This window comes from Lysobacter sp. K5869 (assembly GCF_018847975.1).
Classification (GTDB): Bacteria; Pseudomonadota; Gammaproteobacteria; order Xanthomonadales; family Xanthomonadaceae; genus Lysobacter.
The window spans coordinates 5,685,060-5,741,776 of the sequence record NZ_CP072597.1; the positions used below are offsets into that span (position 1 = coordinate 5,685,060).

The window sequence follows — 56,717 nt, forward strand, 5'->3', positions numbered from 1 at the left end:
ACGCCGAAGGCCGCGGCTTGCTTCGCGATCCACGCCAGATCCTTCTCGCGGGTGGCGGCGTTGACCACCAAGCGGAAGTATTCCTCGTCGTGGAAATAGACGATCAGGTCGTCAATGACGCCGCCGTCTTCGTTGAGCATGCAGGTGTACAGCGCCTTGCCCGACTTCTGCAGCTTGTCGACCGAGTTGGCGACCAGGCGGCGCAGGAACTCGCGCACGCGCGCGCCGCGCAGGTCGACCACGGTCATGTGGCTGACGTCGAACATGCCGGCGTCGCGGCGCACCTGATGGTGTTCCTCGATCTGCGAGCCGTAGCTGATCGGCATGTCCCAGCCGCCGAAATCGACCATCTTGGCGCCGAGTGCGCGGTGGGCGTCGTTGAGGATCGTCTTCTGGCTCATGGGCGCTGCCTGCTCTGCTGGTGGGGGTGGGAGTCGGCGATTATCCCTCATGCGCGCGGCGCGCGGGTTTGCCGGATTTCGGTACCCCGGCGAATGGTGGGAGCGGTTTCAAACGCTTGGGGGTGGTCGTTTCGCGGCCGCGGCGGTTTTCGGCGTGACTGGATGACCCAAAAAACGTCGCGCCTGAAGGCCTCCCGCGCGGTGGCGCGAAGGCCTCAAGTCCGGTGTTTGTGCTCGGATGCGCGGAGACGGCGGCGAAGTCCGCCGACTTCACTCCCCGTCGGGACCTTCGTTGTAGCAAGTCACTTCGGTGGGTTTGATCCCGACGAACTTGCCTTTGCCCCGATCCAGCCGCACCGCCCAACGCACCGCGTCGAAGGTCTCGCGCGCCTCGGCGTTGTCGACCAGGGTGTCGATGATGGCGATCACGCCGGGGTCGCCGGCGCCGTCGAACAAGCAGGTCGAGATCGATACGCGCTCGCCGCGCTGCAGCTTGGGATAGGCGACCACGTCGGTGATCTTCCAGCGCGCCTCGTTGCCGGCGCGGCCGACCAGCTCGGCCGCGTACAGCAGTTGCGAGCGGTCTTCGCTGTCGTCGATGGTGCCGACGCTGCGCGCGCAGATCTGCTCGGCGCTGCGGCCGCTGCCGACGCAGCCGCCGGTGTTGGAGCGATAGCCGTCGGGATACGGCGGCACCACCCGGCCGATCCAGTCGCGCATCGCGGTCTTGCCGTCGTCGCGCACCGAGGGCGGGCGGCTGAGGATCGGCCCGTTCGGCGTCGCCGCGCCGGTCGGGGCCGGCGCGTTCTGCGCCGGCTTACCCGGCGCGCCGCTCTGCGCGAGCTTGCCCGCCGCTGCGGGATTCGGCGCCGGCGTGGTCGGCCCGGCCTGCGCGGCCAGACACAGCCCCAGCGCGCACGCGCCCAGCGCCGCCGACGCGCGCCGCCGCGCCGTCGCGCGCGACCACCGCTGGGCGCAGCGCGCGGCCACTCAGCCCGCCGCTTCCACGTGCAACAGCATCGCGTCCGCGCCGACTACGCGCACCAGCGCGCCGGCCGGCAGCTCGGGGCCGCTGACTTCCCAGAACGCATCGGCGATCTGCACCCGCCCGCGGCCTTGCGCGATGCCGCGTTCCAGCGGCACCACGCGTCCGATCAGTTGTTCGGCGCGGCGGTTCAGCAGCGGCCGGTCGCTGGCCGGTTCGCGCTTGCGGAACCAGGTGCGGTAGATCTGGATCGAGACGAAGCTCAGCACCACGAACGCCGCGACCTGCGCCAGCACGGTGGTGCCGGGCAACGCGAGCACCAGTACGAACACCGCGGCCGCGGCCAGACCGAGCCACAGCATGAACGCGCCCGGCGCCAGCGCTTCGGCCGCGAACAGCAGCAGCGCGATCGCGGCCCAGACGACGGTCGGCCCGTTCCAGTTCATGTCACGCCCCGCTGCGCGGCGGCCGCGCGGCATTGGACGGCTGCTGCGCCATCGCGTCCTTGGCCAGTTCGGCGATGCCGGCGAGCGAGCCGATCACGCCGGCCGACTCCATCGGCATCATCACGAACTTCTGGTTCGGCGCTTCGGCCAGCGATTTGAACGCCTCGATGTACTTCTGCGCGACGAAGTAATTGATCGCTTGCACGTTGCCGGCGGCGATCGCGTCGGACACCAGTTGGGTCGCCTTGGCCTCGGCTTCGGCCAGACGCTCGCGCGCCTCGGCTTCGCGGTAGGCGGCCTCGCGCTTGCCTTCGGCTTCCAGGATCGCGGCCTGCTTGTCGCCCTCGGCGCGCAGGATTTCCGACTGGCGATGGCCTTCGGCTTCCAGGATGTTGGCGCGCTTCTCGCGCTCGGCCTTCATCTGCCGGGCCATCGAATCGACCAGATCGCGCGGCGGCTGGATGTCCTTGAGTTCGATGCGGTTGACCTTCAGCCCCCACGGGTGGGTGGCCGCGTCGACCGCGTTGAGCACCTTGGTGTTGATCTCGTCGCGCTTGGACAGCGATTCGTCCAGGTCCATCGAACCGATCGCGGTGCGGATGTTGGTCATGACCAAGTTGAGGATCGCCACTTCCAGCTGAGCGACCTCGTACGCGGCCTTGGCCGCGTCCTGCACCTGGAAGAACACGATCCCGTCGACCTTGACCACCGCGTTGTCCTTGGTGATCACGTCCTGGCTGGGCACTTCCAGCACCTGTTCCATCATGTTGATCTTGCGGCCGACGCCGTAGATCACCGGGATCAGGAAATGCAGGCCGGGTTCCAGGGTGTGGGTGTAGCGGCCGAAGCGCTCGACCGTCCACTGGTAGCCCTGCGGGACCATGCGCACGGTCTTGAACAGCAGCACCACGCCGGCGAACACCACCACCATCGCGAGAAAACTGGCACCCATGACTACCCTCCTTAGTCCTTGTCTTATGGGCGCAGTATAGGCCCAGCCGCCGGCTGCGACCCTTCACGCCCCTGGCGCATCCTTGCCTGGGAATGCCGCCCGAACCCATGCCCCTGCCGCCGCCCTCGCCCGCCTCCGACCGGCCCGTGTCGAGCTTCGCCATCGACGTGCCCGAGTCGTTGCTGGCGCGCGCGCGCGCCGGCGAGGACGCGGCGTTCGAGCAGATCTACCGCTGGTTCGAGCGGCCGGTGTTCACCCTGGCGGTGCGCATCGCCGGCGACCGCGACGAGGCCACCGAAGTCCTGCAAGAGACCATGCTCAAGGTGCTCACGCGGATCGGCGACTTCCGCGGCCACCGCGACGGCAGCGGCACGCCGTTTTGGGGCTGGCTTCGCCAAATCGCGGTGAACGAGGCCCTGATGCGCCTGCGCAACCGGCGCCGCCACGAGCACGCCGACAGCGACGAGGAACATCTGGCCGACGACCGCATTCCGCCGCCGCCCGCCGCGGCCGACGCCGCCGCGCTCGGCCGCGCGCTGGCGCAACTGCCCGAGGCCACCCGCAGCGTGCTGTGGCTGTACCACGCCGAGGGCTACACCCACGAGGAGATCGCCGCGCTGATGCAGCGTTCGATCAGTTTTTCCAAATCGCAGCTTTCGCGCGGCAGCCGCCGCCTGCGTCAGTTGCTGGAACCGGAGCAGGCCCATGCCTGATCGTCCCCCGCTCTCTCCGGGCCTGCCGCCTTCCGGCAACGCCCCTGCCGCCTGGGCCGACGCGTTCGCCGCGTTGCCCGCCGAAACGCCGCCGGCCGACGGCTGGGCGCGCGTGGCCGCGCGCCTGCCCGAGCGGCGCGCGGCGGCCGAGTTCGTCGCGCCCAAGGCCGCCGCGCCGCGCGCGCCCGCGCGCTGGCGCTGGGCGATGGCGGCGATGCTGGCCGCGGCCCTGCCGCTGGGCGTGTGGCTGAGCCTGCGCGCGCCGCGGCCGGCGGCGGACGCGTTGCCGCCGGCGCCGTTGGCGCAAGAATCCGCTGCGCAGCGCGGGCCGCGGGTCGCCACCGTTCCGTCCTCCCAGGCCAACGAAGCCCCAGCCGCCGATGCCGGCGGCAAGCCGCGCACCGAGCGCGCCGCGCCGGACGCGGCCGCGCCGAACGCCGCCGACAACGAACGCCGCATCGCCCGCGCTGTGACCTCGCCCGCGCCCGAAGCCGCGCCCAAGGACCCGCCGCGCCGCCTCGACACCCGCGTCCTGCCCGCTGCGGCATCGAACGCCGCCGACGACACCCGCCTGACCGCGCAACTGCGCGATCTGCAAGCCGAGTCCGCGCAGTTGGAAGCCCTGGTCGCCGCCGCGCGCGACGATCGCGTCGCCAGCGCCAGCGCCGCGGTGATGAGCGCCGGCCTCGACCAGCGTCTGCGCCTGATCGACGCCGCGCTGATCGACGCCGCCCTGCCCGCCGACGCGCGCGTGGCGCTGTGGCGCGAACGCGTGGACTCGCTGCGCTCGCTGGCCGGGGTGGAAAGCACCCAGCGCTGGTACGCCGCGCGCGGCGAGCGCTACGACGGCGCGCTGGTGCGCGTCGACTGACCGGCCGAACCCGAATCCGACCGCTGACCGAACCGACTTACCGAACCGATGCAACGACGTTTCTTGGAGACCGCCATGTCCTCCCGTTACCTGCTTCCCGCCCTGCTCGCCGCCGCGATCGGCGGCGCGCTCGCGGTCCCCGCCGCGGCCGGTGCCGCGCCCATCGACGCCGCCCAGGCGCCGGCCGACGCGCCGCGCAAAAACCAGGTCTATTTCTTCAGCTACGACAGCGCCGGCGACCGCGCCCCGCGCCTGATCGCGCAAGTCCGACCAACCGTGCTGGAGATGCGCCGCGGCGCCTACCCGGCCGGCGCCGTGCCCGAGCCGCCGCCGTTCGGCCCGGTGCTGATCAGCGACGACCTGCGCGGCCCGCAACTCGGCGTGATCCTCGCCCCGGACGAGCGCAGCGGCGTGGCCATCCTCGCGGTCACGCCCGGCAGCGCCGCCGCGCGCGCGGGGCTGCGCAGCGGCGACCGTTTGCTCGCGGTCGGCGAGCGCACGCTCGGCGGCAAGAACGGCGAGGCGCGCTTGAACGAAGCGCGCGCCCTCATCGGCAAGCTCGAAGTCGGCAAGCCCGCGCGCATCCGTTACCAGCGCGAGCAGCGCGAGGCCACGGTCGAACTCGCGCCGCAGGTCGGCGAGCGGGTCATGGTCTATCGCAACCCCGACGGCACCGAGTACGTCACCAACGCCCAAGTGCGCACCATGCGCATCGCGCGGCCGGCGCCGGCCGGCGAAGTCGCGGTGGCGCCGGGCGTGCGCACCGAGATCTACCGCATCGGCCCGGACGTGGATTGCGGCGACAAGAGCAAGAAGCACCCGGCCTGCACCATGCCGCTGATCAGCGAGGCGCTGCGTTGGAACGGCCTCAATCTGGCCTCGGTCGACGCCAAGCTCGGCCGCTATTTCGGCGCCCGGCGCGGCGTGCTGGTGATCAGCGCGCCGGAAGGGCTCAAGGGATTGGAGGCGGGCGATGTGATCCAGAGCATCGACGGCCGCAACGTCGACACCCCGCGCGAAACCATGGAGGCCCTGCGCGACAAGCCCGCGGGCGGGCAAGTCGAGATTGGCTACCTGCGCGACCGCGGCGCCGCCAAGCTCAAGCTCACCGTGCCCAAGCAGATCGCCTGGGTCCCGCCGGCGCCTCCTGCGCCGCCCGCGCCGCCCGCGCCGCCTGCACCGCCGCCTCCGCCGCCGTCGCCTCCCGCACCGCCGATGCACGCGCCCGCTCCGCCGGCGCCGCCCACACCGCCTGCGCCGCCTCCGCCTGCGCCACCGAAAGGCAAGGTCGCGCTCGCACCGCCCGCGGCGCCCGCGCCCGTGCCGTTCGCCTATTCCGCGTCGAGTTATCGCATCGACTGAGCGGCGCGCGTTTCCCTAGTCGAGCCGGCGGCAGTACGCGCCGGCCCGTCTTTTATCCGACGCACGAAGTGCTCGTGTAGGAGCGGCGTGAGCCGCGACCGCGGAGTAGCCGGTCGCGTCGTAAGCGCGGTGTCGCGGTCGCGACTTGCGTCGCTCCTACAGGCAGATCGCGTGGCGGCGCTGACGCGGCTGGTTCGACCCGCGATGCACGAAGTTCCCCTGTAGGAGCGACGCGAGTCGCGACCGCGGAGTAGCCGGTCGCGTCGCCAGCCCGGTGGCGCGGTCGCGGCTCACGCCGCTCCTACAGGTAGATCGCGTGGCAGCGCGGGGCGCTGGAAAGAAGAAGGCCGGGCATGCGCCCGGCCTTCGTCGTTTCGGCATCGGTGCGGAGTCGCTTACTCCGCCGGCGCCGCGGTCACCCACTTGGCGAACACCGCATCGATGTCCTTGTCGGCCACCTTCTTGCCCGCTTCCAGCTTGCCGGCCTGCTCGAACAGCGGAACGATCATCGCCATCCCGTCGATCTTGGTCTTCAGCCGCACGCCCGGCGCCTGGCCCAGGTAGCGATCCCAACGCTCGCGCACCTTGCCCCAGAAGCCCTGCGTCGCCTTCCAATAGGCATAGGCCGGCTTGAAGTCCACGTCCTGGGTCTTGACGTAATCGTTGAAGCCGAACTCGCGCGCCAGTTGCTCCTGGCTGCCGTCGGGCTTGCGCAGCACCTTGGTGTTGAACTGCTCGTGGGTCCAGCCGTTCGGCGTCAGCGTGTGGCGGTTGATCGCGACGATGGCGTTGTAGTCGCTGCGCTTGGTGTACTCGCGCCGCGGCAGCGGGCGCCAGCTCGCATCGCTGGTCCAGGTGGCGGCGCCGGCCGCGTAATCCCAGCGCCCTGTGCCGCAGTAGCGCGGCGCGTCGCTGACCTCATACACGCACTGGGTCCAGGCGCCGCGGTTGAGTTCGGCCGGAATCTTGCGCACCTGCCAGGTCTGGTCGGCGCTGAACTCGAAGCGTTGCGGCGCCTCGAACGTCCAGTCCTGACGCCAGTGCTTGGTCACGTGGCCGCTCTTGCCGTCCACGAGGATGTGCTGCAGAACGATCTTAGTCGGCGTGTCCTCGACCACGATCACCGTCTCGTTGCCGCCGCTGCGCATCGCCGGCGCGCGCTCGTAGCCGGGCTTGAGCAGCACGGTTTCGTCGAAGGCGAAATCGACGATGTATTCGCCCTGCATCGCCAGGATCGAGGCGCGGTCGCGGGCCGGATCGACGGCGGACGGCGCGGCGGTTTGGGCCAGGGCGAACGGGCTGGAAAGCAAGCAGGTCGCCAGCACGCTGGCGCGGAAGTAGCGAAGGTTCATAAGGTCTCGATTGGCGGTTTAGCTGTAAACGAAAGAAAGAAGAGATAAGGAATCGGCGTTCAGCGCCGCGGCGGCGCCAGACAGCAGCAAGCGTCGGCGTCCTCGTCCAGGCGCACGCCCGCCGCGTCGGCGATGCGCCGCGCCTGCGCGCGTCCCAGCGACGACAACGCGGCCGCTTCGGCCAGCAGCACGCAATGGCCGGCCTCGTCGCGCAGCACGCTCAGGCGCAAGGCCTGCGCGCGCGAGCCGCCTCGCAGGCGGCGCCACCAGCGCGCGGCCGCGGCCCAGGCGCTCGCGCGCGAAGGCACGCAGGCGAGCGACGCCGCGGCATCGTCCCAGGCGAGAAAGTCGCTGTCGGCAAGCAGGTACAGACGCCAGCATTCGCGGCCGGCGGCGTCGCGGAACGACAGCGCCTCGTCGGCGCCGTCGCCCAAACGCCGCGCCTCGCGCGCCGCCCGCCAGCCTTCCAAGGCATCGCGCTGGCGGCGCGGCCGCAGGCACAGCACCGTCGCCACCGCCGCCAAACGCTCCGGCGCCGGCAACGCGCCGCGCGCGCCGCCGTGGCCGGGCAGCAAGGCGAACATCGACGACGGCGCCGCGCGCACGGCTTACCAGCTCACCGCCACGCTGGCGCCGACGTTGCGGCCCGGCGCGGTGTAGCGGTCGAGGATGCGGCTGCTCGCGGTCAGCGTCCCGGGCACGTCGCCGTTGTCCCAGTAGGTCTTGTCGCCGAGGTTGAACACGCCGGCGTTGAACTTGGCGCCCGGCGCGAAATCCCAGTGCGCGAGCAGATCCAGCACGCCGTAGCCCGGCGCGGCGAAGCGGCCGGCTTCGGGCAGATCGCTCTTGCGGCGGGCGAAACGGCCGGCCAGTTCGACGCCCCAGGTGTCGCGGTCGTAGGCCACGCCGACGGTCGCGGTCAACGGCGCGATCAACTCCAGCGGACGGTCCTCGGTCTTGTCCTCGCCCTTGCTGTAGGCCGCGGCGAACCGCGTCGACCAACCGGCCAGCGACGGATTCAGTTCGCCCAGATCCACGCCGCCGCGCAGCTCGACGCCGCGGATGCGCGCCTTGGCCACGTTCTGCGACTGGAACACGATCAGCGGCGTCTGCGGCGGCGCGCTGACCTGACGGCTGGATTCGATGAAGTCCTTATAGTCGTTGTAGTAACCCGACAGCTGCGCATACACCGCCTTGCCGCTGTAGCGCAGACCCAGCTCGTAACCGTCGCTGGTTTCCGGCTTGAGGTTCGGATTGGGAATCGCGGTGTAGCCGAACTGCAGATTGGTGAACCCCAGGTTCACGTCGTTGTAGGGCGGCGCGCGGAAGCCGCGCTGGTAACCGCCGTACAGCGACCAATCCTGAGCGAAGTGCCAGACCGCGCCGAGCTTGGGCGACACGCTGGTCTTGCTCAGATCGCTGATTTTCACCCCGGGGTTGTCGCCGTTCCAGATCGCATCGCCTTGCGGCTTGAGCTCGTAACGGTCCACGCGCACCGCCGGCACCAGCCGGAACGCGCCGTCGGCGAAGCGGATCTCGTCCTGCACGAACACGCCGGCGTTGCGGGTCTTGCTGATCGGGAAATCGCGCACCGGGAAGGCGTCGGGCGAGATCGTGGTGCTGACGGCGCCGGTGGTCAGGTTGACCGAGCGGCCGTCGCGCTTCTGGCGGAATTCGGTTTGTTCGTACTCGAAACCGTAAGTCAGCGTGTGCTCGACCGAACCGGTGGCGAAGCTCTTGTGCGCGGTGGCTTCGGCGCCGTATACGCGCTGATCGAAGTTGAACTCGCGCAGGCGCAAGGTCGGGCTGGTGTCGCGTCCGCCGATCACGGTCGCGCGCTGCTCGCGCGTGCGCTGGGTGGTTTCGCTGTCCTGGCGGTAGACCTGCCAGCTCAGCGAATCGGCCCAGGCGCTGTCGAGCGCATCGATTTCATGGGCGAAGGCCACCCGGACGCGGGTTTGATGATCGTTGCCGAACATCGACAGCACCCGCGTGCGCGGCGCGGTCGGCGGCAAGCCCGGGGTCAGCGCGCCGATGCCGAGCGCGCTGAACACGTCGGTCTTGGTGCGGTCTTCGCTGCCTTCCACGGTCAGGCGGAAGCGCTGGTTGTCGCTGGGCGCGAACACCAGCTTGGTCAGCAGGCTGCGGCCCTCGAAATTCTGCGGATTGGCGCGGGTGCGGGTGCCGTCGTGGGCGTCGTTGTCGCCCTGGTTCTCGGTTTCCTTGCCCTGATGGTGGTTGACCACGACCAGGCCGGACCAACGGTCGCCGCCGAAGGCGGCGGTGGCGCTGCCGTAAATCCCTTCGTTCTGGCTCTCGGCGCCGAGCTTGAGGCCGAAGTAGGACTTGGCGCCGTCCTTCAGATAGTCCGCGGGGTCTTTCGTCACGAACGAGACCACGCCGCCGAGCGCGTCGGAGCCGTGCAGCGCGCTCGACGGGCCGCGCACGATTTCGACTTCCTTGACCGTGTCCAGATCGACGAAGTTGCGCCCGGCGTTGGAGAAGCTGCCGATGGCGAAGCTGTCGGACACCGAGATGCCGTCGACCAGCACCCGCACGCGGTTGCCGCCGAGGCCGCGGATGCGGATGTCGCCGAGGCCGAAGCGTTCGCGGTTGCCGCCGACGTCGATGCCCGGCTCGTAGCGGAACAGGTCGCGGATATTGCGGCTGAGTTCGTTGTCCATGCGCTCGCGGTCGATCGCGCTGACCGTGGCCGGCACGTCCTGCACCGCGCGCTCGGTGCGGGTGGCGCTGACCACCACGCGGTTGAGTTCGTTGACCTCGCCGCTGGCGGCGGCGTCGGGCGCGTCGGCGGCGTGCGCGGCCGGCAGCACCAGCAGCAAAGCCAGGGCCAGCGCGGAGCGCGCGGGAAGAGCGGAACGGAAAGCGAGGCGCGCGGACGCAGCCTGGGTGTGGACGCGGGACATTCTTCGACTCGGTTGGTTGGAAAGTTGGAACCGAGGCGAGCTGGCATCCGCAAAGGATTGGGGCTGGCAGCCTGGGAGCGAGGTGCTGGCGGGTCGGCGGACCGACGCACCGCACCGCGCCCGGAGGTGGGCGCGGTGCGGGTGGCGCTTGCGATGGCGGCCGGGGCCGGCCTGCTTCGGCAACGGCGATTCGCAGCGTGGGCTTCGCGGTTTTCGGCCGCGGGCCGTGGATGGGATCGACGTGGGAGAGAGGGGTGTTGCCGAGCGGGTGGGCTGGTGGCGCGCCGGGGCGCGGGGTTGGAACGGTGGACTTCGGTGTCGCGGTGCGGCTTAGCGGGCTTGGGTGGGCTCGCTGGTGTTCGGATCGTTGTTGCGTGGATCTGAAGCGATTCGGCTCAGCGGAAGGCGCTTGGTGCGAGGCGCGCCGTGGTTGGATCGTTGCTTCCTCGACGCAGCCCGATTGATGGAGCGGGCTGCGCTTGGCGGAACGTTGCGTACGGGGGCGATGGATCGTCGGCCCCTGCTCTGCCCGATGGTGGAGCGGGATGTCGCTTAGCGGGCTTGGCTGGGGCGCGCCGTGCGCGGGGTTACTTGGTCAGGATCAACTTGTCGTTGCGGGTATGGCGCAGGCGATAGACCTCGCCGCCGTGGCGGATCAGGACTTCGCGCGCGCCGCGCAGCAGGGCGGCGCTTTCGACCAGTCCGCCTTGGGCGGCGGCGACGATGGCCGAAGCCGCCGCGGCGGCCGGCGCGACCGAGGCGACCGGCGGGGCGACCGCGGCCAGGGAACGATCAGTACGGGGCTTCAGCTGCAGCACGGGGTTGCGCAGAGACATGGCGGTGACTCGTTCGGGGGGGTGGGCTCCCGAATGATGATAATGATTCTCATTTGCCAGTCAACACGCGATTGCAGTGTTTTGCGAGGCCGGTCAAGCCGCTCGTCGGCGGTTGCGACAGCCCCAAGCCGCCGCGCAAGCAGTCCGGAGTCCCTGTAGGAGCGGCGCGAGCCGCGACCGCACCAATCCAACCACGCCGAACGTTGCCTGCTCCCGGCCTGTGACCAGCGCTTCGTCTCGGAGCCGACGCCGAAACGAAGCCTTCGCCGCAACCGCATTGGCGCGGTCGCGGCTTGCGCCGCTCCTACAGGGAGCGACCGCGACTACGCTCAGGCGGTGACGGCTTCCACCCGCTGCCACGCCGCGTCGTCCAGCTTGATCTCCAGCGCGCCCAAGTTCTGCAGCAACTGCTCCACCCGGCTCGCGCCGAGAATCGCCGTGGACACATGCGGATTGCGCAGACACCACGCGATCGCCAACGACGCCGGCGCCACGCCCAGTTCCGCCGCCAGTTCGACGAACGCCGTCACCCGCTCGATCCGCCGCTGTTCCGAACTACCGACCGCGATCTTGCGCAGCCATTCCTTGTCCGCTTGGCCGAGCCGGCTCTCGCCCTCGAAGCCGCCGCGGTATTTGCCGGTCAACAAACCCGACGCCAGCGGCGACCAGATCGTCGTGCCCAGGCCGAGTTCGGCGTACAGCGGCGCGTATTCCAACTCGACCCGCTCGCGGTGCAGCAGGTTGTACTGAGGCTGCTCCATCGTCGGTGCATGCAAGTGATGAGCGCGCGCGATCTTATGCGCTTCGCGGATCAACGCCGCCGGCCATTCCGAGGTGCCCCAGTACAGCACCTTGCCCTGGCGCACCAACGTGTCCATCGCCCAGACCGTCTCTTCCACCGGCACGTCCGGATCCGGGCGATGGCAGAAATACAAATCCAGATGCTCGACCCGCAAACGGCGCAGCGCGGCATGACAGGCTTCGATTACATGCTTGCGCGACAAGCCGCGCTGGGTCGGCTTGGGCTCGGCTTCGGCGCCGAAGAACACCTTGCTCGACACGCAATACCCGTCGCGCGGCAGGCCGAGTTCGGCGATCGCCTCGCCCATCACCCGCTCGGCCTCGCCGTTGGCGTAGCCCTCGGCGTTGTCGAAGAAATTGACGCCGTGGTCCCAGGCCGCGGCGATCAGCTCGCGCGCGGTGGCGCGGCCGATCTGCGCGCCGAAGGTGACCCAGGCGCCGAAGGACAGCGCGGAAATCTGCAGGCCGGACGAACCCAGTCGACGGTATTGCATAGCAAGGCTCCGAATCGGATGGACGATTGCGGGCATGCTACGCCGATGAAGGCGATGACGAAGGACGGCAGCGCACGATGAACGCCGGCATCCGGGTTTGGCTCGCGGGCTTGATCGCGGTCGCGGTCGCGCTGCTCGGTTGGCAACTGTGGCGCGGACGCGGCGCGGAGCCCGCCGTCGCGGCGACATCGCCCGTCGGCGCGCCGCCCGCGGCATCGAGCGCGCCCGCACCTATCGCGCCGGCGCCGCTTCCGCCCGCCGCCGCGCCGACCGACTATCGTCAACGCCGCCAGGCCGAACTGCGCCTGCGCGCCGACGCCGGCGACGGCCATGCCGCCTGTCAGCTCGGCGTCGACCTGCTGCGTTGCGCCGATACGTCCGCCGCGCAGCAATTGCTCGCATCGGCCGAACAAAATTCCGCCGCTGGGCTGGCGCCGGAGCAACGCGCGTACATGACGCGGATGGAAGACCGCGCGCGTCGGATCCTGGCCGAATGCCGCGACGCGCACAGCGACGCGTGGCGGCAAGGCAACCGCTATCTGCGCCAAGCCGCGCTGGCCGGCGAGCCCGAGGCGATGTACCGCTATGCGCGCGGCGATTCGGTGTTGCTGGACTATTCGCATCTCAACACGCCCGAGTTCGACCGCTGGCGCGCCGAGGCGGGGCCGTTGCTGCAGTTGTCGTTCGAGGCGGGTTATGTGCCGGCGATGTTCGAGCTGATGGCGGCGTACAGCGACGATTCTTCGCCGCTCGCCGGCTTGATCGCCAACGATGCGACCAAGGCGCGCGCGATGCGCCTGCTGATTTCGCGGCTGACCGCGAAGTCGGCCGATGCGCCGGCTTCGCGCGATGCGGCGCTGGAGCCGGCGGCGGCGGCGTTGGCGGCGCAGTGGCAGCGCGAGTACTTCGCAGCGGTGAAGCCGCCGTTGCAGCGGGCGCCGCGGGTGTTGCCGGCGAGTTTCGCGGCGTTGTATTCCGAGGATGGGGGAGAGACGCCGGCGTGTTCGCAGTGAGCGCGTTTTTCGCGGTCCCGTTGTAGGAGCCGAACGAGCAGCTGCCGAGCGCAACGATCTGGTGGCGTCGAGCACATCCGAAGCTTCGCGACTTCCAGTCCATCATTTCGGTGAACGCCGGCATCCGCTGGACCTTGCTGTTGCTGTTGCTGTTGCTGTTGCTGTTGCTGTTGCTGTTGCTGTTGCTGTTGCTGTTGCTGTTTCCGCTCTGGTTCTTGATCGGACGCATCCTCACCCGAGGCCCACGTTCCGCAGCCCCGGAGGGCGCGCGCATGGATGCGCGCGTGCGCCGTAGGGGCATGGATGCCCCTTACGGCGCAGCCCCGCGCCGGGTGCTGGACCTAGTGGCTCTTGATTCGAAAACAGGGAAAGCGCCTTTCTTTGGTTACTTTCTTTGGCAAGACAAAGAAAGTAACTCGGCCGCTTGCGGACGAAAGCTTTTAGCGTTTGATCTTCGCTTGTCGTCGTGCGTCTCTTGCGAGCGGAAGCGGAAGCAACATCAAAATGGATTCCGGCTTTCGCCGGAATGACGGGGTGTGGGCGGCGCTTCTCGCAGGTGGCGAACATCCTACCCACCGTCATTCCGGCGAAAGCCGGAACCCATTTTGACTTTGCTGTGGGTTCGCTCTCAACGCAACAACGAGTGACGACAAGCTCCAATCCAAAGCGTTCCGTCCGCAAGCGGCCGAGTCACTTTCTTTGTCTTGCCAAAGAAAGTAACCAAAGAAAGGCGCTTTCCTTGTTTTCGAATCAAGAGCCACTAAGGCTCGACGTTGCGCGGGGCCGCGCCATAAGGGTCATCCTGACCCATGGCGCGCGTGCGCATCCATGCGCACGCCCTCCGGGGCTGCGGGGCGTGGGCTTTGGTTGGAGATCCGTCAAGGCGAAGGCAACTGCAACAGCAACGGCAAAATGGATTCCGGCTTTCGCCGGAATGACGGGCGGATGAGTTTTCGACGTAGTTGTGTTGCCGCGGTCGCAGCTTGCGCAGCTCCCACAGGGGGCCAAACGGGATGGGTGCGCGAATGGGAAGGGGCGCGGGGTTCGTCTCTGGCGACCGCGATTAGGCCGTCGCGGCGTCCCAAGCGAGAAAGCCTCTCATTTGCTGCAGATCCCCACCGATGTGGCTACAATGCGCGCACTTTCCTCCTCCGGGGAGTAGCCCACCCGCCGGCTTCGGCTCGCGGGGGCATGCGTCAACACACTTGGCCCACAGGCCATGGCGCATGAGCGGCAGCCAGCGCGAGCGTTCACGCCTCGAGCCAGCGACCACGGGCAAGACCGAAGGCAGGCGTTGTGCGTACCCGGGTCGGGCCGCGCGGCGTTTGCCTTCGCGTCCACGCGAATGCCCGACCCTGGAGCTCTCATGGATCTGTCCCACTTCCCGGCCTGGGTCGTCGCCTCCGCCGTGTCCACCGGCACCGTCGCGCTCGCCGAAATCGGCGATAAAACGCAGTTGCTGGCTTTGCTGCTGGCCGCGCGCTTCCGCAAACCGATCCCGATCATCGCCGGCATCCTGCTGGCCACCTTGCTCAACCACGCGCTGGCCGCCTGGTTCGGCACCCTGGTCGCCGCGTTCCTGAAGCCCGAAATCCTGCGCTGGGTGGTCGCCGCGAGCTTCCTGGCGGTGGCGATCTGGACGCTCAAGCCGGACCAGCTCGACGAAGGCGAGACGAAGTTCTCCGCCCGCGGCGCCTTCATCGCCACCACCATCGCGTTCTTTTTCGCCGAAATCGGCGACAAGACCCAGGTCGCCACCGTGCTGCTGGCGACCCGCTACGAGCCGCTGTGGGCGGTGATCTTCGGCACCACGGTCGGCATGCTGCTGGCGAACGTGCCGGTGGCCCTGCTCGGCGCCCGTTTCGCCGACCGCCTGCCGCTGAAGACCGCCCGTCTGGTCGCCGCCGCGGTGTTCGCCGCGCTGGCCTTGTGGGTGGCGATCCGCGGCATCGGCTGATCGCTGCCCCGCCGCCGCGTCCGGCTCCGCGCCGGCGCGGCCGCGTGGGCGAAACCGCGCCCTCGCCCACGCGGCGCAGACCCGCGCTCGCGCTATGCTCGCGCGGGGCCGCCGCGACGGAAGGACGGGATGTACCAGGGCGTAGGCGGGCGGATGCGCAGCGTGTTGATCGCGCTGCTGTCGCGCCCGGACGAAATCATGCTCGAGATCGGCGCCGGCGGCGAACTGCTGGTGGCGCGGCTGCGCGCGGTGCTGGCGGCGATGCTGTTGTTGCTGCCGCTGTTCAACGCGCTCGGCGGCGGCAGCGTCAAGGAGACCCTGATCGGCCTGATCGGCGCGGTCGTGGTCAACGTGTTCTCGCAGCTGTGGCTGGCGCTGGCGCGGCGCCAGCGCCGCTACCGCTGGCTGCCCTTCTCCACCGCCGCCTTCGACGTCACCGCGACCACCGCGGTGCTGGCGATGCTGGCGGTGCAGCACCTGCCGGCCGGGCTCAACAGCCTGATCGTGTGGTGCGGCTATTTGTTGGCGATCCTGATGACCGCGCTGCGCAGCGACGGCCGGGTGACCTTGTTCGCCGGCGTGCTGACGCTGCTGCAATACGGCTTGCTGGTGCTGTGGGTGTTCGCCAGCGCCGGCTCGCCCGAGGACCTGATGTCCAGCGATTACGGCGCAGTCACCGTCGGCAGCCAGACCCAGCGGTTGGTGCTGCTGGCGATGATGACCCTGGCCACCTCGATGGTCGTCTACCGCATGCAGCGGCTGATCGAGATGTCCGGCACCGACGGCCTGACCCGGCTGCCGAACCGGACCTGGCTCACCCACCGCATCCCGCGCCTGTTCGACGCGGTACGCCGCGACGGCGGCAGCCTGACCCTGGCGCTGATCGATCTGGACCACTTCAAGCGCATCAACGACGACTACGGCCACCGCCTCGGCGACCGCAGCCTGCGCCATCTGGTCGCGGTGCTGCGCGAGCAGGCCGAGCCCAGCGAATGGCTGGTGCGGCTGTCGGGCGGCGAATTCCTGCTGGTGATGCGCAAGCCGCTGGGCACCGCGTTCGAGGAAGTCGACGCGATCCGCCGCACCGTCGCCGAGCGTCCGTTCGAGCCCGGTCGCGGCGCCGAGCCGCTGTGGCTGAGCTTCAGCGCGGGGCTGGTGACCTTTCCGCAGGAAGGCGGCGACCTTTCGCGCCTGCTGCGCCGCGCCGACTTGCGCCTGCAGCGGGCCAAGCAGTCCGGCCGCAACCGGGTGGTGGCGCGCGATGTTTGACCGCCGCGCACGGCGGCTGAACGAAACGGCCTGATTCGGCCTGATTCGGCTTGGTTCGGCCGGATCTCACGGCGACCGGTCGCGATCGCGCCCGATATCCGCTCGCCCGCGGCGAAAAACGCCTTCCCGACGCGCCGCCGGGCGCCCCGCAGCGTTTCAAACGCCGCAAGCGAACCGGTCGCGACCGCTCCCGCCCGCCCCAGCCGCCCGCCGGCCCGCTAAAATCGCCGGTTTTCGCGCCCTGCGCTGCGCCGCGGCTTGCCGCTGACGCCCGCTGCCACTAGGCTGCGCCGACTAATTAGACGTCCAAAAAAGCCGCCGGGGCTCCGGCGCCGGGGAGAGTGGAGTGGATTCGATTTTGCGCGTGGGCTTCGGCCTGTTCGGTCTGGCGGTGCTCGTCGGCATCGCCTGGGTGTTCTCGGTCAATCGCCGCAAGGTCGACTGGAAGCTGGTCGTCACCGGCGTCACCCTGCAGATCGCGTTCGCCGCGGTGGTGCTGCTGGTGCCGGGCGGCAAGGACGTGTTCGACGCCATCGGCAAGGGCTTCGTGCACGTGCTGGAGTTCGTCGGCGCCGGTTCGAAGTTCATCTTCGGCGACCTCATGGACGTCAGCAAATTCGGCTTCATCTTCGCCTTCCAGGTGCTGCCGACGATCATTTTCTTCTCCGCGCTGATGGGCGTGCTCTACCACCTGGGCGTGATGCAGGCGGTGGTGCGCGCGATGGCCTGGGCGATCACCAAGGTCATGCGCGTGTCGGGCGCGGAAACCACCAGCGTCTGCGCCAGCGTGTTCATCGGCCAGACCGAGGCGCCGCTGACCGTGCGCCCCTACATTCCGAAGATGACCGAGTCCGAGCTGATCACGATGATGATCGGCGGCATGGCCCACATCGCCGGCGGCGTGCTGGCGGCCTACGTCGGCATGCTCGGCGCCGGCGATCCGGCGGCGCAGGCGTTCTACGCCAAGCACCTGCTGGCGGCCTCGATCATGGCCGCGCCGGCCACGCTGGTGATCGCCAAGATCCTGATCCCGGAAACCGGCGAGCCGCTGACCCGCGGCACGATCAAGATGGAAGTGGAGAAGAACACCGCCAACATCATCGACGCCGCCGCCGCGGGCGCCGGCGACGGCCTGCGCCTGGCGCTGAACATCGGCGCGATGCTGCTGGCCTTCATCGCCTTGATGGCGCTGATCAATGCGCCGCTGACCTGGATCGGCGAGCACACCGGCCTGGCCGCGGCGATCGGCAAGCCGACCGACCTGTCGGCGATCCTCGGCTTCCTGCTGGCGCCGATCGCCTGGGTCATCGGCACCCCGTGGGCCGACGCCAACGTGGTCGGCGGCCTGATCGGCGAGAAGGTCGTGCTCAACGAATTCGTCGCTTACACCCATCTGGCCGACATCGTGAACGGCAAGGTCGCCGGCGTGAGCCTGAGCGACGAGGGCCGCCTGATCGCGACCTACGCGCTGTGCGGCTTCGCCAACTTCTCCTCGATCGCGATCCAGATCGGCGGCATCGGCGGCCTCGCCCCGGAACGCCGCCAGGATCTGGCCCGCTTCGGCCTGCGCGCGGTGCTGGGCGGCTCGATCGCCACCTTCATGACCGCGACCATCGCCGGCGTGCTGACCCACTTCGCGTCGTAAGCGCATGAGCGATTCCGCCAACAACGGCCGCGTCGTCGTGATCGGTTCCTTCAACGTCGATCACGTCTGGGCGCTGGCCGCGTTGCCGCGTCCGGGCGAGACCCTGGCCGGCCGCTATCACACCGGGCCCGGCGGCAAGGGCTTCAATCAAGCCACCGCGGCGGCGCGCGCGGGCGCGGCGACCGCGTTCGTGTGCGCGCTGGGCGAGGACGCGGGCGGCCAGCTCGCGCGCGCGCTCGCGGCCGGCGACGGCATCGACCTGCGCGATCTGCGCAGCGACGAGCCGACCGGCACCGCCGGCATCTACGTCGATGCCGACGGCCGCAACACCATCGTGATCGGCCCCGGCGCCAACGCCGAACTGTCGCCGGCCTTCGTCGGCGAACACGCGGCCGCGCTGGACGCCGCGCAGGTCGCGCTGGCGCAGCTGGAAACCCCGGTCGAGTCGGCCGCCGCCGCGTTCGCGCGCGCGCGCGATGCCGGCGGATTGACCCTGCTCAACCCGGCGCCCGCCGACGCGGTCGCCAGCGACGCGCTGTGGGCGCTGACCGACGTGGCCACGCCCAACGAAACCGAGTTCTGCGCGCAGCTGCGGCGGCGCGGCGGCGCTTCGCTCGATCCCGACGCGCTGGCCGAGCTCGATCCGGCCGAACTGCACGCGCATTGCCGGCGCTTGCTGGCCCACGGCAGCGTGGTGATCACGCTGGGCAAGTCGGGCTGTTTCGTCTCCCACGCCGACGGCGCGCTGCGCGGCGACGCGCGCGCGTTCTACCGCGTCGACGCGGCGGCGGTGAAGGCGATCGACACCACCGGCGCGGGCGACGCCTTCAACGGCTCGCTGGCGGCCTCGCTGGCGCGCGCGCCGGGCGCGGCGTTCGCCGAGCACGTGGGGTATGCGGTGCGCTTCGCCGGTCTGTCGACCGAGCGCGCGGGCGCGGCGGCGGCGATGCCGCGCGATGCGGACGTGCGGGCGCGGTTCGGCTGAGCTGCGCTTGGCGTAAGTCCCCGCTCGCATCGAAGTTTCGACGTAATTGCGTTGTCGCGGTCGCAGCTTGCGCAGCTCCTACAGGGGCTTCGGCTGCTGCGCGAGCTGTCGGTAGGAGCGGCGTGAGCCGCGACTGGAGGCCTCCGCTCGCGTCGAAAGCTTCGCCGTCGTTGCGTTGCCGCGGTCGCAGCTGACGCAGCTCCTACAGGGGCCGCGCGCTCTGCCTGTAGGAGCGGCGCGAGCCGCGACCGCGGGGTTGGAGCTCGCGTCGAAGGCTTCCTACTTCGGCGGTTCCCCAGATCGATTCCGAAACCGCTAAAGGTCTGAAACAACTCGCCTTTTTGAGCGGAATGCGAAATTCGCCTTGGGCGCATCCCTCAACGGCCTTTGACTTGAGAATGGTTCGCATTAACATGCGAGCCCTGTCGCAGTTCTCAGGTCCGCCGCCCCCATGCTCCGTCCGCAGCTTCTCGCCAGCGCCGTGCTGGCCGCCCTCCTCGCGCCCGCCGTCCACGCCGAGGACGCCAAGGATCTCGATCGCGTCACCGTCTCGGCCAGCACCAGCCGCACGCCGAATTCGGAAGCGGCGCTGGCCAACACCATCACCGTGATCGACGCCGAGCAGCTCAAGCAGCAGTTGGCGGTGACCCAGGACGTCTCGCAGATCCTCGCCAACCTGATCCCCTCGTTCTCGCCCTCGCGGCAGAAGCTCACCAACGCCGGCGAAACCCTGCGCGGGCGCAAGCCGCTGTATCTGGTCGACGGCGTGCCGCAGTCCACGCCGCTGCGCGAAGGCGGCCGCGACGGCCACACCATCGATCCGGCGATGATCGAGCGCATCGAAGTCATCCACGGCGCCAACGCGCTGCAAGGCCTCGGCGCTTCGGGCGGCATCATCAACATCATCACCAAGCGCGCCCCGCGCGAGGACGGCGCGAGCTTCCAGGACGTCAACGTCGGCGTCAGCAGCGCGCTGCCGAACCAGAGCGACAGCGTCGGCTACCGCGCGTCCTACGTGTTCGGCACCCGCCGCGGCGATGTCGATTTCGTCGGCGGCGCGTCCTACGCCAGCGAAGGCCTGTTCTACGACGGCAACGGCGACGCGATCGCGGTCAACGACATCCAGGGCGACCTGATGGACGCGCGCAGCTACAACCTGTTCGCCAAGGCCGGCTGGGACATCGACGAGGACAAGCGCCTGCAGCTGACCGCCAACCGCTACCAGCTGCGCGGCAACAACGACTACGTCACCGTCAACGGCGACATCCGCACCGGCAAGCTCGCCACCTCCGCGCGCGGCAGCCGCGAGGGCCGCGGCCCACAGAACCGTTCGACCTCGCTGGTGCTGGACTACACCGACAAATCGCTGGCCGGCGGCTATCTCAACGCGCAGCTGTTCTGGGTCGATTTCAAGGGTTTGTACGGCGCCACCGATTGGGAAGACTTCTGGCGCGACGGCCGCGATCTGCATTGGTGGGACCAGTCGCAGAACGTGTCGGAGAAAGTCGGCGGCAAGTTCAGCTGGTCGCGCGACAACCTGTTCGGCCAGCGCCTGCGCGCGACCTTCGGCCTGGACTGGAACCGCGACAAGACCTATCAGGAACTCGTCGTCGCCAAGCTCAAGTGGGTGCCGCAAACCCAGTACGAATCCTGGTCGCCGTTCGTGCAGGCCGAATGGTGGGTGGCCGATAAGGTGATGCTGACCGCCGGCGTGCGTCATGAGCGCGGCGAGCTCAAGGTCGGCGATTTCACCACCATCCCGGCCAACGCCGGCGGCAGTCGTTTCGTCCGCGGCGGCACGCCCAAGACCCGCGAAACCTTGCCGAACTACGGCATCGTGTTCGAAGCCACCGATTCGCTGAAGTTCTACGCCTCGTATTCGGAAGGCTACACCGTGGCCGACATCGGCCGCGTGCTGCGCGGCATCACCACGCCGAACCAGAGCGTGGACAAGCTGGTCGATCTGTCGCCGGTGGTGTCGGACAACCGCGAAATCGGCGTGGACTTCGACAACGGCCGCTGGCTGGCGCATCTGGCCGCGTACTGGTCCGATTCCGACCTCGGCTCGCGCCTGGCTTTCGACCGCAACACCCAGAGCTATTTCGTCGTGCGCGAGCGCACCGAAATCCGCGGCATCGAGGGCAACGTCGCGTTCCAGTTCTCCGACGCCGGCCGCGTCGGTTTGGGCTACGCGCGCGGCAAGGGCCGCTACGACAGCGACGGCGACGACCGCGTCGACAGCGATCTGCCGGGCGTCAACATCAGCCCGGACCGCGTCACCGCGTTCTGGGATCAGACCTGGAACGACTGGTTCGCCACGCGCCTGCAGGGCAGCCATGCGATCGACCGCGACTTCGACGCCAAGGGCGTGCGCGTGGCCAGCACCGACGGCTACACCACGGTCGATCTGCAAGGCCGCTTCAAGCTGCCGCTGGGCCAGCTCAACGTCGGCGTCGAGAACCTGTTCAACGAGCAGTACGTGACTTACTACTCGCAGAGCACACCGCGCAACGACACCTACACCGCCGGGCGCGGGCGCGTGCTCAACCTGAGCTGGTCGCACCGCTTCTGAACCCGTCCCCATCGCGCCGAGCCATGAACACCAGCCAGGCCACCGCTATCCCGCACAAACCCAAGCCGCGCCGCGTGCGCGCGGCGTTGAAATGGCTGCATCTGTGGCTGGGCCTGACCCTGGGCACGGCGTTCGCGCTGGTCGCGCTGTCCGGCACGGTACTGACGTTCCAACGCGAACTGGGGCTGTGGGCGTATCCGCAGTTGCAGCGCGACGCGAACATCGACGAAGCGCAGCGCGCACGGGCGCTGGAGCGGATCGTCGCGCACTGGCAAGGCCAGGGCATGAGCTCGCTCGATCTGCCCACGCCGCAGTTCCCGGTGTGGCAGGGCTATTTCCCCAACAACGAGCGGCGCTATTTCGACCCCGCCAGCGGCGAACTGCTGCTGACCCGCAACACCGGCAACGATCTGATCCTGTGGCTGCGCGACTGGCATACGCATCTGCTGGCCGGCAAGAACGGCGAGCAGGTGCTGGGCGTGGTCGGCATCGTCGCGGTGTTCATGCTGCTCAGCGGCCTGTACCTGTGGTGGCCGCGGCTGTCGGCGTTGCGGGCGAGCCTGAAGTGGTATCGCGGCCCGCCGACGCGGCGCTGGCTGAGTTGGCACCGCGGCATCGGCCTGTGGCTGCTGCCGCTCACGTTGCTGGCGGCGGTCACCGGCACCGCGATGGTCTACGACGAAACCGCGCGCGGCGTCCTGCGCGCGGCGTTTTCCGAAGCCAAGCCGCGCAAGCCGCCGAAACTCGCGGCGCGCGAGGACGCGAACATCGATTGGGCCGCGGTGCTGCGCGCGGCCGACGCGGCGGTGGCGCCGGGCGGGCCGATGGCGGGCGCGCAGTTGCGCCGGATCGGCTTGCCGAAGAAGGACAGCGGCCTGGTCACGATCCGCGCGCGCGCCGTCGGCGAATGGCATCCGGTCGGGCGCAGCATGGTCTGGATCGATCCGTATCGCGGCGCGGTGCTGGGCACCCTGGATTCCACCCGGCAAGGGCCCGGCGCGCGCGCGTACGAAGCGATGTATCCGCTGCACGGCGGCTTCGTCGGCGGGCGGGTGTGGCAGGTCTTGATCGCCTTGACCGGACTGATGCCGCCGTTCTTGTTGATCACCGGCTTCTTGTTCTGGCGGCGCCGGCGCGGGCGCTGAGCGCGGCGAACCCAGCGCGATCCAACGGGGCCGAAGCCCGCCCGCGCACGCCGCGGTCGGCTTCGGCCCCGCTGTTTTTCCGGCCGCCGCGCGCGGCTTTCCACATCCGAAACATCGCCTGCGCGTCCGGTCCGGCTTCACAACGCCGTTCTAAGGACGTGTACGCCTAAGGGCGTGCCCAGCAACGTCACAGCCGCCGCCGCGCGGCTCCTAGGAGGGGAACGGATATGGCAGGCAAGTACGTCATCACCAAGCAGAGCGACGGGCAGTACCACTTCGTGCTCAAGGCCGGCAACGGGCAGGTGATCCTCAGCAGCGAGAGCTACAAGCAAAAGGCTTCGGCGCTGGAGGGCATCGAGTCGGTGCGCAAGAACAGCCAGATCGAAGCGCGCTACGAGCGCAAGAGCGCCGCCGACGGCCGGCTGTACTTCCTGCTGACGGCCAGCAACGGCCAGACCATCGGCAACAGCCAGATGTACAAGGACGCCGGCGGCCGCGACGGCGGCATCGCCTCGGTCAAGGAAAACGGGCCGTCGCTGAAGGTGGAAGACACCACGGGCTGAGCCGCCGGTACGCGCTCTCGCCCGCGCCGGCCCCGCCCGGCGCCCGCCCCCGGCCCCTCGCGGCCGGGTGGCTTACAATGCGCGCCATGCGCATCGGCTCCCACACCATCGCCCCTCGGGTGGTCCTCGCTCCGATGGCGGGCGTCACCGACAAACCGTTCCGGGTGCTGTGCAAGCGCCTGGGCGCCGGGCTGTGCGTGTCGGAAATGACCACCAGCGATCCGCGCTTCTGGACCACGGCCAAGTCGCGCCACCGCATGGACCACGACGGCGAGCCCGACCCGATCAGCGTGCAGATCGCCGGCACGGTGCCGAAGATCATGGCCGAGGCGGCGCGCTACAACGTCGATCACGGCGCGCAGATCGTCGACATCAACATGGGCTGCCCGGCCAAGAAGGTCTGCAACGCCTGGGCCGGTTCGGCGCTGATGCGCGAACCCGAACTGGTGGCGAGCATTCTGCAGGCCGTGGTCGCCGCGGTGGACGTGCCGGTCACGCTCAAGATCCGCACCGGCTGGGACCACGATCAGCGCAACGCGCCGCTGATCGCGCGCATCGCCGAGCAATCCGGCATCGCCGCATTGGCCGTGCACGGCCGCACCCGCGACCAGCAGTACACCGGCAGCGCCGAGTACGACACCATCGCCGCGATCAAGGCGCAGCTGTCGATTCCGGTGCTCGCCAACGGCGACATCGATTCGCCGCGCAAGGCCGCCTTCGTGCTCGCCCATACCGGCTGCGACGCGGTCATGGTCGGACGCGCCGCGCAGGGACGGCCGTGGATTTTCCGCGAGATCGCGCATTACCTCGCGCACGGCGAGGAACTGCCGCCGCCGTCGCTGGCGGAAGTGCGCGACATTCTGATCGGCCATCTCGAACACCTGCACTCGTTCTACGGCGAGGTGTCGGGCGTGCGCATCGCGCGCAAGCACTTGGGCTGGTACGCGAAGGATCGCCCGGAAAACGCGGCCTTCCGCGCCGTGGTCAACCGCGCCGAATCGCCGGAACAGCAGTTGCGGCTGACCCGCGACTACTTCGACGCGCTGGTCGCCGGCGTCGCGCCGGAGCTGCCGGCCGCGGCCTGAGCCGCGCTCAGCGCTTACGCTTTTCCTCGGCCTTGTGCTGGGCCTTGTCCTTGTCTTCGGCGTAATCCGCCGGCGTCTGCCCGTTGTCGGGCACGGCCGGGAACTTCGGCGCGGTGCAGCCCGGCGATTCCTCCACCAGCAGCACCGCCAGCACGTTCGGGCTCAAGTCCTTGGCCGCGCCGCTGGCCGCGTCCACGCCGACGCCGATCAAGCCGCCGATCAGCGCGTTGCCGGCCATGCGCACCGCGCCGGCGCCGCCGAGTTCGCTGCGCACCAGGGTCTGCGCGGTGCGGTAGCCGGGTTTGCACAGTTCCACCGCGACCGGGTGCTTGCGCTTGAGCTTGAGCACGCACGGCGTGGTGCAGCGCTCGCCGTTGGACAGCGAGACGGTGGCGCCGCCGGGCAGGCTGTCGACGGTGAAGGATTGGGTCGAGCCGCGGATGAAGGTGGCGCAGCCGCCGGCGCCGAGCGCGAGGACGACGACGGCCGCGAGCGCGATCCGGCGCAGGAACAAGGGCATGGTCTACCTCGGGAGGGGGAGCGCGGCCGTCCGGGGCCGCGGCGCGCCGATTATGCAGATTTGCGCGATCGGCGGCACGGGCCGGCGGTCCCGAGCGCGGCCGCGGCGGCGGATCGGTTCAGCGCTGCGCCGGCGCGGCGACCGGTTCGACGCCGCCTGCGCCCAAGCCCTCGCCCGTCCCCTCGCCGGGGCGCGCGCGCATCGCGATGGCCCGCTGCAGGCGGCGCACGTCGGCGACGGTCTGCGCCACCGGCGCCGGCTCGGGTTCGCGCCAGATCCGCTGCCACATCGCCGGCAACCGCCCGGCCGCCTGCCACGGCCAGCGCAACTGTTCCGGCGCGATCTCGCGCCAGTCCTCGCCCTGGCGCTGCGCCACCGCGAAACGGAAGTTGTAGTCCGGCTCGGCGCCCATGCGCAGATCGCTCAGCACCAACCGGCCGTCGCGCTCCTCGGCCTTCATGAAGCCGTGGTTGAACCATTGCAGCCGGTGCACCGCCGGATAGCCGCTGACCTGCGAATACGCCAGCGCATCGGAGGGATACAGGCGGAAGTGCATCGGCCCGCGGTCGGCGATCAGCGAGCGCTCGCCTTCGACGTAGCCGTCCGGGGTCATCGCCACCACCCGCCACAGCGCGGTGGTGAACGGCATCGGCACCGAGAAGCGCGGCGCGTTCTCCAAACCCAGCGCGGCCAGCGCGGGCTGCGCGGCCGCTTCGACCCGCTGCTTGGCCCACAGCGAACCGCCCAGATACAGCGAACTCAGCGCCAGCCCGACCATCAACGCCGGTTGCGCGCTGCGCGAGGCGCGCGCGAACCACGCCCAGACGCAGGCGATCAGCAGCCACACGGTGTAGAGCGGGTCGATGATGAAGATGCTCGACCACATCGTCGGCCGCGCCGGCAGCGGCCACCACAACTGGGTGCCGTAGACGGTGAAGGCGTCGAGGACCGGATGGGTCAACAGCGCGGCCTGCATCGCCCAGAACCAGCGCTTCGGCGATTGCGCCACGCGTCCGCCGCGGGCGCGGCACCAGCCCCAGATCGCCCAGGCCACGAACGGCAGCACCAGCAGCGAATGGCTGATGCTGCGGTGCCAAGTCATGCGCGCGACCGGATCGTCGGTGAGCAGGTTGACCGGCAGCACGTCCAGGTCCGGCAAGGTGCCCAGCGCCGCGCCGGCCAGCAGGGCCGCGCGGCGGTGTTGCGCAGGAGCGATGGCGGCGCTCAGCGCTGCGCCGAGCACGATCTGGGTCAGGGAATCCATCGCGGAATGCTACCGGCGGCGGCACCGGCAAGGTGTTTGTTTTTCGTTGCAGGCCGCGTCGCGCGGGCTTGCGCGGCCGCGCCGGCGCACGCATGTTGGCCGCAGGCGGCCCTCGCCGCGCCCTTCGGAGCCCGCATGTCCTCTGCCCTGCCCCTCGGCATCGTCGCCTGTTCCTCGGAAGGCGCGGCGCTGTGCTATCGCACCCTCTGCGCCGAAGCCGCGGCGCTGCTCGGCCCGCACGCGCATCCCGAGATCGCCTTGCACGGCCATTCGTTGGCCGACTACGTGGTGTGCCTGGAACGCGGCGATCTCGACGGCGTCGGCGAGCTGATGCTGTCGTCGGCGCGCAAGCTCGAACGCGCCGGCGCGAAGCTGCTGATCTGCCCGGACAACACCATCCATCAAGCGATGGACTACGTGCTGCCGCGCTCGCCGTTGCCGTGGCTGCACATCGCCGAAGTGGTCGCGCGCGAGGCGCAGGCGCGCGGCTTCCGCCGGATCGGGCTGACCGGGACGCAGTGGTTGGTGGAGAGCGAGGTCTATCCGCGCCAACTGAGCGCGCTGGGGTTGGAGTACGTGCGGCCGAACGCCGAGCAGCGCGCGGGAATCGGGCGGCGGATCATGGACGAGTTGGTCTATGGCGTGCTCAAGCCGGAAACCGTCGCCTACTTCCAAAGCGTGATCGAAGACCTCAAGGCCCAGGGCTGCGACGCGGTGGTGCTGGGCTGCACCGAGATTCCGCTGATCATCGACGACGGCAATTCGGCGTTGCCGACCTTGGATTCGACGCGCTTGCTGGCACGGGCGGCGTTGCGGGCGTCGGTGAGCCGAGGCGGCTAAGCGTCGGGGCCGATGCGTCGCGCCGGCTCGGGAAACATTGGCCGCCGGCATCCGTCGCGCGAAAGCGACGCGTTTGCGACTCGCAGGCCTTACTGTGTAGCCGCTTCGGACCGAGGCCCGATCCGGCCGCCATCCAACTTCAGGCCGCCTCGCAAAACTCCGCTCCGCCGTCGCGCCTCCTCCACCCACTCCCGCCGACAGGAACGCCATGCCATCCGAGACGGACACCGCGACCCGGCCGCAACCGAGCATCGTCGAAGGCGATCTGCTCGATCAGCCGGTCGAGGCCATCGTCAACGCCTGGAATCGCAACATCATCCCGTGGTGGCTGTTGTTGCCGCAGGGCGTGTCCGGCGCGATCAAGCGGCGCGGCGGTCTGCGGCCCTTCATCGAGGTCGGCCGCGCCGGCCCGATTCCGCTCGGCGGCGCCGTACTCACCGGCGCGGGGCGGCTGCCGTTCAAGCACATCATCCACGTCGCCGGCATCGACATGCTGTGGCGCGGTTCGCCGCGCTCGATCCAGGGCTCGGTGCGCTCGGCGATGGGGCTGGTCGACGACCACGGCATCGCCTCGGTGGCCTTCCCGGTGGTCGGCGCCGGTTCGGGCGGCTACGGCGAGGACGGCGCGCTCGCGCTGATGCTGGAGGCGTTCGCCGCGATCGACACGCGCGCGCAGGTGCGCATCGTGCGTTTCCGTCCGGGCAGATCGCGCTGAATCCGCGCCTCCGCGCGCCTCACGCCGCGTGCGGCAATTCCTCGTTTTCCGGCAACGCCCGCGGCATCCGCGGCGGCAACGACGCGCGGGTCTCGCCGGTATGGGTCAGCAGGCGCAACGTTCCGTCGGCCTCCTCGACCAGCGCGGTCAGGCTCTCGACCCAATCGCCGTCGTTGGCGTACACGCAACCGTCGCGCTCGAACAGCGACGCGCGATGGATATGGCCGCAGACGATGCCGTCGAGCCCGCGCGTGCGCGCGTCGTCCAGGCCGGCCTGGACGAAGCGCGAGATGTAGCGCTCGGCCGCGCCGCTCTGGCGCTTGAGGAAATCCGCCAGCGACCAGTAGCGCTTGCCGAACCGCCGCCGCACCTGATTGGTGAGCTTGTTGCCGGTGAGGATGCGGTCGTACAGCCAGTCGCCGAATTTCTCTTGCAGGCCGCCGAACTGGGTGACCGCGTCGTAGTCGTCGCCGTGGGTGACCAGCAGGCGGCGGCCGTCGGCGGTGAGGTGGATGGCGCGGCGGCGCACTTGCATGCGCGGCAGGGTCAGCCCGCAGAAGCGGCGGATCGAGCGGTCGTGGTTGCCCGGCACGTAGATCAGCTCGGTGCCGGCGCGGGCCAGCGCGTGCAGCGCCTCGACCACCCTGTACTGCGCCGAACCCCAGGCCGCGCGGCGCTGCGACATCCACCACAGGTCGACGATGTCGCCGACGAGGTAGAGCTTGTCGCAGCGCAGCCCCTGCAGGAAGTCGGCGAATTCCGCCGCATGGCAGTGCTTGGAGCCCAAATGCACGTCGGAGACGAAGACGGCGCGGCGGCGTAACGGCAACGGCACGATCGAGGCGGGGCTCATGGCACGGTCTCGTGGCGGGGTCAGGTGTCCGGTGCGTGGGCCTGCGCCGGAGCGGCCGCGCGCGCGCCGAGGTAGCGCTCGCGCTTCTTCGGCCGCAGCTGCTGCAGGTCCACTTCGATCAGGCCGTCGACCGCGTCGCTGAACGCCGGGTCGACGCCGAAGGCGAGGAAGCGCGCGCCGCCGGGCTCGCACAGGTCGGTGTACTGCTTGTAGAGCATCGGCACCGCGCTGCCGAGCGCGTCGAGGTTGTCCTTGAGCACGCGGAACGCGGTGGCGGCGTCGAGTTCGTCGAACTGCGGCGGCGCGGCGCGGTACACGAACGGCTGCTTGGAGAACGCGTCCGAATCCAGGTTGCCGTAGTAGCGCGCGTAGTAGGCGACGATCTGCTCGCGCGCGTCGGCCGGCAGCGCCGAGCTGATCGAGACCGGCCCGAACAGATAGCGCACGCCCGGGTTGCGGATCAGATAAGCGCCGATGCCCTGCCACAGATAATCGATGCTGCGGCTGTTCCAGTATTCCGGCGCGACGAAGCTGCGCCCCAGCTCCATGCCCTGCGCCAGCCGCGGCACCATGTCGTCGGCGTAGCGGAACAAGGACGCGGTGTAGAGCCCGGCCAGACCGCGCTCGGCGATGACCCGGCTGCCGCGCGCGATGCGGTAGGCGCCGGCGATCTTCGCCTCGGCCTCGTCCCACAGCACGATGTGTTCGTACCAGCTGTCGTAGATGTCCACGTCCAGGCGCTGGCCGGTGCCCTCGCCGACCGCGCGGAAGGTCGATTCGCGCAGGCGGCCGATCTCGCGCAGCAGCGGCGCGCCCGGGCGCAGGGTGCCGACCCGGATCTGCTTGCCGTCGGTGGTGCGGCCCAGCGATTCCATCGCCTCGACCCCGGCGCGGACCTGCTCCGGATCGACCGGGTCGATCAGCGGCTCCGGCCCGACCGGCGCGGCGCGCTCGCGCGCGGTGCCGATCGCGTACAGCTCGGCGCGGACCTCGCGCAGCAGGTGCTGGGCCTCGCCCTGCGCCGGCAAGTGCAGCGGGCGGCCGATGCGCAGGGCGATGCGGCGCGCGCGGCGGGCGAACATCTCGCGCGCCAGCAAGGCGGTGCCGGCCGGCTTGAACAGGGCCGAGGCGCCGTAGAACAGCGCCGAATTGCGCGCTTCGATGCGTACCGGCAGCACCGGCGCGGCGGTCTTGCGGGCGAAGCGCAGGAAGCCGCGCTGCCAGCGCCCGTCGGTGACCCCGCGCAGGCCCAGCCGGGCGACTTCGCCGGCCGGGAACACGATCACGCATTGCTCTTCGTTCAACGCCGCTTCGATCGCGTGCAGGCTCTCGGAACTCGGCCGGCCGCCGAGGATGCGCACCGGCAGCAGCAGGCCCTGCAGCCCGTCCAGGGCCAGCAGCAGGTCGTTGGCGACGATCTTCACGTCGCGCCGCACCTGCCCGACCGCATCCAGCAAGGCCAGCGCGTCGACCGCGCCGGAGGGATGGTTGGCGACGATCAGCAGGCGCCCGCTGCGCGGGATGCGCTGCAGCTCGGCCGGCTCGACCAGATAGCGCGCCTGGACGAAATCCAGCGACGCGGTGACGAAGTCGAAATCCCGCAGGTGCCGGGTTTCGCTGAGGAATTGGTCGATGTGGTCGAATTTCGACCAGCGGCCGATGGTTCGGATCAGGGGGCGCGTGAGCGCAGCCCGGCGACCGCGGAACCATTGCGGAAAGCGTTCTTCCAGTCGGCGTTCGAAGTGCAGCATCGTTGTCGTCGCATCGAGGGGCGGCGGTATGCCGCGCAGCCTGAGCCGGCGCAGCGACAGCCGCATGGCGGTTTCGGGTCAGTGCGATGACAGCCCTGGCCCGGCGGGAACGCGGCGTTCCGGGAGGACGATTCGAGCGTCGGCGTGCCCTCCTGGCGCGCCGGGACAGCTTCCCATGCGCCACCGCATCCAACCTCCCCCCAAAGTCCGATCCGGGTCCGGCGTTCAGGAGCCGCTTAACGCCCGGACAACTCCCCGGCACGGCACAATGCGCGCTCCCGGCCGAGTCTGTATCATGGGCGGCCATCTTTTTATCCGAATCGAAGGATATTCGACCGATGTCCAGCTACCTGTTCACTTCCGAGTCCGTGTCCGAAGGCCACCCGGACAAGATCGCCGACCAGATCTCCGACGCCGTTCTCGACGCCATCCTGGCCCAGGACAAGCGCGCCCGCGTGGCCTGCGAAACCCTGGTCAAGACCGGCGCGGCCATCGTCGCCGGCGAAGTGACCACCAGCGCTTGGGTCGACATCGAAGGCCTGGCGCGCAAGGTCATCAACGACATCGGCTACAACAACTCCAACGTCGGCTTCGACGGCCACACCTGCGCGATCATCAACATGCTCGGCAAGCAGTCGCCCGACATCGCCGCCGGCGTCGACCGCAAGAAGCCGGAAGAACAAGGCGCGGGCGACCAGGGCCTGATGTTCGGCTACGCCTGCAACGAAGCCCCGGAATTCATGCCGGCGCCGATCTACTACTCGCACCGTCTGGTCGAGCAGCAGGCCAAGATCCGCAAGCAGAAGAACTCCAAGCTGCCGTGGCTGCGCCCGGACGCCAAGTCGCAGGTCACCCTGCGCTACGACGACAAGCACCAGGTCGCCGGCCTCGACGCCGTGGTCCTGTCGACCCAGCACGATCCGGGCATCAAGCAGAAGGATCTGGTCGAGGGCGTGTACGAGCACATCCTCAAGCCGGTGCTGCCGAAGGCGTGGCTCGAGAAGCTGCCGAAGAACAAGGTGCACATCAACCCGACCGGCATCTTCGTGATCGGCGGCCCGGTCGGCGACTGCGGCCTGACCGGCCGCAAGATCATCGTCGACAGCTACGGCGGCATGGCCCGTCACGGCGGCGGCGCGTTCTCGGGCAAGGATCCGTCGAAGGTCGACCGTTCGGCCGCTTACGCCGCGCGTTACGTGGCCAAGAACATCGTCGCCGCCGGCCTGGCCGACCGCTGCGAAGTGCAGGTCTCCTACGCCATCGGCGTGGCCGAGCCGACCTCGATCTCGGTCACCACCTTCGGCACCGGCAAGATCAGCGACGACAAGATCGAGAAGCTGATCCGCAAGCACTTCGACCTGCGTCCGTACGGCATCGTGAAGATGCTCGACCTGATCCACCCGGTCTACCAGCTCACCGCCGCTTACGGCCACTTCGGCCGCAAGCCGAAGGAAGTCAGCTACGTCGACGGCGCCGGCAAGAAGCAGACCGCCACCGCCTTCTCGTGGGAAAAGACCGACAAGGCCGAGGAACTGCGCAAGGACGCCGGGCTGAAGAAGTAAGCCCGCGCGTTATCGCGTGAAGCGAAAAAGGGCCGCGAAAGCGGCCCTTTTTCATGCATCCGCCGGCGGTCTCGCGCCCGCCGCGGGCAACGGCACGGCGGGCGGACGCGGCGCGCAAGGCCGCGCGCCGCCGCCCCACGCCAGCCGCTACTGCGCCGACGCCTCCACCGCCCACTGCGTGCCCTGCTGACTCAGTACGCTGCCGTCGCTGGCCACGCACAACAGCGGGAACTGCGCCGACACCCGCTTGGGCTTGCAGTTGAAGGGCGCCTCGGAGACTTGCCGCCAGTCGTCGATCTTCGGCTCGTAGCGATACAGCTCCCACACGCCGCTGAAGGCGTTCATGTTCCAACGGCTCGCATAGCCGCTGTCGGCCGAATCGAACTGCACGTCGGTCACCGTGTACGGCGGACGGCCGACCTTCTTCCAACTCTCGCCGTGGTCACTGGACACGAAAATCTTGGTGAACGCGCCGCCGCCGGACAGCACCGCGACGATGCCGCTCTTCGCGTCCACCCGGAACGAGAAGAACGGCTTCGGCGGACTGACCGTCTTCCACTGCATCGTCGCCAGATCCAGCCGCCGCAACTGATCGATCAGACCGATGAAGTACGCGCCGCCGTGCGCTTGCGGCATCGGCCCGGGCCAAGCGCCGAACGTCTTGCCGATATCGATCGGGAACTCGCCGACCGTGCGCGCGTCCTTCAGATCGTCGTTGCTCGCCACGCGCACGGTGATCCGGTCCATCGTCGGCGGCAGGCCCGGTTGCGGCGACGGCACCTGCCGTCCGGTGACGATCAGCCAGCGCGACGCCTGACGATCGATATCGAGCACCGCTTCGTCCGCGCCGAAGGATTGCAGCACCGACCACGTCGCGCCCCGATCGTCGCTGCGGCGGACCAAGCCGTCGTCGGAGCCGGCCAGCAGCGCATCATCCACCCGCGCCACCGCGGTGATCTTGCGCAAGGTGTCGATGCCGATCCCGCTCCACCGCCCATCGGCGCCGCGCACGCGGATCTGGCCCAGGTCGGCGCCGAAGTACAGCGTCGAATCCGCGCCCACCGCCGCCTTGTCGGACGACGGCGGCGCGACCGAGCGCGCCAGGCTCAGGAACTCGTCGTTGCTCTTCGCCGATTTCAGCCGGCCGATCACCGACGGCTTGTTGACCTTGCGGTCGTAGGCCATCAGCAAATCGGCGATCAGCCCCAACCCGGTGCCCGGCTGGCTCAGCGCGATCGGCCGCGGCGGCGTTTGCGGCTGCCAGCGCAGCGGCTCGGGCGAACTCAGCAGCGCGCCGAATTCGGTCAGCGCCGCGTCGATGTCGTGCGCGTTCTCGGCCGGACGCAACGGCAGCATCACCATTTCGTAGCCGCCCAGATTGATCGGCACCAAGCTGCCGAGATCGGTGACGCGGCCGGCCTGCACTTCGAATTCGGGGTACTCGCCCCACTGCGAACCGTTCCAACGGGCGATGCGGTAGCGGCCCGGCGCCAACCAGCGGCCGAACGCGTTCTTGCCGCGGTCGGCGCGCGCGTCCAGGAGTTCCTCGCGCGCGCCGGTGGCCGCGGCGACCACGCTCAGGCTGCCGCTCACGCCCGGGCGCGGGCCGCTCCCCTTCGGAGTGTTCACGTACACATAGCCGTGGCTGCGGGCCAACTGCGCCGCGACTTGCGGCTCCGGCTTGGCCGCCCACGCGGAAACGGCCCACAGCAGGCCGACGGTCAGACACACGATGCGCATTGGATTCCCCCTGTGAAGGCGGAATTATGCAGAAAACCCGGGCGCGGCAGCAGCCGCGCGCCCGGCGGCGCTGCGGCCGACGGTGCCGTGCGCCGATGCGCGCCGACACGCGAGCCGCGCGCGCTTCACCGCCGCCTCATCGTCCGCACACCCGTCCGCCCCACCCTGCCGCCACCGCACAACCGGGCTGGGGCGCATGGACGAATCCGCATTCCGCATCTTGCTGCTGAATCCGCCGCACACCGCGATCGGCAGCCGAATCCCGCGCGAACAATTGCCGCCGCTGGGCTTGCTCAGTCTCGGCGGGCCGTTGCTCGACGCCGGTTTCCAGGTCGAATTGCTCGACGCCGAATTCGGCCCGCTGCCGGTCGAGGAGATCGTGCGCCGGGTGCTGGAGAAAGCGCCGGACGTGTTGATGGTCGGCCACTCCGGCTCGACCTCGGCGCATCCCACCGTCGCCCTGATCGCGCGGCTGCTCAAGCGCGAACGCCCGCAGTTGCGCATCGTCTACGGCGGCGTGTTCCCGACTTACCACTGGCAAGACGTGCTCGAACGCGAGCCGGCCATCGATTGCATCGTGCGCGGCGAAGGCGAGCGCACCGCGGTGACGCTGGCGCGGGCGCTCGCGCGCGGCGAGGATCTGGCCGGCGTGCCGGGGTTGGCGTATCGCCGCGACGACGGCCGCATCGTCGAGACCGGTCAGGCCGAGATGATCCTCGATCTGGACGAATGCCGCGTCGGTTGGGAGCTGATCGATCACGACCGCTATTCGTATTGGGGCGGGCTCAAGGCGGTCGTGGTGCAGTTCTCGCGCGGCTGCCCTTATTTGTGCAGCTACTGCGGCCAGCGCGGTTTCTGGACCCGCTGGCGCCACCGCGACCCGGTGCGCTTCGCGCGCGAGCTCGCGCGCCTGCACCGCGAGCACGGCGTGCGCCTGATCAACTTCGCCGACGAATTGCCGACCGGTTCGCGCAAGGCCTGGAAAGCCTTCCTGGAAGCGCTGATCGCCGAGAACGTCGATCTGACCTTGGTCGGTTCCACCCGCGCAGGCGACATCGTCCGCGACGCCGACCTTCTGCCGCTGTACAAACGCGCCGGCGTGGTGCGCTTCCTGCTCGGGATCGAAAGCTATTCCGAGGCGACGCTGAGCAAGATCCGCAAGGGCGCCAGCGTCAGCGAAGACCGCGAGGCGATCCGCCTGTTGCGCCAGCACGGCATCATTTCGATGGCGACCTACGTGGTCGGCTTCGATGAGGAAGGCGACCGCGATTACTGGAATTCGCTGCGCCACTTGCTCAGCTACGACCCGGACCAGATCCAGTTGCTCTACGTCACCCCGCACCGCTGGACGCCGTACTACGACAGCGTCGCCGAGCGCCGGGTGATCCAAACCGACGCGCGTAAATGGGACTACAAGCATCAGGTGCTGGCGACGAGCGGCCTGCCGCCGTGGCGGGTGCTGTTGTGGGTCAAGGCGATCGAAGCGATCGTGCAGCTGCGGCCGCGCGCGCTATACCGCAGCCTGCTGCATCCCGACCGCGCGGTGCTCGCGGGCATGCGCTGGTACGTGCGCATGGGCCGGCGGGTGTGGCTGCGCGAGGTGTTCGAGTTTTTCTTCGCGGGTGGGCGCACGCGGCGCGGGCCGACGGTCGAGGCGTTCTGGGGGCGTTCGCTGTCGCAGCACGAGAACGCGTTGGCCAAGCCGCAACGCAAGCGCATCGAAATCAAGACGCTGACGACCTCGTGAGACGACGGCGAAGACGCGGCGAGGCCGCGTCTTCGCCGCGCGCGGCTCAATCCTCGCCGACGCGCACCACCAGCTTGCCGAAGTTGCGGCCCTGCAGCAGGCCGATGAAGGCGTGCGGCGCGTTCTCCAAGCCGTCGACGCGGTCCTCGCGCAGCTTCACCCGGCCGCTGTCGACCCACTCGCCCATATCGCGGCGGAACGCGTCGAAACGCTCGCCGTAGTGGTCGAGGATGATGAAGCCCTGCACGCGGATGCGCTTTTGCAGGATCGCCGCCATCAGTTGCGGCACGCGGTCCGGGCCGGCCGGCGCGTCCTTTTCGTTGTAGTGGGCGATGATGCCGCACACCGGCACGCGCGCGCCGATGTTGAGCAGCGGCAGCACCGCGTCGAACACGTCGCCGCCGACGTTCTCGAAGTACACGTCGATGCCGTCGGGGCAGGCGTGCGCGAGTTGTTGCACGAAATCGGGATCGCGGCGGTCCAGGCACACGTCGAAGCCGAGTTCGTCGAGCGCGTAACGGCGCTTGTCTTCGCCGCCGACGATGCCGACCACGCGCGCGCCCTTGAGCTTGGCGATCTGGCCGACCGCGGCGCCGACCGCGCCGGTGGCCGCGGCGACCACCACGGTGTCGCCCGGCTTGGGCTGGCCGATGTCGAGCAAGCCGACGTGCGCGGTGAAGCCGGGCATGCCCAGGCCGCCGAGCGCGTGCGAGGGTTCGGCCATGTCGCCGAGCGCGATCAGGTCGCTGCCGTCGGACAGCGCGTAGTCCTGCCAGCCGGCGTTGCCGAGCACGAGGTCGCCGGCCTTGAAGTTCGGGTGTTTGGACGCGACCACGCGGTTGACCGTGCCGCCGACCATGGTTTCGCCCAGCGGCACCGCCTTGGCGTAGACCGGGCCGACTTCGTCCATCAGGTTGCGCATGTACGGGTCGAGCGAGAGGTACAGCGTGCGCAGCAGCACCTGCCCATCGGCGGGCTCGGGCACGGGCGCGGTTTCCAGGCGGACGTCCTGCGGCGTCGGCAGCCCCTGCGGGTGGGCGGCGAGGACGAAGCGGCGGTTGACGGCGGCGGTCTGCGGCATGGGGCGGGATCCTTAGGTGGAGGTCGGTTCGGCCGATCGATTAGACCGGTCGTCTAGTTAAGGAGCGAAAGAAAGGGCGGGTGCGCTCGGGCGCGCCCGCCCCCGGGGTGTTCAGTCGTGCGCGGGCAGTCCCAGCAGCCGGCGGGTCACCGTCATCGCGTGATCCATCGGCGCGCTGCCGCGCTGGATCTTGGCCAGCAGGCTGGCGCCGACCCAGCTTTGGTAGAGGGTTTGCGCCGCCGTCTGCGGGTCGGGCGCGGCGGCCAGCGAGCCGTCGCCGCGGCCGCGCTCGATGCACTGGGCGATCCGCGCGATCACCGCGCCGGTGCCGCGCTCCAGCGCCGCGCGCATGGGTTCGGACAGATCGCAGACCTCGGCGCCGAGCTTGACCACGAGGCAGCGGCCTTCCGGGTCGGAGCCGGTCTGCGCTTCGCGCCAGTCGTCGAAGTAGGCGATCAAGCGCTGCTTGCCGTTGCCGGGCTGGGCCATCAGCGCGTCGACGTGGATCAGATAATCGGCGAAATAGGCCTCCAGCACGGCTTCGCCGAAGGCCTCCTTGGAGCCGAAGTAGTGATAGAACGAGCCCTTCGGCACCCGCGCCGCGCTCAGCACTTCGGCCAGACCAACCCCGGTGAAGCCCTTGCGCAGCATCAGCGGGTAGGCGATGTCGAGGATGTGCTTGCGCACGTCGTGGGTGGCGGGGGCGGTGTTCATGGGGTGGCACTCTACGGCACCATTAGACCGGTCGTCTAGTGACAAAGCTCAGGAGTTTCGCCCTCGCGGTTCGGGCGCTCGGGGCAGACGGCCCGCAGCGCTCGGGGCGGGTCGTCCGGGGCTGAGTGTCGGTGGCTTGGCTCGACTTGCTTCGGGAAGGGAGCCGGCTGCAGGCGGAGGAGACGCTCGATGTCGGCTGGCTCGTTGCCGCGTCGAGAGCGAGGAGCCGACAGCAAGATCAAAATGGGTTCCGGCTTTCGCCGGAATGACGGTTGGGAGGTCGCGTCGCCTGCACGGGGCGGAACGACTCCCCCTTTGCCGTCATTCCGGCGAAAGCCGGAACCCATTTTGATTTTGATGTTGCTCTCGCGAACCCTGAGCAAAAGCAAACCGCAATCGAACGCCATGCGCCTCGCCCGCAAGCCACCTCGTCGCGCCCCGCAAGCGCCCGAAAAACCTCTCGCGCCAACCGCCCCGCTTCCACCGCCGAACCGTCCCACCTCGCGCGTCCCCACACACAGCGACCCCGGCCGAAGCCGGGGTCGCCGATGACGCGATACAGCCGAGTTGCCAATCGCAACGCAGTTCGATCAATCCGCGCCCGCCGCCAGCGTGGCCGGCGAAGTGGAGCAATGCCCCGGACCGATCGTGCCTTCGTTGTAAGCGCCCAGGATGCCGGCGAGGTTGATCGCGGTATCCCGCGCCGAGCCCTTCGGCGCGGCGCTGCTGCGGCCGGTGAACCACGCGGTGGCCTGAGCGATGGCGCTGGCGACCTGCGACGGCGCGCTGCCGCCGGCTTCGACGTTCAAGCGCGCGGCCATGTACTGGTGCGCCAGGATGTAATACGCGTTGCCTCCCTTCGGCGGGGTGCGGAACACCAGAATCCAGGTCTGGCCCGAGCTGAAGAACAGCGTGTCTTCGCCGATCTTGGCCCAGGTCGGGTCGTAAGGCGCCGGCCCGTACTTGGAGTGGGTCTTCCAATACCCCTGGGTGTAGGTGCAACCGCCGCTGTTCGCGCACAGTTCCGGAACGTGCACGCTCAGCACCGCTTCGTCGCTCTTGCTCGCGCCGTTGTCGCTGTTCAAGGTCAGCACGTTCGGCACCATGAACTCGCAACTCAGGCCCGGGCCGGCGTTGGCCGGCGGCAGCCAGGACGCGGCCACGTTGAGGCTGCGCACGATGCCCGGATCGGGATCGATGTCGCCGGTGACGAACTGGGCGAAGCTGCCGCACAACAGCGGCTGCACGGTCCAGCCGAAGCCCGCGCCGAGGTTGAGCCCGGCGGTGCCGTTGAACAGATCGGTCAACGTCACGCAGCGGTCGGTTTCAACCGCCGGATCGCCGAAGGCCACCGCGGCCTGGTTGGAGCTGTAGCTCTTGAAGCCGCAGGCGCTGGCGTTGTTCTGCGCGTCGTAGCACTGCAGCACGCGCTGGATCGTGGCCTGGTTGCTGCCGCCCAGCTTGCCGCTCAGCGCGGCGCTGTAGCTGCAATGCAGCGAGGTCGCGGTCTGCGGATCGCAGGTGGGCGCGATCGACTGCGTGCCGCCGCCGGTGAACGACAGCGTGTCGCTCGGCGCGGACGGACTGAACACCGGGCTGACGTCGGCGGGCCAGGAGACCTGGATGTCGCCGCTGACGGTGAAGCCGGTTTCCGATTCGATCGTGCGCGTGGCGGCGAGACGATAGACCGTCTCGTAGCTGCCGCCGGCGTTGAGCGTCACGTCGACGTCGTTGCACAGATAGTTGCCCGCGTAATCGCCGCTGGCGATCGGGTCGGGCAAGCAACCCTGCATGCCGGAGACCTTGGCGTCGGCTTGCGACACCACCACATGCTTGTCCGGCGTCCAACCGTAATCCCGGTTGTAACGCGTCTGCGCGGTCTTGCTCACGCCGACGGTGCGGCACGCGACCTGCACCGAAGCCGAGTCGCTGGCGGTGGCGTTGGTGTTCGCGCCCGTGCTCCAGCTACCGGTGGCGGTATTGGTCGAAGTGCCCTGATCGGCGTTGCAGGTCAGCGGATTGGGCCGCGGATACGTCCACACGTACGGCCCCGACCCCAGCGCGAAGCTGTGGTCCACGCTGCCCGGCAGCATCGAATCGTCGATCGCGAAGGTATCGCCGTAGCTCTCGTTCGGATTGGCCGAGATCGAGAACGGCGCGGTCGCGGAGAAGGTGTAGCTCTGCGTGCCGCTGCCTCCGTCGTCGCCGCAGCCGCAACCGCTGCCGCGCGTCGCGGTGATGCCCGCGGCGTTGACGCCGCCGCTGGCCGAGGTCAGGAACGGATAGCTCAGGCTGCTCAAGTCGAACGCGTAGGTGCAACTGAGCACGATCTTGTCCGCGTTCGGCGCCGGCTTGACGCACGACAGCGTGTCGGTATCGCCCGGCTGCGCGGTCCATTGCAGCACGAACTGATTGGCGGAGTTGTTGAACTGCAAGGTGTCGACCACCGCGGTGGCGTTCCAGCCGAACGAGAACGGATCCTTGACCGTGATCGTGCCGGCGATGCGGTACAGCTGCCGGGTCAGCGCGGTCGCGGTGACGGTGTAGTCGACCTGATGGCTGTCTCCGTCGAGCATGACGATCTGGGTCGGCGACGCGCTCTTGTCGATGCTCCAGTCGGTGTAGCGCTTCCAGGTAGCGTCGGCGGTCTTCGTCCCGGTGGGACGCGGAATGAAGCAGAAGGTCGCGTGGCTCACCGCGGCGGGGCCGCCGCTGGCGTTGTCGGGCGAATACAAATTGGTGTCGCTGGTGACGCCCGGCTGGTAATGGAAGACGTTGTAGGCGTTGCCGCCTTTCACCACCACGTAATCCATCGGCATGGTGGAGGTGAAGCCGAGGTACTGGTTCTGCCCCGGCGGCGTGTAGTTGAAGGTGATGGTTTGCCCGGGCAGGCCGAGGTTGTAGCTCTGGCCTTCGGCCGGCGGGTTGCCGGTGCTGTAGCCCAGCCCCTGCCAGGTGCCGACGCCGGGAAGGTCGTCGCAGCTGGTGAAGTTGCCGGAATACGTGGTCGGCAGCACCGAGGCGGCCCAGGCCCCGGACGATGCGAACAGCAGCGCCGCTGCTACCAGCGGACGCCAGCTACGGTGACGGGACATGACAGAACTCCTGAGCGGGGCGGCGGGGGCCGCCCGTTGGCTTTCGCTCGGTAGCTCGGCCGTGCCGGCGATACAGGAGCCGGTACCCGGGAGCTTTGCGACGCCGGCTTTCGCCGGTTGTGCCTTTGTCGAGTCCTGGGGAACGAGTTCCGGGCGGCCTCCCCGTGCCGCCCGGCGGCAGCCTTGCGTTGCTCGGCAGGTATCGGATGCCGGCGGCTGTCGACGCGGACTATACGCCCGCTGTACAGCGTCGCCGCGCCCGAAACGTGTTGCATTTTTGCAACCCGAGCCACTGGTCGGCGCACTGCGACCGCTCGCTCTCGCTGCGCTCCACGCGCGCCGATATGTGATTGAAATCGCGGAAAAATCCACCAATTCAGCCCATTCAGCGAATGCTGCAGCGCGGAATGTCCGTGACGGATTCGGCAAATATTTTGTGCATGCGGCCGCTCGGGCCGCGAGCCAACACCCAAGGGTGCCAGCCATATGAAGTCCGCATTTCGTGTCGCCGCCTTGTGCGGCGCGGTCGTCTCCGTTCTGTCCGCATCCGCCCTCGCCGGCGGCCGTCCCGACCTGTCCCTGGCCGCGCTCAAGGCCGGCCGCGCCCACCTGCCGGGCGAGTTGTTGGTCAAGTACCGCGACGGCACCAGCGCCGCGCAACAAGGCGCCGCGGGCAAGGCCTTCGGTCTGGAGAAGATCGACACCGTGCGCGGCGGCAACGCGCGCAAGGGCGAACTGGCGCTGATGCGCGTGCCGGCCGGGCGCGATCTGGCCGCGACGCTGTACGAACTCAGCCGCGATCCCAGCGTCGAATACGCCGAGCCGAACTGGCAGTACCAGCATCAGGCCGTGTCCAACGACACCTACTACACCAACGGTTCGCTGTGGGGCATGTACAGCGCGACCTCCTCGCCGGCCAACGCCTACGGCTCGCAGGCCGCGGCGGCCTGGGCCGGCGGCCACACCGATTGCGGCAACGTCGTGGTCGGCGTGATCGACGAAGGCTTCATGTACGACCACCCGGATCTGGCCGCGAACGCGTGGACCAATCCCTACGATCCGGTCGACGGCATCGACAACGACGGCAACGGCTACGTCGACGACGTGCACGGCTGGGATTTCGACGGCAACGACAATCAGGTCTTCGACGGCGCCGGCGACGATCACGGCACCCACGTGGCCGGCACCATCGCCGGGCACGGCGGCAACGGCCAGGGCGTGGCCGGCGTGTGCTGGAGCGGGATCAAGCTGATCAGCGGCAAGTTCCTCGGCCGCCGCGGCGGCGCCACCGCTGACGCGATCAAGGCCATCGACTACTTCAACGACCTCAAGTCGCGCCACGGCCTCAACATCGTCGCCACCAACAATTCCTGGGGCGGCGGGCCGTTCTCGCAGGCGCTGCAGGACGCGATCGGCCGCGCCAACGACGCCGGCATCCTGTTCGTGGTCGCCGCCGGCAACGCCGGGGTGAACTGCGAAACCTCCGACTGCTATCCGGCCGAGTACCCGAACCCGAACGTGCTGTCGGTGACCGCGCTGCGTTCGGACGGCTCGCAGATCTACAGCTACGGGTCCACCACCATCGACATCGGCGCGCCGGGCTACGGCATCTGGTCGACGGTGCCGGTGTCGTCGAAGGGCAAGATCGTGCCGGGCTACGCGAGCTACAACGGCACCTCGATGGCGACCCCGCACGTGACCGGCGCGGTCGCGCTGTACGCGTCCTCGCATCCGGGCGCGAGCGCCGCCGACATCAAGGCCGCGATCCTGAGCTCGGCCATCGCCACGCCTTCGCTGAGCGGCAAGACCGTCAGTGGCGGCCGCCTCAACGCGGGCGGCTTCTGAGCCGCGCCGACCGACGAACGTCTAAGGAAACCATCGCAATGAAATCGTCCAACGTATTCGCCGTCGCCGCCTGCACCGCCCTGCTCGGCGGCGCCATCGCCGCGGTGGGCGCCGCGCCCGGCGGAGCCGCCGGCAAGCCCAGCCCGCTGCGCATCGGCCTGATGGCCGTGCCCGACGCCGCCGGCGCCTTCAGCGGCAAGGTCGAAGTCAGCGTCACCAACACCAGCCGCCACACCGCGCGCGTGCCTAAGTGGCAACTGCCATCCGAACTGACCCAGGCCAAGCTGTTCCGCATCAGCCGCGACGGCGAAGCGGTGCAGTACACCGGCCCGCTGATCAAGCGCGGCCTGCCGCAGGCCGAGGACTTCGCGATCCTGCGCGCCGGCGAAACCTTGCGCGCGGTGGTCGACCTGTCGCAGGCCTACGATCTTTCGCGCGGCGGCCAGTACACCGTCGCGCTGGATTCGCCGCTGCAGTTCGCCTCGCTGTCCGACGGCAGCCTGCTGCGCCAGAGCAACGGCCTGCCGCAAGTCGCGCGCAGCGCGCCGCTGAGCCTGTGGGTGAACGCCAAGGGCGGCGGCAACACCGCCCAAGGCAAGCCCGGCGGCGGCGGCACCGGCTCGAGCGTGGTCAACGGCGTATCGTACAAGGGCTGCAGCGCGACCCAGATCGACAGCATCGGCAGCGCCGTGGTCGCCGCGCGCGGCTACGCGGAAAACGCCAAGGGCTACCTCGGCGCCGGCACCGTCGGCCCGCGCTACACCACTTGGTTCGGCGCCTACACCTCGCAGCGCTACGCCACCGCCAGCCAGCACTTCGTCGCCATCGACGCGGCGCTGGACCAGAACAACGGCGAGATCACGGTGAACTGCGGCTGCAATCAGCGCTACTACGCCTACGTGTATCCGAACCAGCCGTACGAGATCTTCGTGTGCAAGACCTTCTGGACCGCGCCGTTGACCGGCACCGATTCCAAGGCCGGCACCCTGATCCACGAAACCAGCCACTTCACCGTGGTGGCCGGCACCGACGATCACGTCTACGGCCAGTCCGGCGCCAAGAACCTCGCGTTGACCGATCCGGCCAGCGCGCTCGACAACGCCGACAGCCACGAGTACTTCGCCGAAAACACCCCGGCGCAGAACTGAATCTCGGCCGCGACGGCAGGCCCGCGGGCGACCGCGGGCCTGTCCGTTTGCGGGCCGCGGGCGCGACGGCGTTCAGCCGCGGGCCGGTTCGCGCTCACCTCGCGCGGACGAAGCGCAACGCCCTCGCAATCGTGTGCGCCGCGACCGCCCGTTCGCCCCCGCGCGCCGCTATGCTCCGCGCACGGCGCCGTCCGCCCCCCACGGCGGCACCCGACCGCCACCGCACGACGACGAGGTGCACGCAATGCGCAATGCCCCGCACAACCCGACACGAACCCGTTTCCAGCGCATCGGCTATGGCCTGCTGCTCGGCCTGAGCCTGGCCGCGTCCGTCCAGGCCCAGACCATCGGCTACAACATCCGCACCGGCGACGTCTGGGTCGACACCCGCCTGGGCGAGATCAACGACTACGGCCGCCGCTACCGCGATCCCTTCGTCGACGAGATGACCGGCTACTACGGCGCGCCGCGCTCGCTGGTGGACGAACTGCTCGACCGCCGCCGCTGGGCGCCGGGCGACGTGTACTACGCCTGCGCCCTCGCCCATTCGCTCGGTCGTCCTTGCCAGGACGTTGTGCGCGAATACGACCGCAACCCGGGCCAAGGCTGGGGCGCGGTCGCTCAACGCATGGGCATCAAGCCCGGCTCGCCTGCGTTCCACGCGCTCAAGCGCGGCGCGGTGCGGACCTACGACCACTGGGGTTATCCGATCCGCGTCGATCAGAGCGTGCGGGTGAACTGGGCCGAGCACGGGCCGGGGCGCGGCAAGGGACACGGCAAGGACAAAAAGCACGGCGGTCCCAAGCACCACGGCGACGGCGACTCTTGGCGCGACGACGATTACGACGGCGACGACCGCGGGCACGGCAACGGGCATGGCAACGGCCGCGGTCATGGCAACGGCAATGGCAACGGAAAAGGGCACGGCAACGGCAAGAACCACTGACGCCGCCGTGCGCGCCCGCGCGCCATCGCGATGACGAAACGAAAAACGCCGGCCCGAGGGCCGGCGTTTTTTTTTACGCAAACACGCGCCGCGCTTACTTCGCCGCCTTCGTCCCCTGCCCCGCCTCGGGCTTGGCGTTCTTGACGTAAGTCTCCAGCCAGCGGTTGGTCTCCGCCAGCATGTGCAGAATCGATTCGCGCGCGCGATAGCCGTGGCTTTCGTTCGGCAGCATCACCAGCCGCGCCTTGCCGCCCAGGCCCTTGATCGCCGCGTACATGCGCTCGCTCTGGATCGGGAAAGTGCCGGAGTTGTTGTCCTGCTCGCCGTGGATCAACAGCAGCGGGTCCTTGATCTTGTCGGCGAAGTTGAACGGCGACATCGCCTCGTAAGTCGGCTGCGCCTGCCAGTAATTGCGCTCCTCGGCCTGGAAACCGAACGGGGTCAAGGTGCGGTTGTAGGCGCCGCTGCGGGCGATGCCGGCCTTGAACAAGCGCGTGTGCGCGAGCAGGTTCGCGGTCATGAAGGCGCCGTAGGAATGGCCGCTGATCGCGATGCGGTTGCGGTCGGCGACGCCGCGCCGCACCACTTCGTCCACCGCCGCCTGCGCGCTGGCGGTGAGTTGGGCGATGTAGGTGTCGTTGGGCTCGCGCTCGCCTTCGCCGACGATCGGCATGGTCGGGTTGTCGAGCACCGCGTAGCCCATCGCCAGATACGGCAGCGGCCCCCAATAGCTGACCGCGTTGAACTCGTACGGCGAGCCGATCACCTGGCTGGCCGCGTCCGCGCTCTTGAACTCGGCCGGATAGGCGTACATCAGCATCGGCAGCGGGCCGTCGCGCTTGGCGTCGTAGCCCGGCGGCAGATACAGGTTGGCGGTGAGCTCGACGCCGTCGTTGCGCTTGTAGCGGATCAGTTCCTTCTTGATGTCGCGCAACTGCGGCGTGGGATGCGGGAAGTGGGTCAGCGCCACCGGCGCGGCGTCGCCGCCGAGTTCGCGCCGCTGCAGGTTCGCCGGTTCCGTCGGCGATTCGCGCATCGTCAGCGCGCGCGTGGCCGCATCGTCGAGCACCGCCAGCGGCCGCTCGAAGTACGGCGCCTGCGATTGGAACAAGCGGGTGCGGCGCTTGTCGCTCAGATCCAGGCGGTCGAGGAACGGACGCTCGCCTTCGGCGGACGCGCCTTCGCCGATGTAGTACAGGCTGTTGCCGTCGGCGCTGGTGAGCAGGCGCTCGCCGCCGCCGGCGTCCATCACCGTCACCGGCTGGCCCGGATCGTTGTAGCGGTCTTCGCTGCTGCCGTCGCGCAGCAGTTCCGGCGCGCGGTCGCCGTGATCGGGCGCGATCCGCCACTGGCGGATCTTGCGGGTCTTCCACCAGAACTCGTCGATCAGCGCCAGCTCGCCGCTGCCCCAATGCGCGCCCTCGAAGCGCGCGCCGAGCCGCGCCAGCGTCTGCGGCGGCTTGTCGAACGGCGCGGCCTGCATGAACACCGCGTCGCGGATCTCGACCGCGCGCGCCGGGTCGCCGCCGTCCTGCGCCTCGGCCCACACCAGCGTGGCCGGCGCGTCGCCGCGCCACTGCACCTCGCGCGGGCCGGTCGGCACCGCGTCGTTGCCGGTCGGCAGGCCGTCCACCAGCGGCAGGCGCGCGATTTCGTATTCGAAGCGGCCGTTGCCGTCGAGCACTTCGACCCGGCGCGCGAACATGTCGGCCGGCACCAGATACGAGAACGGCCGCTCCAGGCGCGTGGTCAGCACATGGCGGCCGTCGGGCGAGACCGAGGCGCGCATGAACAAGTCCGGCGCGCCGAGCTTGGTCGTTTGCCCGGCCAGATCCACGCTCGCCAATTGCGAACGCAGGTAATAGGCGAACAGGCGCGCATCGCTCTCGTTGCGCAGCAGATCCTGATAGGTGCGCACTTGCCGCACGCCGCCGCCGGACTGGCTTTCCTGCGTGGCCGGGCCGCTCGGCGCGGCGGCCGCGGCCGGCGCTTCGCCCTGATCGTCGGGCTGCAGGCGCACCAGCAGACGGCGGCTGTCGGGCATCCATTCGTAGCCGCGGCCGGCGACGGTGTTGAGGCCGGAGACGAGCTTGCGCGCGCGCCGGGTTTCCAGTTCCACCAGCCACAGCTCGTTGGCGCCGCTGGCGGCGTCGACGCGGTTGAACGCGAGCCAGCGCTGATCGGGCGACCATTGCAGCGTCGCCAGCGACAGCGGCGACGGCAAACCCTCGATCGGCACGGTCTTGCCGCTGGCGATCTCCAGCAGTTCCAAACCGCTGCCGAAACTGAAACGGCTGGCCGCGCGCACGCGCGGATGGATGCGCATGCCGGCGAGCTTGAGCTCGGGTTGCGCGACCACCTCGATGCCCGGCAGCGACGGCGTGCGCACCATCGACACCAGATCGCGATGCGGGCTGATCGACAGCTGCGGCGGACGCGGCGCATCGACGATGGCTTGCAGCGGCTTGGGCGGCAGTTGATAGCCCTCGCCCCACGCGCTCGCGGCGGCCGGCGCGGCGGCGGCGGTTTTGCCGGCCTTGGCCGCCGGCGCGGCCTGCGCCGACAGACACAGCGCCAGCGCCGCCGGCAGCAACAGCCGCGCGATCGACGCCGGCGAACGGCGGCCGCGGGGCGGCGTGGAAAGGCGGCGGGCGAAGCGGCGCGCGGGCGAATTCATGCGGATCGGTCCTCGGATGCGGAGATATCGGAACGCGCGCCGCCCGCGGCCGTCCGCGTCGCGGCCGGCGGCGATGCGCGGCCGCGCTCCCCGTCCCGAGCTTAGCCGGCCCGCGCGCCGCCGCGCCTATGCCGATGGGGGCGGTTCGCGCCGCGCGCCGCGACGGCGGTCGCGTTCAGCCTCGCGCTCGCCCGTCTTTGGGCGGGCGTCGGCCCCGCGATATACTTCGCGCTCAGCCCGCCGAGGGGCGCTGCGACCGTGACGGACACGGCCAGGCTCGGCGAGGCGCAGGTCCCAACGGCGCCCGGTTTGAGTCTTCGCGACTCGCCGGACCCGGCATCCCGCCGGCTCCCCCCGCACTGGAGCTAATCCGCATGAACGCTGTACCCAAGACCTTCTCGACCGAAGGCGATTACAAGGTCGCCGACATTTCCCTGGCCGACTGGGGCCGCAAGGAAATCGACATCGCCGAGCACGAAATGCCGGGCCTGATGTCGATCCGCAAGAAGTACGCCGCCGCGCAATCGCTCAAGGGCGTGCGCGTGACCGGCTCGCTGCACATGACCATCCAGACCGCGGTGCTGATCGAGACCCTGCGCGACCTCGGCGCCGACGTGCGCTGGGCCTCGTGCAACATCTTCTCGACCCAGGACCACGCCGCCGCGGCGATCGCCGCCAGCGGCACCCCGGTGTTCGCCTGGAAGGGCGAGTCGCTGGAGGAATACTGGGACTGCACCCTCGCCGCGCTGAGCTTCCCCAACGGCCAGGGCCCGGAGCTGGTCGTCGACGACGGCGGCGACGTGACCCTGCTGATCCACAAGGGCTATGAGCTCGAGAACGGCGACGGCTGGGTCAACACCCCGTCGGGCAACCACGAAGAGCAAGTCATCAAGAACCTGCTCAAGCGCGTCCACGCCGAGCGCCCGGGCTTCTGGCACGAAGTGGTCAAGCATTGGAAGGGCGTCTCGGAAGAGACCACCACCGGCGTGCACCGCCTGTACCAGCTGGCCGAAGCCGGCACCCTGCTGATCCCGGCGATCAACGTCAACGACTCGGTCACCAAGTCCAAGTTCGACAACCTCTACGGCTGCCGCGAGTCGCTGGCCGACGGCCTCAAGCGCGCGATGGACGTGATGCTGGCCGGCAAGGTCGCGGTGGTGTGCGGCTACGGCGACGTCGGCAAGGGCTCGGCCCACTCGCTGCGCGCTTACGGCGCCCGCGTCGTGGTCACCGAGATCGACCCGATCAACGCGCTGCAGGCGGCGATGGAAGGCTTCGAGGTCAACACCGTCGAAAGCACCCTGGGCCGCGGCGACATCTACGTCACCACCACCGGCAACAAGGACGTGCTGACCCTGGACCACATGTCGAAGATGAAGGACCAGGCCATCGTCTGCAACATCGGCCACTTCGACAACGAGATCCAGGTCGACGCGCTGAACGCGTCGGGCGCCAAGCGCCTGAACATCAAGCCGCAGGTCGACAAGTACACCTTCGCCAACGGCAACTCGATCTTCCTGCTGGCCGAAGGCCGCCTGGTCAACCTCGGCTGCGCCACCGGCCACCCGAGCTTCGTGATGTCGAACTCGTTCTCCAACCAGACCCTCGCCCAGATCGACCTGTGGGCGAACAAGGACAGCTACGAGCCGAAGGTCTACATCCTGCCGAAGAAGCTCGACGAGGAAGTCGCGCGTCTGCACCTGGAAAAGATCGGCGTGAAGCTGACCACGCTGACCGACGAGCAGGCCCAGTACCTGGGCGTGTCGGTGGACGGTCCGTACAAGCCGGATCATTACCGCTACTGATCGGTTCGCCTTCGGGCGCTATCGACGCAACGAAATCGGGCGCCTTGGGCGCCCGATTTCGTTGCGGCCGTCGATCGGGGAGCCGGCGTCGGCCGCGCCCCCGCGGCGCGCATCAGGGCCGCTTGCCGCGCCTGCGCGCATACAAGGCCCCGGCGAGCGGCGCGTACACCGCCAACAGCCACATCAACGACGTAAGCTCGAAAGCCACGACGATCAGCGCAAGCGTCACGCCGATCCCGCCAGCGACCGCGAGGACGAGCGTATCGGTGAATGCGGTTTTCATGCGATCCGTTCCTCGCTCCAGACGGCGCCGACGCTGGGTCTTGTCTACTACGGCGCCGGCCGCTCCCGCAACTCACGCCGCCCGGACTCGGTTGCGTCGCGTCTCCCATAGGCCGCGCGCCGCCTCCGTCGGTCGCCTCGTCCCCCGGCCGACGGGCCGTTTGTGATCCCGATCACTGACCGCTCAGCGCCGCCGCCCGAGCCTGGACCCGCAGCCGCCGGCTGCGGCACAAGGACGAACCGCAGGCCCGGCGCCATCGCGTCCGGCGTAACGTCCTTGGGCCTCCTTCGAACCACAGGAGTCGCATCATGGGCAACGAGCGTCCCGCAGTGATCAAGACCGTGCTTCAGAAAGGATCGGCCATTCCGGCCAGCGAAGCCCTGCGCGCCAACAGCGCCTCGGCCGCCGAGTTCAAGGCCGCGATGGTCGAACTCAACGCCCCGACGGCGCAGGAACAGTCCTTCCTCGACGAGTTCGCCAAGTAAGCGGCCCGCGCCGCCGGCGCGTGGCGCGCGTTCGCGCGCGCCACGCGTTCGCCGTCCACGCATCGGAGCAGCGACGATGATTCCGTACGAACGCGAGCGCAGCCTCGACGACGCCGACCGCATCCTGCGCGAATGCATCGCGCGCCGCGGCTGGTGCGTCGACACCGACCGCTTGGGCGAGGGCTTGGTCACGGCCAAATGCTTCCTGCTCGACGCCGACGGCCAGGTGCTGAGCTTCGGCGGCGGCAAGGGCGAGGCGGACGCGGCCTATACCGGCGCGCTGTACGAAGCGGTCGAACACTATTACTGCAAGGCCTCGGCGCTGCCGCAGCGGTGGGATTATCCGAGCGCGCGCGCGATCGCCGAGGACCCGCGCTACGCCGCGCTGCCGTTCCTGTCGTGCTTCGCCGAACAAGCCGAGCGGCGCCTGGCGTGTCGCGATTACATCGCGTATTCGGGCGACGAAACCCTGCCCGTGCCGCTGTTCCTGACCTTTCCCGATTACCCGGGCGGCGCCCGCGCCGCCGACCCGCGCGACGAGTTCGACTACGCCAGCGCCATGCGCTTCGGCTCCAACAGCGGCACCGCGATCGGCGCCAGCTTCGAGGAAGCGGCGCTGCACGGCATCGGCGAGATCCTCGAACGCGACGCATGGTCGTTGTTCCTGATCGCGCACTACCTCGGCGGCGAGCGCGCGTACGGACGCTGGATCGAACCGTCCTCGCTGCCCGACGACCTCGCGCGCATCCACCGCATCGCCGAACGGCGCATCGGCGGCCCGATCCGCCTGATCGACATGACCACCGATCTGGCCTACCCGGCGTTCATCGCCGTCGCCGAACAGCGGCTGGAAGACGAAGTCGTGTTCTCGCACGGCTGCGGCGCCTCGCCGTATCCGCGCCACGCCGCCCTGCGCGCCTTGAGCGAACTGGTGCAATGCGTGGACATCAAGCAAGACACCGAGCACCTCGCCGGCCTGGACCGGCTCGCGCTGGAGCTGCTGGCCGGCTACCCGCGCCTGCGCGATTGCGCGATGGGCGAGATCGATCCGCGCCGCCTGCATCGCGGCCCCTGGGACTACGCCGAGCCCGAGCGAATGACGCCGCAGCGGCTGCTGCCGGCGGTCGTCGCCGGCTTACGCGAACGGGGGCTCGACTTGTACTACGCGGTCAACCATCGCGAGGGCGACGATTTCTGCGTGGTCAGCAGTCTGTCGCCGGAGCTGGAGCGGTTTTTCCTGGTCTCCACCGGCGTGGTGATGGCGCCGGGGCGGCGTGGGAGCGAGTTCCTGCGCAAGCACCGTGCGGCTGCCGCGCGGACGGATGAGCCGGAATTGCGCGTCGAAGCCTGAAGCGACGCCTCATCGGATCTTCGCCCGACCGCGCCGGCTCGCCGACGGCGACGCCGCGCCCGCGCAGCGGTGGGTGCGGCCTCGCGCGGTACGGACCAGCGATAACCGATCCCGCCGCGGCCCGCGCCAATCGCAGCCGGTGGCGGCTCGGAACGTCATCGACAAAACGGCAGCGGCCGGCGTCGTCGGGCGCTCCCGCACACCCGCCCTACAACGACAAGCGCTCGCGCAACTCCCGCGACTGCCGCCGCGACACCTCGATCCGGCTGCCGTCCTTGAGCTCCAGTTCGTAGCCGTCGCCCACGGCCAGTTCCACCGATTTCACCGAGCGCAGGTTCACCAGGGTGTTGCGGTTGGCGCGGAAGAACAGCGACGGGTCCAGCCGCGCCTCCAGCGCGCTCAGGCTGCGCGCGAGCAGCGCGCATTCGTTGCGGAACCAGACCCGCGCGTAGTTGCCGTCGACGACGATGCGGTGGACTTCGCGCAAGGCCACGAACCAGCAACGCTCGCCGTCGCGCAGGAACACCTGGTCGTCGGCGCCGAGCGGGCCGCGCGCTTCGGCCGGCGAGGTCTCGCTGGGCAGGCGCGCGCGGGCGCGCTGCAGCGCCGCGTTCAAGCGCTCGGGTTCGACCGGCTTGACCAGATAATCCAGCGCGTTGGCCTCGAAGGCCTGCACCGCGTATTGGTCGTAGGCGGTGGTGAACACCACCAGCGGCGCGACTTCCAGCCCGGCGATCACGTCGAAGCCGCTGCCCGAGGGCATCTGGATGTCGAGCAGGACCAGATCCGGACGCAGCCGCGCGATCGCTTCTTGCGCCTGCGGCACGTCCTCGGCCTCGCCGAGGATGTCGACCTGCGGCGATCGCGCCAGCAAGGTGCGCAGTTCCAGCCGCGCCAACCGGGTGTCGTCGACGATCAGCACGCTCAGCGGACGCAGGCTCATTGCGGAATCTCCATGTGCGCGTGCACCCGCGCGCCGTGCTGGCGCAACTCGAACGAACCCGGCGTCGCGGCATGGGCCAGCCGCGTGCGCAGGTACGCCAGACCGACGCCGCGCCGCACCGATTCGGCCTCGATCTTGCCGGGATTGGCCACCTCGATGCGCAGCCGCCCGCCGTCGCCGCGCACGCGCAGGCTCAGTTCGCCGCCGCCGGGGGTGCGGGCGATGCCGTGCTTGATCGCGTTCTCCACCAGCAACTGCAGCGCCATCGGCGGCAGGCGCAGGTCCAGCGCGGCCGGATCGATCTCGCGCGTCACCCGCAGCCGGTCTTCGTAATGCACCGATTCGACCGCGAGGTAATCGTCCACCACGGTCAGCTCCTCGGCCACGCTGACCTGCTCGCGCTGGCTGTGATCGAGCGCGTGGCGCAGGGTCGAGGACAAGCGCGTGACCAGCTCGCGCGCGCGCTCGGTGTCTTCGTTGATGAGCGCGCGCAGATTGTTGAGCGCGTTGAACACGAAGTGCGGGTTCAGGCGCGCGCGCAGCGCGTCGAGTTCGGAGGCGTTGCGCAGCGATTCGGCGTTGAGCCGGGCGATCTCGCCCTCGCGGTAGCGGCGCATCGCCACCGTCCAACTCCACAGCGCGGTCCACAGCGCCAGCGAGGACGCGGTCTGCGCCCAATACATGACCAGCATCGGCGCGGCGAAACCGGCGGTGTTGTCCGGCCCCAGATAGACCCAGTCGTGGGTGGCGGCGACCCACAGCACCGGCACCAGCACCAATTGCGACAAGGCCGCGCCGATCAGCACGCAGGCGAACAAACGCACGGCCAGCCGCAGCGGGCCGAGCTCGAACCAATGCCGGCGGTGCGCGATGCGGCGCATCGCCTGCCCCACCGCCCACAACTCGGCCGACAGCGCGACGGCGATGAACACCGCGCCGGACGTGACCTGGCCGAACGCGGCCGACATGCTGACGATGAAGGCGCAGTAGCCCGCCCAAAACAAAACGTCGATCAGGGCCGCACGGAAGAAGGGTCGCAACATGGATCGCATCGAATCGGGTGATGGAAAGAGCCGCCGCGCCGCATGCGCGCGGCGACGGCCGCGCCGGCCGGGCCCCGCCGCGCGAGCCCGCCGGGGAACGACTTTAACGCGTCGCTCAGCCCGCCGGCGGGGTCTCGGCGAGGAAACCGCGGACCTGATCCTGCAGCCACTTCGGGTCGTCCCACATCAAGAAGTGATAACCGTCCTGGCTCAGTTCGATGCGCGCGCCGGCGAGCTTGGCGTATTGCTGCCGGAACATCGCCAGGGTCGATTCGCGGGTGCCGCCGTAGCGCGCGCCGGCGACCCAACTGCCCAGCACCAGGGTCGGCACCGTGATCTTGTCCATGTCCGGACGCAGGTCGGTGGTCATCATCTCGTACAGCGACAGCGCCGTGGTCGGACGGTCGCTGGCTTCGCCCCACTGCCGCAGCAGCGCGACCTTCGCATCGTCGCTGGTCATGCCCTGCGCGGTGACGGCGATGCCGCGGTAGTAATGCGCCTGCGGCTGGTTCAGCACCAGCGAACGCGCGCCCTGCGCCATCGGCACGATGGTCTGCGCGGTCTGGGTCGGGCCGTACAGCGAGCCGAGAAAACCGTAGGTGTCGACGATGATGAGCTTGCCGATGTCCTGCGGCTTGGCCATGCCCATCTTCAGCGCGACGAAGCCGCCGAGGCTGTGGCCCATCACCACCGGCTGCCGGAGCTTGCGCTGTTCGATGTAGGCCAGCACTTCGTCGCGCATGCGGTCGTTGTAGGCCTCGGTCTTGATCGCCGGCGCGCCGGCGAAACCGGGGAACTGGATCAGATGGCACTGCACCTGGTCGGCCTGCAACGCGGCGCAGGTGTCGCGCCAGGTGTCGGCGCCGGAGTTCATGCCGGGGATCATCAGCACCGGCCGGCCCTGGCCGACGACTTCGACGCTCAGATCCTGGAAACGCTCGCTGGCGGCCTGCGCGGCGCCGGCGGCGAGCAGCGCGGTCAGGGCGAAAGCGATGCGGCGCACAGCGTTGGGACGGCGGGACTGCGGCATGACGGATTCCTCGGGGCAGTGGCGTGATGGCGCCACCTTGCCGGGCCGTCGCGGGCGGTTGGGGGGATTCGTGAGCAGTGGCGGCAGGGGCCGGCGAGCGGCGGGCGGCGCGGACGAGCGGCGGCCGCTTTCGGCGTCGCGCGCCGGAACCGGGACCGGGCGCCGGGACGGTCGGCGTCGCCGCGCCCCCGCGCCCGCCATCGCGCTCAACCCGCGCGCCGCAACGACCAGAACGGGATATCGCGCCGCAATTCGAAACCGTTGCGCAGATACAACTCCACCGCGCGCGGATTCTCGTGGCTCACGTGCAGGAACGGAATCCGCCCGCGCGCGTGGTTGTCGCTGACCAGAAACGCCAGCAGGCGGCGCGCGTGGCCGCGGCCGAGATGGTCGGGATGCGTGCAGATCGCGCTGAGTTCGGTGTAGCCGTCCAGGCCCATGCGCTCGCCGGCCATCGCCGCGAGGCGTCCGTGTTCGTAGAGGCCGAAGTAGCGGCCCAGTTCCATCGTGCGCGGGCGGAAGTAATGCGGGTACACCAGCGCGGTCAGCGCCAGCACGTCCTCGCGCTGGGCCGGGCCGAGCTCGACGAGGGGCGCGTCGCCCGCCACCGCCGCGACCGGCGCGCGGCAGATCATCTGCGCCAGATCGGTGAGATGGCGCAGCTCCCACGCCGCGCCGACCTCGGGCGCCACGCCGAGCACCAGCGCGGTGTCGCCGTCGGGCACCAGCGCGCGCAGCGCCTCGTCCGCGCCCGCATCGGCCCGCGCCACGCCCAGGAACGGCGCGACCTGCGCGGGATAGCGCGCCGCCCCGCCCTCGCCCAACGCCAGCGCGCGGTGGCGGCTGGTCAGGGACGCCCAAATCGGATTGTCGAGTGCGCTTTCGCTCATGCCGGCCGCCGCTGGAGACTGAACTCAAGCAATGGCGTCGCCGCGGCCGCCGCTCAAGCCGCGGCCGACCGCGACTTTGGTCCAAGCCCCGCGCCGCTTAACTTCCAATCCATCGCGATAAAGAGATATTATCCCCGCAACCCTCGCCACGGCCCCGCCCATGCTGCCGATCAGCTTCGAGTTCTACCCGCCCAAGACCGACGATCAGCGCGGCCAGCTCGACAAGACCGCGGCCAAGCTGCGCGCGTTCGCGCCGAGCTACGTCTCGTGCACCTTCGGCGCCGGCGGCTCGACCCTGAGCTACACGCCCGAAACCATCCGCCGCCTGCGCGAGGAACACCGCCTCGACGCCGCGCCGCACTTGTCCTGCGTCGGCGGCACCCGCGCCGAAATCCGCGAGTTGCTGAAGCTCTACCGCGAACTCGGCTGCCGCCGCCTGGTGACCCTGCGCGGCGACCTGCCCTCGGGCATGGCCAGCGCCGGCGACCTGCGCTACGCCAACGAACTGGTCGAATTCATCCGCGCCGAAACCGGCGACCACTTCCACATCGAAGTGGCGGCGTACCCGGAAACCCATCCGCAGGCGCGCGACGCGCTGTCGGACCTGGAGAACTTCAAGCGCAAGGTCCGCGCCGGCGCCGACGGCGCGATCACCCAGTATTTCTACAACCCCGACGCCTACTTCCGTTTCGTCGACGACGTGCGCGCGGCCGGCATCGACGTTCCGATCGTGCCGGGCATCATGCCGATCGCCAATTTCACCCAGTTGCGGCGCTTCTCGGACCTGTGCGGCGCGGAAATCCCGCGCTGGATCGCCCAGCGCATGCAGGCCTACGGCGACGACGCCGACAGCATCCGCGAGTTCGGCGCCGAGGTCGTGGCCAAGCTGTGCAGCCGACTGATCGAAGGCGGCGCGCCGGGGCTGCATTTCTACACGCTCAATCTGTCCAAGCCGACCCTGTCGGTGCTCGCCCGCATCGCCTGAACGCGCGGCGCCGCCGGCGTTCACCCAACTGAAGCGAAACGACCGGGCGCACACAAATGCGCCTGTGCTGCCTAGCACCAATGGCGAACTGCGCACGCAGTTCTCAGCTTGCGCTTGCCTTGCGACAAATTCGGTCTTGAGCCGCGCGACGGCGCGCGCGCCCACTGGGAACAGGATGCATCGCCACGACGAGCGATGCCCTCGCGACCGCAACCGCCGGCCCGGCCACGGGCCCGCGGCGCGCAGCGGTCCCCAATGGAGAGTGCGCACATGTCCGTCCGCAACAAGCTCTTGCCGCTGAATTTCGCCATCGCTCTTTCGCTGGGCCTGGCCGGCGCCGCCTCGGCCGCCGAACCGGCTCCGCTGTTCTCCGTTCCCGCCGCCGCGCTCGCGCGCAGCGCCGACGCCGACCTCGGCTTCAAGGCGGTCAAGGCCGAGCGCGCCGCGACCCGCGTCGATCTGGTCCGCGCCGATACCGCGCAGGTCACCGAAACCCAGGATCAACTGCTGCTCAACCTCGCCCCGGGCGTGAGCCTCAAGGCGCACAAGCTGAGCGCGCAGCGCAAGGCCGACGGCATCGTGATCTGGCAGGGCATGGTCGGCGACCCGAACGCGCAGTTCAAGCGCATCAACCGCTTCACCGGCGCCGAGCTGATCGACAATCCGGAAGAGTCGGCGATCCTGGTGCGCCAGGGCGATCAGATCTCCGGCACCGTGCGCAGCGGCGGCAAGCTGTACCGCATCGACCCGCTCAAGGCCGGCGGCCACGCGATCAGCCTGATCGACGAATCCAAGATGCCCGAGGACCACCCGGCCTCGTACGGCCGCCTGCCCTACACCCCGGTCAAGCTCGATCCCAAGTTCGACGAAGCCAAGGCCGGCGAGAAAGCGCCGACGGTGGTGCGGGTGATGGTGGTCTACACCCAGGCCGCCGCCACCGCGGTCGGCAACACCTTGACCAAGGCCAATCTGGCGATCACCGAGAGCAACCAGAGCTTCACCAACAGCGCGGTCAACGTGCGCTTCGAGC

The 56,717-nt window shown here is 69.4% G+C and carries 48 protein-coding genes and 2 riboswitches (2 of these 50 cut by a window edge); of the genes, 25 read left to right on the forward strand and 23 right to left on the reverse strand.

Annotated features, from left to right (window positions below; all coding sequences use genetic code 11):
* The 4 genes from gcvT to J5226_RS24130 form a co-directional block, all read right to left on the reverse strand.
* Nucleotides 1–401: the beginning of a glycine cleavage system aminomethyltransferase GcvT gene (gene gcvT / locus J5226_RS24115; protein ID WP_215837608.1), read on the reverse strand. The gene continues 721 nt to the left of window position 1, outside the view; only the first 401 of its 1,122 coding nucleotides appear in the window; the start codon lies at nt 399–401; the stop codon falls past the left edge of the window.
* Between the two features lie 270 nt (nt 402–671).
* Nucleotides 672–1,391 carry a hypothetical protein gene (locus J5226_RS24120; RefSeq protein WP_215837611.1) on the reverse strand — a complete coding sequence of 240 codons (720 nt, stop codon included), beginning with the start codon at nt 1,389–1,391 and terminating at the stop codon, nt 672–674.
* Nucleotides 1,392–1,832 carry an NfeD family protein gene (locus tag J5226_RS24125; protein WP_215837613.1) on the reverse strand — a complete coding sequence of 147 codons (441 nt, stop codon included), beginning with the start codon at nt 1,830–1,832 and terminating at the stop codon, nt 1,392–1,394.
* 1 nt (nt 1,833) lies between these two features.
* Entirely contained in the window at nt 1,834–2,784 is a 951-nt protein-coding gene (locus J5226_RS24130; protein ID WP_215837615.1) for an SPFH domain-containing protein, read from the reverse strand.
* A gap of 107 nt (nt 2,785–2,891) precedes the next feature.
* Between J5226_RS24130 and J5226_RS24135 the strand changes: the two genes are divergently transcribed.
* The 3 genes from J5226_RS24135 (at nt 2,892) to J5226_RS24145 (ending at nt 5,730) form a co-directional block, all read left to right on the forward strand.
* The gene (locus J5226_RS24135; protein WP_255322925.1) at nt 2,892–3,497 is read left to right on the forward strand and encodes an RNA polymerase sigma factor; all 606 of its coding nucleotides are present in this window, start codon (nt 2,892–2,894) and stop codon (nt 3,495–3,497) included.
* Nucleotides 3,490–4,368, forward strand: a complete 879-nt coding sequence (locus tag J5226_RS24140; RefSeq protein ID WP_215837619.1) for a hypothetical protein — start codon at nt 3,490–3,492, stop codon at nt 4,366–4,368. Before J5226_RS24135 ends, J5226_RS24140 begins: the two co-directional genes overlap by 8 nt.
* A 75-nt stretch (nt 4,369–4,443) precedes the next feature.
* Nucleotides 4,444–5,730, forward strand: a complete 1,287-nt coding sequence (locus J5226_RS24145) for a PDZ domain-containing protein (protein WP_215837621.1) — start codon at nt 4,444–4,446, stop codon at nt 5,728–5,730.
* A 395-nt stretch (nt 5,731–6,125) separates the two neighbouring features.
* Here J5226_RS24145 and J5226_RS24150 read toward each other — a convergent pair whose 3' ends face one another.
* The 5 genes from J5226_RS24150 to J5226_RS24170 all read right to left on the reverse strand — a co-directional run bounded on the left by J5226_RS24150 (nt 6,126) and on the right by J5226_RS24170 (nt 12,140).
* Nucleotides 6,126–7,082 carry a DUF6607 family protein gene (locus J5226_RS24150; RefSeq protein ID WP_215837623.1) on the reverse strand — a complete coding sequence of 319 codons (957 nt, stop codon included), beginning with the start codon at nt 7,080–7,082 and terminating at the stop codon, nt 6,126–6,128.
* Between the two features lie 59 nt (nt 7,083–7,141).
* The gene (locus J5226_RS24155) at nt 7,142–7,666 is read right to left on the reverse strand and encodes a Hemin transport protein (protein WP_215837625.1); all 525 of its coding nucleotides are present in this window, start codon (nt 7,664–7,666) and stop codon (nt 7,142–7,144) included.
* Nucleotides 7,667–7,690: 24 nt separating this feature from the next.
* Nucleotides 7,691–9,919 (reverse strand): TonB-dependent hemoglobin/transferrin/lactoferrin family receptor, encoded by a 2,229-nt coding sequence (locus J5226_RS24160; RefSeq protein WP_215840560.1) that lies wholly within the window; start codon nt 9,917–9,919, stop codon nt 7,691–7,693.
* Between the two features lie 677 nt (nt 9,920–10,596).
* A complete protein-coding gene (locus J5226_RS24165) occupies nt 10,597–10,845 on the reverse strand; it encodes a hemin uptake protein HemP (RefSeq protein ID WP_215837627.1) in 249 nt (82 codons plus the stop codon).
* Between the two features lie 329 nt (nt 10,846–11,174).
* Nucleotides 11,175–12,140, reverse strand: coding sequence for an aldo/keto reductase (locus J5226_RS24170; protein WP_215837629.1), 966 nt, complete (start codon nt 12,138–12,140; stop codon nt 11,175–11,177).
* A 77-nt stretch (nt 12,141–12,217) separates the two neighbouring features.
* Here J5226_RS24170 and J5226_RS24175 point away from each other — a divergent pair, with 77 nt between their 5' ends.
* From J5226_RS24175 to dusB, 10 genes are all read left to right on the forward strand, one after another.
* Nucleotides 12,218–13,153, forward strand: a complete 936-nt coding sequence (locus J5226_RS24175) for a hypothetical protein (RefSeq protein WP_215837631.1) — start codon at nt 12,218–12,220, stop codon at nt 13,151–13,153.
* A gap of 110 nt (nt 13,154–13,263) precedes the next feature.
* Nucleotides 13,264–13,683 carry a hypothetical protein gene (locus J5226_RS24180; RefSeq protein ID WP_215837632.1) on the forward strand — a complete coding sequence of 140 codons (420 nt, stop codon included), beginning with the start codon at nt 13,264–13,266 and terminating at the stop codon, nt 13,681–13,683.
* Between the two features lie 836 nt (nt 13,684–14,519).
* Nucleotides 14,520–15,110, forward strand: coding sequence for a TMEM165/GDT1 family protein (locus J5226_RS24185; protein WP_215837633.1), 591 nt, complete (start codon nt 14,520–14,522; stop codon nt 15,108–15,110).
* Between the two features lie 129 nt (nt 15,111–15,239).
* A complete protein-coding gene (locus J5226_RS24190; RefSeq protein ID WP_215837634.1) occupies nt 15,240–16,379 on the forward strand; it encodes a GGDEF domain-containing protein in 1,140 nt (379 codons plus the stop codon).
* Nucleotides 16,380–16,725: 346 nt separating this feature from the next.
* Nucleotides 16,726–18,024, forward strand: coding sequence for a nucleoside transporter C-terminal domain-containing protein (locus J5226_RS24195; RefSeq protein ID WP_215837635.1), 1,299 nt, complete (start codon nt 16,726–16,728; stop codon nt 18,022–18,024).
* A gap of 4 nt (nt 18,025–18,028) precedes the next feature.
* Nucleotides 18,029–19,009 (forward strand): ribokinase, encoded by a 981-nt coding sequence (locus J5226_RS24200; protein WP_215837636.1) that lies wholly within the window; start codon nt 18,029–18,031, stop codon nt 19,007–19,009.
* 451 nt (nt 19,010–19,460) lie between these two features.
* Nucleotides 19,461–21,581, forward strand: coding sequence for a TonB-dependent receptor (locus J5226_RS24205; protein WP_215837637.1), 2,121 nt, complete (start codon nt 19,461–19,463; stop codon nt 21,579–21,581).
* A gap of 23 nt (nt 21,582–21,604) precedes the next feature.
* Complete coding sequence (locus J5226_RS24210; protein ID WP_215837638.1) at nt 21,605–22,726, forward strand: PepSY-associated TM helix domain-containing protein; 1,122 nt, start codon at nt 21,605–21,607, stop codon at nt 22,724–22,726.
* 227 nt (nt 22,727–22,953) lie between these two features.
* Nucleotides 22,954–23,289 (forward strand): YegP family protein, encoded by a 336-nt coding sequence (locus J5226_RS24215; protein WP_215837639.1) that lies wholly within the window; start codon nt 22,954–22,956, stop codon nt 23,287–23,289.
* 86 nt (nt 23,290–23,375) lie between these two features.
* Nucleotides 23,376–24,374 (forward strand): tRNA dihydrouridine synthase DusB, encoded by a 999-nt coding sequence (dusB, locus tag J5226_RS24220; protein ID WP_215837640.1) that lies wholly within the window; start codon nt 23,376–23,378, stop codon nt 24,372–24,374.
* A gap of 7 nt (nt 24,375–24,381) precedes the next feature.
* Here the strand turns inward: dusB and J5226_RS24225 are convergent, their stop codons facing one another.
* A complete protein-coding gene (locus J5226_RS24225; protein ID WP_215837641.1) occupies nt 24,382–24,894 on the reverse strand; it encodes a PEGA domain-containing protein in 513 nt (170 codons plus the stop codon).
* A 118-nt stretch (nt 24,895–25,012) separates the two neighbouring features.
* A complete protein-coding gene (locus J5226_RS24230; RefSeq protein WP_215837642.1) occupies nt 25,013–26,158 on the reverse strand; it encodes a metal-dependent hydrolase in 1,146 nt (381 codons plus the stop codon).
* A gap of 135 nt (nt 26,159–26,293) precedes the next feature.
* On the opposite strand from J5226_RS24230, the gene J5226_RS24235 reads away from it, so the two are divergent.
* Together J5226_RS24235 and J5226_RS24240 are read left to right on the forward strand one after the other, a co-directional pair.
* A complete protein-coding gene (locus J5226_RS24235) occupies nt 26,294–26,998 on the forward strand; it encodes an amino acid racemase (RefSeq protein WP_215837643.1) in 705 nt (234 codons plus the stop codon).
* Between the two features lie 208 nt (nt 26,999–27,206).
* A complete protein-coding gene (locus J5226_RS24240) occupies nt 27,207–27,713 on the forward strand; it encodes a macro domain-containing protein (protein ID WP_215837644.1) in 507 nt (168 codons plus the stop codon).
* 19 nt (nt 27,714–27,732) lie between these two features.
* On the opposite strand, the gene J5226_RS24245 is transcribed toward J5226_RS24240, so the two are convergent.
* Both J5226_RS24245 and J5226_RS24250 read right to left on the reverse strand, forming a co-directional pair.
* Complete coding sequence (locus tag J5226_RS24245; protein WP_215837645.1) at nt 27,733–28,566, reverse strand: UDP-2,3-diacylglucosamine diphosphatase; 834 nt, start codon at nt 28,564–28,566, stop codon at nt 27,733–27,735.
* 20 nt (nt 28,567–28,586) lie between these two features.
* Entirely contained in the window at nt 28,587–30,317 is a 1,731-nt protein-coding gene (locus J5226_RS24250) for a lysophospholipid acyltransferase family protein (RefSeq protein WP_215837646.1), read from the reverse strand.
* A gap of 338 nt (nt 30,318–30,655) precedes the next feature.
* Here J5226_RS24250 and metK point away from each other — a divergent pair, with 338 nt between their 5' ends.
* Nucleotides 30,656–31,879 carry a methionine adenosyltransferase gene (gene metK, locus J5226_RS24255; RefSeq protein ID WP_215837647.1) on the forward strand — a complete coding sequence of 408 codons (1,224 nt, stop codon included), beginning with the start codon at nt 30,656–30,658 and terminating at the stop codon, nt 31,877–31,879.
* Between the two features lie 147 nt (nt 31,880–32,026).
* Here the strand turns inward: metK and J5226_RS24260 are convergent, their stop codons facing one another.
* A complete protein-coding gene (locus J5226_RS24260; protein ID WP_215837648.1) occupies nt 32,027–33,619 on the reverse strand; it encodes a hypothetical protein in 1,593 nt (530 codons plus the stop codon).
* 196 nt (nt 33,620–33,815) lie between these two features.
* Between J5226_RS24260 and bchE the strand changes: the two genes are divergently transcribed.
* Nucleotides 33,816–35,366: a magnesium-protoporphyrin IX monomethyl ester anaerobic oxidative cyclase gene (bchE, locus tag J5226_RS24265; protein WP_215837649.1), complete on the forward strand. Its 1,551-nt coding sequence runs from the start codon at nt 33,816–33,818 to the stop codon at nt 35,364–35,366.
* A gap of 46 nt (nt 35,367–35,412) precedes the next feature.
* On the opposite strand, the gene J5226_RS24270 is transcribed toward bchE, so the two are convergent.
* The 3 genes from J5226_RS24270 to J5226_RS24280 form a co-directional block, all read right to left on the reverse strand.
* Nucleotides 35,413–36,447 carry an NADP-dependent oxidoreductase gene (locus J5226_RS24270; protein WP_215837650.1) on the reverse strand — a complete coding sequence of 345 codons (1,035 nt, stop codon included), beginning with the start codon at nt 36,445–36,447 and terminating at the stop codon, nt 35,413–35,415.
* A gap of 111 nt (nt 36,448–36,558) precedes the next feature.
* Nucleotides 36,559–37,161, reverse strand: coding sequence for a TetR/AcrR family transcriptional regulator (locus J5226_RS24275; protein ID WP_215837651.1), 603 nt, complete (start codon nt 37,159–37,161; stop codon nt 36,559–36,561).
* Between the two features lie 590 nt (nt 37,162–37,751).
* Complete coding sequence (locus tag J5226_RS24280; protein ID WP_215837652.1) at nt 37,752–40,256, reverse strand: hypothetical protein; 2,505 nt, start codon at nt 40,254–40,256, stop codon at nt 37,752–37,754.
* Between the two features lie 46 nt (nt 40,257–40,302).
* Nucleotides 40,303–40,390: riboswitch (cyclic di-GMP riboswitch) on the reverse strand.
* A 352-nt stretch (nt 40,391–40,742) separates the two neighbouring features.
* Here J5226_RS24280 and J5226_RS24285 point away from each other — a divergent pair.
* The 3 genes from J5226_RS24285 to J5226_RS24295 all read left to right on the forward strand — a co-directional run bounded on the left by J5226_RS24285 (nt 40,743) and on the right by J5226_RS24295 (nt 44,195).
* A complete protein-coding gene (locus J5226_RS24285; protein ID WP_215837653.1) occupies nt 40,743–42,101 on the forward strand; it encodes a S8 family peptidase in 1,359 nt (452 codons plus the stop codon).
* Nucleotides 42,102–42,139: 38 nt separating this feature from the next.
* Nucleotides 42,140–43,249 (forward strand): M35 family metallo-endopeptidase, encoded by a 1,110-nt coding sequence (locus J5226_RS24290; protein WP_215837654.1) that lies wholly within the window; start codon nt 42,140–42,142, stop codon nt 43,247–43,249.
* A gap of 244 nt (nt 43,250–43,493) precedes the next feature.
* Complete coding sequence (locus J5226_RS24295; RefSeq protein ID WP_215837655.1) at nt 43,494–44,195, forward strand: hypothetical protein; 702 nt, start codon at nt 43,494–43,496, stop codon at nt 44,193–44,195.
* A 94-nt stretch (nt 44,196–44,289) separates the two neighbouring features.
* Here J5226_RS24295 and J5226_RS24300 read toward each other — a convergent pair whose 3' ends face one another.
* A complete protein-coding gene (locus J5226_RS24300) occupies nt 44,290–46,872 on the reverse strand; it encodes a prolyl oligopeptidase family serine peptidase (RefSeq protein WP_215837656.1) in 2,583 nt (860 codons plus the stop codon).
* Between the two features lie 236 nt (nt 46,873–47,108).
* Nucleotides 47,109–47,185: riboswitch (S-adenosyl-L-homocysteine riboswitch) on the forward strand.
* Nucleotides 47,186–47,246: 61 nt separating this feature from the next.
* Between J5226_RS24300 and ahcY the strand changes: the two genes are divergently transcribed.
* On the forward strand, nt 47,247–48,677 hold the full coding sequence (gene ahcY, locus J5226_RS24305; protein WP_215837657.1) for an adenosylhomocysteinase: 1,431 nt from the start codon (nt 47,247–47,249) through the stop codon (nt 48,675–48,677).
* Nucleotides 48,678–48,789: 112 nt separating this feature from the next.
* Here the strand turns inward: ahcY and J5226_RS24310 are convergent, their stop codons facing one another.
* A complete protein-coding gene (locus J5226_RS24310) occupies nt 48,790–48,960 on the reverse strand; it encodes a hypothetical protein (protein WP_215837658.1) in 171 nt (56 codons plus the stop codon).
* A 308-nt stretch (nt 48,961–49,268) separates the two neighbouring features.
* Here J5226_RS24310 and J5226_RS24315 point away from each other — a divergent pair, with 308 nt between their 5' ends.
* Nucleotides 49,269–49,445 (forward strand): hypothetical protein, encoded by a 177-nt coding sequence (locus J5226_RS24315; RefSeq protein WP_215837659.1) that lies wholly within the window; start codon nt 49,269–49,271, stop codon nt 49,443–49,445.
* Nucleotides 49,446–49,521: 76 nt separating this feature from the next.
* Complete coding sequence (locus tag J5226_RS24320) at nt 49,522–50,796, forward strand: YcaO-like family protein (protein ID WP_215837660.1); 1,275 nt, start codon at nt 49,522–49,524, stop codon at nt 50,794–50,796.
* A gap of 208 nt (nt 50,797–51,004) precedes the next feature.
* On the opposite strand, the gene J5226_RS24325 is transcribed toward J5226_RS24320, so the two are convergent.
* The 4 genes from J5226_RS24325 to J5226_RS24340 form a co-directional block, all read right to left on the reverse strand.
* Nucleotides 51,005–51,739 (reverse strand): response regulator, encoded by a 735-nt coding sequence (locus J5226_RS24325; protein WP_215837661.1) that lies wholly within the window; start codon nt 51,737–51,739, stop codon nt 51,005–51,007.
* Nucleotides 51,736–52,782: a histidine kinase gene (locus J5226_RS24330; RefSeq protein ID WP_215837662.1), complete on the reverse strand. Its 1,047-nt coding sequence runs from the start codon at nt 52,780–52,782 to the stop codon at nt 51,736–51,738. Before J5226_RS24330 ends, J5226_RS24325 begins: the two co-directional genes overlap by 4 nt.
* Before the next feature lie 115 nt (nt 52,783–52,897).
* Entirely contained in the window at nt 52,898–53,812 is a 915-nt protein-coding gene (locus J5226_RS24335; RefSeq protein ID WP_255322927.1) for an alpha/beta hydrolase, read from the reverse strand.
* Nucleotides 53,813–54,018: 206 nt separating this feature from the next.
* Complete coding sequence (locus J5226_RS24340) at nt 54,019–54,702, reverse strand: GNAT family N-acetyltransferase (protein ID WP_215837664.1); 684 nt, start codon at nt 54,700–54,702, stop codon at nt 54,019–54,021.
* Nucleotides 54,703–54,862: 160 nt separating this feature from the next.
* On the opposite strand from J5226_RS24340, the gene metF reads away from it, so the two are divergent.
* Nucleotides 54,863–55,687 (forward strand): methylenetetrahydrofolate reductase [NAD(P)H], encoded by an 825-nt coding sequence (gene metF, locus J5226_RS24345; RefSeq protein WP_215837665.1) that lies wholly within the window; start codon nt 54,863–54,865, stop codon nt 55,685–55,687.
* Nucleotides 55,688–55,957: 270 nt separating this feature from the next.
* On the forward strand, nt 55,958–56,717 hold the 5' portion of the coding sequence (locus tag J5226_RS24350) for a M12 family metallo-peptidase (RefSeq protein WP_215837666.1). 509 nt of this gene lie beyond the right edge of the window; the window shows 760 of its 1,269 coding nt (coding positions 1–760); the start codon lies at nt 55,958–55,960; its stop codon lies beyond the right edge, outside the window.

What these genes read in the sequence shown, in the direction of transcription:
- J5226_RS24125 (WP_215837613.1), bottom strand. Translation starts at nt 1,832, where the DNA reads ATGAACTGGAACGGGCCGACCGTCGTCTGGGCCGCGATCGCGCTGCTG.
- J5226_RS24130 (WP_215837615.1), bottom strand. Translation starts at nt 2,784, where the DNA reads ATGGGTGCCAGTTTTCTCGCGATGGTGGTGGTGTTCGCCGGCGTGGTG.
- J5226_RS24135 (WP_255322925.1), top strand. Translation starts at nt 2,892, where the DNA reads ATGCCCCTGCCGCCGCCCTCGCCCGCCTCCGACCGGCCCGTGTCGAGC.
- J5226_RS24140 (WP_215837619.1), top strand. Translation starts at nt 3,490, where the DNA reads ATGCCTGATCGTCCCCCGCTCTCTCCGGGCCTGCCGCCTTCCGGCAAC.
- J5226_RS24145 (WP_215837621.1), top strand. Translation starts at nt 4,444, where the DNA reads ATGTCCTCCCGTTACCTGCTTCCCGCCCTGCTCGCCGCCGCGATCGGC.
- J5226_RS24150 (WP_215837623.1), bottom strand. Translation starts at nt 7,082, where the DNA reads ATGAACCTTCGCTACTTCCGCGCCAGCGTGCTGGCGACCTGCTTGCTT.
- J5226_RS24155 (WP_215837625.1), bottom strand. Translation starts at nt 7,666, where the DNA reads ATGTTCGCCTTGCTGCCCGGCCACGGCGGCGCGCGCGGCGCGTTGCCG.
- J5226_RS24165 (WP_215837627.1), bottom strand. Translation starts at nt 10,845, where the DNA reads ATGTCTCTGCGCAACCCCGTGCTGCAGCTGAAGCCCCGTACTGATCGT.
- J5226_RS24170 (WP_215837629.1), bottom strand. Translation starts at nt 12,140, where the DNA reads ATGCAATACCGTCGACTGGGTTCGTCCGGCCTGCAGATTTCCGCGCTG.
- J5226_RS24175 (WP_215837631.1), top strand. Translation starts at nt 12,218, where the DNA reads ATGAACGCCGGCATCCGGGTTTGGCTCGCGGGCTTGATCGCGGTCGCG.
- J5226_RS24185 (WP_215837633.1), top strand. Translation starts at nt 14,520, where the DNA reads ATGGATCTGTCCCACTTCCCGGCCTGGGTCGTCGCCTCCGCCGTGTCC.
- J5226_RS24190 (WP_215837634.1), top strand. Translation starts at nt 15,240, where the DNA reads ATGTACCAGGGCGTAGGCGGGCGGATGCGCAGCGTGTTGATCGCGCTG.
- J5226_RS24200 (WP_215837636.1), top strand. Translation starts at nt 18,029, where the DNA reads ATGAGCGATTCCGCCAACAACGGCCGCGTCGTCGTGATCGGTTCCTTC.
- J5226_RS24205 (WP_215837637.1), top strand. Translation starts at nt 19,461, where the DNA reads ATGCTCCGTCCGCAGCTTCTCGCCAGCGCCGTGCTGGCCGCCCTCCTC.
- J5226_RS24210 (WP_215837638.1), top strand. Translation starts at nt 21,605, where the DNA reads ATGAACACCAGCCAGGCCACCGCTATCCCGCACAAACCCAAGCCGCGC.
- J5226_RS24215 (WP_215837639.1), top strand. Translation starts at nt 22,954, where the DNA reads ATGGCAGGCAAGTACGTCATCACCAAGCAGAGCGACGGGCAGTACCAC.
- dusB (WP_215837640.1), top strand. Translation starts at nt 23,376, where the DNA reads ATGCGCATCGGCTCCCACACCATCGCCCCTCGGGTGGTCCTCGCTCCG.
- J5226_RS24225 (WP_215837641.1), bottom strand. Translation starts at nt 24,894, where the DNA reads ATGCCCTTGTTCCTGCGCCGGATCGCGCTCGCGGCCGTCGTCGTCCTC.
- J5226_RS24230 (WP_215837642.1), bottom strand. Translation starts at nt 26,158, where the DNA reads ATGGATTCCCTGACCCAGATCGTGCTCGGCGCAGCGCTGAGCGCCGCC.
- J5226_RS24235 (WP_215837643.1), top strand. Translation starts at nt 26,294, where the DNA reads ATGTCCTCTGCCCTGCCCCTCGGCATCGTCGCCTGTTCCTCGGAAGGC.
- J5226_RS24240 (WP_215837644.1), top strand. Translation starts at nt 27,207, where the DNA reads ATGCCATCCGAGACGGACACCGCGACCCGGCCGCAACCGAGCATCGTC.
- J5226_RS24245 (WP_215837645.1), bottom strand. Translation starts at nt 28,566, where the DNA reads ATGAGCCCCGCCTCGATCGTGCCGTTGCCGTTACGCCGCCGCGCCGTC.
- J5226_RS24250 (WP_215837646.1), bottom strand. Translation starts at nt 30,317, where the DNA reads ATGCTGCACTTCGAACGCCGACTGGAAGAACGCTTTCCGCAATGGTTC.
- metK (WP_215837647.1), top strand. Translation starts at nt 30,656, where the DNA reads ATGTCCAGCTACCTGTTCACTTCCGAGTCCGTGTCCGAAGGCCACCCG.
- J5226_RS24260 (WP_215837648.1), bottom strand. Translation starts at nt 33,619, where the DNA reads ATGCGCATCGTGTGTCTGACCGTCGGCCTGCTGTGGGCCGTTTCCGCG.
- bchE (WP_215837649.1), top strand. Translation starts at nt 33,816, where the DNA reads ATGGACGAATCCGCATTCCGCATCTTGCTGCTGAATCCGCCGCACACC.
- J5226_RS24270 (WP_215837650.1), bottom strand. Translation starts at nt 36,447, where the DNA reads ATGCCGCAGACCGCCGCCGTCAACCGCCGCTTCGTCCTCGCCGCCCAC.
- J5226_RS24275 (WP_215837651.1), bottom strand. Translation starts at nt 37,161, where the DNA reads ATGAACACCGCCCCCGCCACCCACGACGTGCGCAAGCACATCCTCGAC.
- J5226_RS24280 (WP_215837652.1), bottom strand. Translation starts at nt 40,256, where the DNA reads ATGTCCCGTCACCGTAGCTGGCGTCCGCTGGTAGCAGCGGCGCTGCTG.
- J5226_RS24285 (WP_215837653.1), top strand. Translation starts at nt 40,743, where the DNA reads ATGAAGTCCGCATTTCGTGTCGCCGCCTTGTGCGGCGCGGTCGTCTCC.
- J5226_RS24290 (WP_215837654.1), top strand. Translation starts at nt 42,140, where the DNA reads ATGAAATCGTCCAACGTATTCGCCGTCGCCGCCTGCACCGCCCTGCTC.
- J5226_RS24295 (WP_215837655.1), top strand. Translation starts at nt 43,494, where the DNA reads ATGCGCAATGCCCCGCACAACCCGACACGAACCCGTTTCCAGCGCATC.
- J5226_RS24300 (WP_215837656.1), bottom strand. Translation starts at nt 46,872, where the DNA reads ATGAATTCGCCCGCGCGCCGCTTCGCCCGCCGCCTTTCCACGCCGCCC.
- ahcY (WP_215837657.1), top strand. Translation starts at nt 47,247, where the DNA reads ATGAACGCTGTACCCAAGACCTTCTCGACCGAAGGCGATTACAAGGTC.
- J5226_RS24310 (WP_215837658.1), bottom strand. Translation starts at nt 48,960, where the DNA reads ATGAAAACCGCATTCACCGATACGCTCGTCCTCGCGGTCGCTGGCGGG.
- J5226_RS24315 (WP_215837659.1), top strand. Translation starts at nt 49,269, where the DNA reads ATGGGCAACGAGCGTCCCGCAGTGATCAAGACCGTGCTTCAGAAAGGA.
- J5226_RS24320 (WP_215837660.1), top strand. Translation starts at nt 49,522, where the DNA reads ATGATTCCGTACGAACGCGAGCGCAGCCTCGACGACGCCGACCGCATC.
- J5226_RS24325 (WP_215837661.1), bottom strand. Translation starts at nt 51,739, where the DNA reads ATGAGCCTGCGTCCGCTGAGCGTGCTGATCGTCGACGACACCCGGTTG.
- J5226_RS24330 (WP_215837662.1), bottom strand. Translation starts at nt 52,782, where the DNA reads ATGTTGCGACCCTTCTTCCGTGCGGCCCTGATCGACGTTTTGTTTTGG.
- J5226_RS24335 (WP_255322927.1), bottom strand. Translation starts at nt 53,812, where the DNA reads ATGCCGCAGTCCCGCCGTCCCAACGCTGTGCGCCGCATCGCTTTCGCC.
- J5226_RS24340 (WP_215837664.1), bottom strand. Translation starts at nt 54,702, where the DNA reads ATGAGCGAAAGCGCACTCGACAATCCGATTTGGGCGTCCCTGACCAGC.
- metF (WP_215837665.1), top strand. Translation starts at nt 54,863, where the DNA reads ATGCTGCCGATCAGCTTCGAGTTCTACCCGCCCAAGACCGACGATCAG.